Annotated in this window: 45 protein-coding genes, 2 tRNA genes, 1 other RNA gene and 1 pseudogene (1 of these 49 running past the window's edge); 17 read left to right on the top strand and 32 right to left on the bottom strand. The window is 71.7% G+C overall.

The window, feature by feature from the left end; translation table 11 throughout:
- A protein-coding gene (gene ptsP / locus KK097_RS01820) for a phosphoenolpyruvate--protein phosphotransferase (protein ID WP_214543513.1) crosses the window boundary here: on the bottom strand, window positions 1-1,217 show its 5' portion. Its footprint begins 442 nt before the window's first position; 1,217 of the gene's 1,659 nt are visible here — the first part of the coding sequence; the start codon lies at window positions 1,215-1,217; its stop codon lies beyond the left edge, outside the window.
- Between the two features lie 250 nt (window positions 1,218-1,467).
- On the opposite strand from ptsP, the gene KK097_RS01815 reads away from it, so the two are divergent.
- The 10 genes and pseudogenes from KK097_RS01815 (at window position 1,468) to KK097_RS01770 (ending at window position 10,943) form a co-directional block, all read left to right on the top strand.
- Complete coding sequence (locus KK097_RS01815; RefSeq protein WP_027466423.1) at window positions 1,468-2,238, top strand: DeoR/GlpR family DNA-binding transcription regulator; 771 nt, start codon at window positions 1,468-1,470, stop codon at window positions 2,236-2,238.
- A gap of 69 nt (window positions 2,239-2,307) precedes the next feature.
- Window positions 2,308-2,580 carry an HPr family phosphocarrier protein gene (locus tag KK097_RS01810; RefSeq protein ID WP_022905912.1) on the top strand — a complete coding sequence of 91 codons (273 nt, stop codon included), beginning with the start codon at window positions 2,308-2,310 and terminating at the stop codon, window positions 2,578-2,580.
- A gap of 82 nt (window positions 2,581-2,662) precedes the next feature.
- Window positions 2,663-3,505 (top strand): exodeoxyribonuclease III, encoded by an 843-nt coding sequence (locus tag KK097_RS01805; protein WP_214528468.1) that lies wholly within the window; start codon window positions 2,663-2,665, stop codon window positions 3,503-3,505.
- Between the two features lie 41 nt (window positions 3,506-3,546).
- Window positions 3,547-4,557 carry a tryptophan--tRNA ligase gene (gene trpS, locus KK097_RS01800; RefSeq protein WP_214543512.1) on the top strand — a complete coding sequence of 337 codons (1,011 nt, stop codon included), beginning with the start codon at window positions 3,547-3,549 and terminating at the stop codon, window positions 4,555-4,557.
- 2 nt (window positions 4,558-4,559) lie between these two features.
- A complete protein-coding gene (locus KK097_RS01795; protein WP_214543511.1) occupies window positions 4,560-5,114 on the top strand; it encodes a GNAT family N-acetyltransferase in 555 nt (184 codons plus the stop codon).
- Window positions 5,115-5,205: 91 nt separating this feature from the next.
- Complete coding sequence (gene ribD / locus KK097_RS01790; RefSeq protein WP_250896360.1) at window positions 5,206-6,279, top strand: bifunctional diaminohydroxyphosphoribosylaminopyrimidine deaminase/5-amino-6-(5-phosphoribosylamino)uracil reductase RibD; 1,074 nt, start codon at window positions 5,206-5,208, stop codon at window positions 6,277-6,279.
- A gap of 29 nt (window positions 6,280-6,308) precedes the next feature.
- Window positions 6,309-6,938 (top strand): annotated as a pseudogene (ribA, locus tag KK097_RS01785) (GTP cyclohydrolase II); the annotation flags it as partial.
- A gap of 217 nt (window positions 6,939-7,155) precedes the next feature.
- Window positions 7,156-8,535, top strand: a complete 1,380-nt coding sequence (locus KK097_RS01780) for an MFS transporter (RefSeq protein WP_214543508.1) — start codon at window positions 7,156-7,158, stop codon at window positions 8,533-8,535.
- A gap of 331 nt (window positions 8,536-8,866) precedes the next feature.
- The gene (locus tag KK097_RS01775) at window positions 8,867-9,082 is read left to right on the top strand and encodes a hypothetical protein (RefSeq protein ID WP_092095498.1); all 216 of its coding nucleotides are present in this window, start codon (window positions 8,867-8,869) and stop codon (window positions 9,080-9,082) included.
- Window positions 9,083-9,089: 7 nt separating this feature from the next.
- A complete protein-coding gene (locus KK097_RS01770) occupies window positions 9,090-10,943 on the top strand; it encodes an ABC transporter ATP-binding protein (RefSeq protein WP_214543507.1) in 1,854 nt (617 codons plus the stop codon).
- Between the two features lie 70 nt (window positions 10,944-11,013).
- On the opposite strand, the gene KK097_RS01765 is transcribed toward KK097_RS01770, so the two are convergent.
- From KK097_RS01765 to KK097_RS01690, 16 genes are all read right to left on the bottom strand, one after another.
- Entirely contained in the window at window positions 11,014-12,555 is a 1,542-nt protein-coding gene (locus KK097_RS01765; RefSeq protein WP_439647643.1) for an NAD-dependent succinate-semialdehyde dehydrogenase, read from the bottom strand.
- On the bottom strand, window positions 12,552-13,172 hold the full coding sequence (locus KK097_RS01760; protein ID WP_214528478.1) for an isochorismatase family protein: 621 nt from the start codon (window positions 13,170-13,172) through the stop codon (window positions 12,552-12,554). Before KK097_RS01760 ends, KK097_RS01765 begins: the two co-directional genes overlap by 4 nt.
- A gap of 23 nt (window positions 13,173-13,195) precedes the next feature.
- Complete coding sequence (gene dacB / locus KK097_RS01755; protein ID WP_214543506.1) at window positions 13,196-14,707, bottom strand: D-alanyl-D-alanine carboxypeptidase/D-alanyl-D-alanine endopeptidase; 1,512 nt, start codon at window positions 14,705-14,707, stop codon at window positions 13,196-13,198.
- Between the two features lie 73 nt (window positions 14,708-14,780).
- Entirely contained in the window at window positions 14,781-15,776 is a 996-nt protein-coding gene (locus KK097_RS01750; RefSeq protein WP_214543505.1) for a Gfo/Idh/MocA family protein, read from the bottom strand.
- A gap of 71 nt (window positions 15,777-15,847) precedes the next feature.
- Window positions 15,848-16,288, bottom strand: a complete 441-nt coding sequence (locus KK097_RS01745; protein WP_214528484.1) for a BLUF domain-containing protein — start codon at window positions 16,286-16,288, stop codon at window positions 15,848-15,850.
- A 97-nt stretch (window positions 16,289-16,385) separates the two neighbouring features.
- Complete coding sequence (locus tag KK097_RS01740; protein ID WP_214543504.1) at window positions 16,386-17,183, bottom strand: glycoside hydrolase family 16 protein; 798 nt, start codon at window positions 17,181-17,183, stop codon at window positions 16,386-16,388.
- Window positions 17,184-17,364: 181 nt separating this feature from the next.
- Window positions 17,365-17,437 (bottom strand) — tRNA-Thr (locus tag KK097_RS01735).
- Between the two features lie 44 nt (window positions 17,438-17,481).
- Window positions 17,482-18,117: a TetR/AcrR family transcriptional regulator gene (locus KK097_RS01730; protein WP_214543503.1), complete on the bottom strand. Its 636-nt coding sequence runs from the start codon at window positions 18,115-18,117 to the stop codon at window positions 17,482-17,484.
- A gap of 25 nt (window positions 18,118-18,142) precedes the next feature.
- Entirely contained in the window at window positions 18,143-19,285 is a 1,143-nt protein-coding gene (locus KK097_RS01725; protein ID WP_071404998.1) for a DNA polymerase III subunit delta', read from the bottom strand.
- Window positions 19,286-19,310: 25 nt separating this feature from the next.
- The gene (gene tmk, locus KK097_RS01720) at window positions 19,311-19,946 is read right to left on the bottom strand and encodes a dTMP kinase (RefSeq protein WP_214543502.1); all 636 of its coding nucleotides are present in this window, start codon (window positions 19,944-19,946) and stop codon (window positions 19,311-19,313) included.
- Window positions 19,943-22,765: a type I DNA topoisomerase gene (gene topA, locus KK097_RS01715; RefSeq protein ID WP_214543501.1), complete on the bottom strand. Its 2,823-nt coding sequence runs from the start codon at window positions 22,763-22,765 to the stop codon at window positions 19,943-19,945. The genes tmk and topA overlap by 4 nt, the downstream gene beginning before the upstream one ends.
- Window positions 22,741-23,184 (bottom strand): hypothetical protein, encoded by a 444-nt coding sequence (locus tag KK097_RS01710; protein WP_214543500.1) that lies wholly within the window; start codon window positions 23,182-23,184, stop codon window positions 22,741-22,743. Before KK097_RS01710 ends, topA begins: the two co-directional genes overlap by 25 nt.
- A 37-nt stretch (window positions 23,185-23,221) precedes the next feature.
- On the bottom strand, window positions 23,222-23,527 hold the full coding sequence (locus KK097_RS01705; RefSeq protein ID WP_214543499.1) for a TadE/TadG family type IV pilus assembly protein: 306 nt from the start codon (window positions 23,525-23,527) through the stop codon (window positions 23,222-23,224).
- A gap of 10 nt (window positions 23,528-23,537) precedes the next feature.
- On the bottom strand, window positions 23,538-23,777 hold the full coding sequence (locus tag KK097_RS01700; protein ID WP_214543498.1) for a DUF4244 domain-containing protein: 240 nt from the start codon (window positions 23,775-23,777) through the stop codon (window positions 23,538-23,540).
- A gap of 84 nt (window positions 23,778-23,861) precedes the next feature.
- Window positions 23,862-24,695: a type II secretion system F family protein gene (locus KK097_RS18295; RefSeq protein ID WP_214543497.1), complete on the bottom strand. Its 834-nt coding sequence runs from the start codon at window positions 24,693-24,695 to the stop codon at window positions 23,862-23,864.
- Window positions 24,692-25,618, bottom strand: a complete 927-nt coding sequence (locus tag KK097_RS01690) for a TadA family conjugal transfer-associated ATPase (RefSeq protein ID WP_214543496.1) — start codon at window positions 25,616-25,618, stop codon at window positions 24,692-24,694. The genes KK097_RS18295 and KK097_RS01690 overlap by 4 nt, the downstream gene beginning before the upstream one ends.
- Window positions 25,619-26,409: 791 nt before the next feature.
- On the opposite strand from KK097_RS01690, the gene acs reads away from it, so the two are divergent.
- The gene (acs, locus tag KK097_RS01685; protein WP_214543495.1) at window positions 26,410-28,362 is read left to right on the top strand and encodes an acetate--CoA ligase; all 1,953 of its coding nucleotides are present in this window, start codon (window positions 26,410-26,412) and stop codon (window positions 28,360-28,362) included.
- 79 nt (window positions 28,363-28,441) lie between these two features.
- Here the strand turns inward: acs and KK097_RS01680 are convergent, their stop codons facing one another.
- Together KK097_RS01680 and sp36 are read right to left on the bottom strand one after the other, a co-directional pair.
- A complete protein-coding gene (locus KK097_RS01680) occupies window positions 28,442-28,903 on the bottom strand; it encodes a RidA family protein (protein ID WP_214543494.1) in 462 nt (153 codons plus the stop codon).
- Window positions 28,900-29,058 carry a Sp36 family protein gene (gene sp36 / locus KK097_RS01675; protein ID WP_017888699.1) on the bottom strand — a complete coding sequence of 53 codons (159 nt, stop codon included), beginning with the start codon at window positions 29,056-29,058 and terminating at the stop codon, window positions 28,900-28,902. Before sp36 ends, KK097_RS01680 begins: the two co-directional genes overlap by 4 nt.
- Window positions 29,059-29,108: 50 nt before the next feature.
- Here sp36 and KK097_RS01670 point away from each other — a divergent pair, with 50 nt between their 5' ends.
- The 5 genes from KK097_RS01670 (at window position 29,109) to KK097_RS18530 (ending at window position 34,591) form a co-directional block, all read left to right on the top strand.
- Window positions 29,109-31,673, top strand: a complete 2,565-nt coding sequence (locus KK097_RS01670; RefSeq protein WP_214543493.1) for a transglycosylase domain-containing protein — start codon at window positions 29,109-29,111, stop codon at window positions 31,671-31,673.
- Window positions 31,670-32,626, top strand: coding sequence for a metallophosphoesterase (locus tag KK097_RS01665; protein WP_214543492.1), 957 nt, complete (start codon window positions 31,670-31,672; stop codon window positions 32,624-32,626). Before KK097_RS01670 ends, KK097_RS01665 begins: the two co-directional genes overlap by 4 nt.
- A gap of 93 nt (window positions 32,627-32,719) precedes the next feature.
- Window positions 32,720-32,793, top strand: a tRNA-Pro gene (locus tag KK097_RS01660).
- Between the two features lie 149 nt (window positions 32,794-32,942).
- Complete coding sequence (locus KK097_RS01655; protein WP_214543491.1) at window positions 32,943-33,977, top strand: sensor histidine kinase; 1,035 nt, start codon at window positions 32,943-32,945, stop codon at window positions 33,975-33,977.
- On the top strand, window positions 33,974-34,591 hold the full coding sequence (locus tag KK097_RS18530) for a response regulator transcription factor (protein WP_111046814.1): 618 nt from the start codon (window positions 33,974-33,976) through the stop codon (window positions 34,589-34,591). Before KK097_RS01655 ends, KK097_RS18530 begins: the two co-directional genes overlap by 4 nt.
- A gap of 80 nt (window positions 34,592-34,671) precedes the next feature.
- Here the strand turns inward: KK097_RS18530 and KK097_RS01645 are convergent, their stop codons facing one another.
- From KK097_RS01645 to ffs, 13 genes are all read right to left on the bottom strand, one after another.
- Window positions 34,672-35,733 carry an LLM class flavin-dependent oxidoreductase gene (locus KK097_RS01645; protein WP_214528504.1) on the bottom strand — a complete coding sequence of 354 codons (1,062 nt, stop codon included), beginning with the start codon at window positions 35,731-35,733 and terminating at the stop codon, window positions 34,672-34,674.
- 134 nt (window positions 35,734-35,867) lie between these two features.
- Window positions 35,868-36,494, bottom strand: coding sequence for a thymidine kinase (locus KK097_RS01640; RefSeq protein WP_071247330.1), 627 nt, complete (start codon window positions 36,492-36,494; stop codon window positions 35,868-35,870).
- Window positions 36,494-37,195, bottom strand: a complete 702-nt coding sequence (locus KK097_RS01635; RefSeq protein ID WP_040420063.1) for a response regulator transcription factor — start codon at window positions 37,193-37,195, stop codon at window positions 36,494-36,496. Before KK097_RS01635 ends, KK097_RS01640 begins: the two co-directional genes overlap by 1 nt.
- Complete coding sequence (locus KK097_RS01630) at window positions 37,182-38,417, bottom strand: hypothetical protein (RefSeq protein ID WP_214543490.1); 1,236 nt, start codon at window positions 38,415-38,417, stop codon at window positions 37,182-37,184. Before KK097_RS01630 ends, KK097_RS01635 begins: the two co-directional genes overlap by 14 nt.
- Window positions 38,414-39,634, bottom strand: a complete 1,221-nt coding sequence (locus KK097_RS01625; RefSeq protein ID WP_214528506.1) for a sensor histidine kinase — start codon at window positions 39,632-39,634, stop codon at window positions 38,414-38,416. Before KK097_RS01625 ends, KK097_RS01630 begins: the two co-directional genes overlap by 4 nt.
- Before the next feature lie 170 nt (window positions 39,635-39,804).
- The gene (locus KK097_RS01620; protein WP_214543489.1) at window positions 39,805-40,959 is read right to left on the bottom strand and encodes an Rv2578c family radical SAM protein; all 1,155 of its coding nucleotides are present in this window, start codon (window positions 40,957-40,959) and stop codon (window positions 39,805-39,807) included.
- 58 nt (window positions 40,960-41,017) lie between these two features.
- A complete protein-coding gene (locus tag KK097_RS01615; RefSeq protein WP_214528508.1) occupies window positions 41,018-42,505 on the bottom strand; it encodes a malate:quinone oxidoreductase in 1,488 nt (495 codons plus the stop codon).
- Window positions 42,506-42,556: 51 nt separating this feature from the next.
- Window positions 42,557-43,609 carry an aspartate-semialdehyde dehydrogenase gene (locus KK097_RS01610; RefSeq protein WP_214543488.1) on the bottom strand — a complete coding sequence of 351 codons (1,053 nt, stop codon included), beginning with the start codon at window positions 43,607-43,609 and terminating at the stop codon, window positions 42,557-42,559.
- 35 nt (window positions 43,610-43,644) lie between these two features.
- Window positions 43,645-44,910, bottom strand: coding sequence for an aspartate kinase (locus KK097_RS01605; protein ID WP_017888681.1), 1,266 nt, complete (start codon window positions 44,908-44,910; stop codon window positions 43,645-43,647).
- A 116-nt stretch (window positions 44,911-45,026) separates the two neighbouring features.
- Window positions 45,027-45,626, bottom strand: coding sequence for a recombination mediator RecR (recR, locus tag KK097_RS01600; protein WP_110902665.1), 600 nt, complete (start codon window positions 45,624-45,626; stop codon window positions 45,027-45,029).
- On the bottom strand, window positions 45,626-48,445 hold the full coding sequence (locus KK097_RS01595) for a DNA polymerase III subunit gamma and tau (protein ID WP_214543487.1): 2,820 nt from the start codon (window positions 48,443-48,445) through the stop codon (window positions 45,626-45,628). Before KK097_RS01595 ends, recR begins: the two co-directional genes overlap by 1 nt.
- A 164-nt stretch (window positions 48,446-48,609) precedes the next feature.
- Window positions 48,610-56,238, bottom strand: a complete 7,629-nt coding sequence (locus KK097_RS01590; protein WP_214543486.1) for a choice-of-anchor G family protein — start codon at window positions 56,236-56,238, stop codon at window positions 48,610-48,612.
- Window positions 56,239-56,580: 342 nt separating this feature from the next.
- An RNA gene (ffs, locus tag KK097_RS01585) (signal recognition particle sRNA small type) lies at window positions 56,581-56,677 on the bottom strand.
- A gap of 37 nt (window positions 56,678-56,714) precedes the next feature.
- Here ffs and KK097_RS01580 point away from each other — a divergent pair.
- Window positions 56,715-57,389, top strand: a complete 675-nt coding sequence (locus KK097_RS01580; protein WP_214528513.1) for an SDR family oxidoreductase — start codon at window positions 56,715-56,717, stop codon at window positions 57,387-57,389.
- The last annotated feature ends 282 nt before the right edge of the window (window positions 57,390-57,671 follow it).

Here is a 57,671-nt window from a genome sequence, read left to right as displayed (position 1 = left end):
GCGGTGCGGATGCCGAGCTCGCGGGCCAGGGTGACGAAGTACTCGGTCTCCTCGGCGTCGGCGACCATCGGGGCCATGACCCACAGGTCGGCCTCGGTCGCCGCGTCGGCCTGGGCCAGCGCGGTGAGCTGGTCGCGGAGCACCTCGGGGTGGTTCCGCAGGGCACGGAGTCCGCGGCGCCCGAGGGCGGGGTTCTCCTCGTCCTTGTCGGTGAGGAACGGCAGGGGCTTGTCGGCGCCGGCGTCGAGCGCGCGCACGACGACCTTCTTGCCGGGGAACGCCTCGAGCAGCTGACGGTACGACTCGGTCTGCTCCTCGACCGTGGGGGCCTTGGGCGAGTCGAGGAAGAGGAACTCGGTGCGGAAGAGCCCCACGCCCTCCGCACCGAGAGCAACGGCGCCTGCGGCGTCGGCAGGGCTGCCGAGGTTCGCGAGCAGGGGCACGACGTGGCCGTCGGCGAGGGCGCCGGCGGTGAGCGGCGCAGCGGCCGCGGCGAGGCGGTCGGCGATGCGGCGCTCGACGTCCGCGACCAGTGCGGCATCGGGGTCGGTGACGACCGTGCCGGCGATGGCGTCCACGACGACGGGCTGGCCGTCGGTCAGGTCGTCCGCGCCGGTGACACCGACGATGGCGGTGATGCCCTTGGCACGGGCGAGGATCGCGGTGTGCGAGGTCGGCCCGCCGTCACGGGTGACGAGCGCCAGGACCTTCTCGAGGTCGAGCAGCGCGGTGTCGGCGGGGGCCAGGTCGCGGGCGACGAGGACGAAGGGGGTGTCCGACTCGGGGACGCCGGGGGCGTGCACGCCGCGGAGCTTCGCGATGATGCGCTGGGCGACGTCGTCGAGGTCGGCCGCGCGCTCCCCCATGTAGCCGCCCATGCCGACGAGCAGGTCACGGAACTGGGCGAACGCCTCGTACACGGCGCGCTCGGCGTTGGTGCCGCCGTCGATGCGGGTGTGCACGTCGTCGAGGAGCGTCGGGTCCTGCGCCATCAGCGCCTGGGCCTCGAGCACGGCCTGGGCGTCGCCGCCGGCGAGCTGTCCGCGCTTGTTGAGGTCCTCCGCCACGGCGGCCAGTGCGTCGTGCACGGCCTGCTTCGCGTCGTCCGCGGAGCCGACGAGGGCGCCCTTGGACGGTTCGCCGAGCGGGTCAGCCATCCGGAGCACGGGGCCGTGGGCAACGCCACGGCCGACGCCGGTGCCGAGCAGTTCGGACATTCGAGACTCCTTCATCTCACGCGCGCTTGCGGTGGGGTGGATCGTTCGGTGCGGGCGGCACGGGAACAGACCACGTCCGTGCGGCTGAGCAGCACACTACCCCGATCCGCGTTGACAAACAAACACATCCGGGGATAAAAATGCAGAAACAGATGCCCGTTTGCGTCTGACGGATCGACCACGCGGAGGGGCTTCGCGCGTGTCGTGCCCGAGCATGTCCGTTCCGTTCCGACCGAGACGACGAGGTCCGATGTACGCACCAGAACGCCACCAGCGCATCGTCGAGCAGGCGCGCGCGCAGGGCCGGGTGGACGTCAAGGACCTGGCCGAGCTGCTCGCCGTCACGCCCGAGACGATCCGCCGGGACCTGACGAGCCTCGAGCGCCGCGGCCTCGTTCGTCGCGCCCACGGCGGCGCGATCCCGGTCGAGCGCATCACCCTGCATCCGGGCGTCGGCGACCGCGGCGGCATCAACCAGACCGAGAAGATGGTCATCGCCGAGGCCGCCCTGGCAGAACTGCCCGAGAACGGTTCGATCATGATCGACGCCGGCACCTCGACCATCTGCCTGGCCGAGCTGCTGCCGACCGACCGGGGCCTGACCGTCGTCACGCACTCGCTCCCGGTCGCCACCGCCGTCGCGAACCGACCGGGCATCGACCTCCACCTGCTCGGCGGCAACATCCGGAGCGACTCCCTGGCTGGCGTCGGCACCTGGACGCACCAGCTCATCGGGATGGTCAGCGTCGACGTCGCCTTCATCAGCATCAACGGGATCACCCCGGAGCGCGGCCTGACGACCCACAACATGGCCGAGGCCGCCGTGAAGAGCGCGATGATCAAGTCCGCCCGCCGGAGCATCCTGCTCGCCGACCACACCAAGTTCGGCCGCGAGGAGTTCGGTCGCGTCGCCCCGCTCGCCGCCATCGACACGATCATCACCGACCCCGCCGTCAACCTCGACCTCGTCCGCGAGGTCGAGGCCGCCGGTACCGAGGTCTTCTGGCCCGGTCGACCCTGACCGCGCCCCGATCCCGTCCACCCAGCGCTCGCTAGCATGAGCCAACCACCCATCGACAGGAGTACATCGATGTCCGAAGCCACCCGCACCGTGACCGTCGCCAGCGCATCCGGCCTGCACGCTCGCCCCGCTTCCCTCTTCGTCCAGACCGTGACGGCGTCCGGGCACCAGGTCACGATCGCCAAGGGCGACAAGTCCGGCAACGCCGGCAGCATCCTCGCCCTGCTCGGGCTCGGCATCGAGAACGGCGACGAGGTCACCCTCACCGTCTCGGGCGACGACGCCGAGACCACCGCGGACAGCCTGGTCGAGTTCTTGAAGACGGACCACGACGCGGCCTGATCGCGCGGGTCGCGTCCTGCACGCGACCACCTGACGGACGGGGCGTCCAGGGCTGTCGGCACCCGCCGATAAGGTGTTCTGCATGACACGCCTGCGCCTCGCATCCGTCAACGTGAACGGCGTCCGCGCCGCCTTCCGCAAGGGGATGGGCGACTGGCTCGCCACCCGTGACGTCGACGTGTTGGCCCTGCAGGAAGTCCGCGCGTCGAGCGACGACCTGGCGGCACTGCTCGGCGACGAGTGGGACATCGTGCACGACCCGGCGACCGCGAAGGGCCGGGCCGGCGTCGCGATCGCATCACGACACTCCGCTCAGATCCACCGCGTCGCGCTGGGCGCCGACGACTTCGACTCCGCCGGCCGCTGGCTCGAGGCCGACTACGAGATCGGCGGCGCGACCGTCACGGTCGTCTCCACCTACGTGCACTCGGGCGAGGTCGACACCCCCAAGCAGGACGAGAAGTGGAAGTTCCTCGACGCGATGACGGAGCGCCTGCCGAAGCTCCGCGAGCACAACCCGCTCGCGGTCGTCGTCGGTGACCTCAACGTCGGGCACGACCAGCGCGACATCAAGAACTGGAAGGGCAACGTCAAGCGTGCGGGCTTCCTGCCGCGCGAGCGTGCCTACTTCTCGCGGTTCTTCGGCGCCGACGGCGAACCGGTCGAGGGTGCCGACGGCTCCACGGGCCCCGGGCTCGGCTGGGTCGACGTCGGTCGCGACCAGGCCGGCGACGTCGACGGCCCGTACACGTGGTGGTCCTGGCGAGGTCAGGCCTTCGACAACGACACCGGCTGGCGCATCGACTACCAGATGGCGACGCCCGACCTGGCCGCCAAGGTCACGGAGTACACGGTCGACCGCGCTGCGGCGTACGACCAGCGATGGTCCGACCACGCCCCCGTGGTCGTCGACTACGAACTCTGACCCCTCTGCTTTCGCTTCACCTGACGCACCGGAGCACCACCATGACCAAGACCCGCATCTTCTCGGGCATCCAGCCGTCCGCCGGCTCGCTGCACCTCGGCAACTACGTCGGGGCACTCATGCAGTGGAGGACGCTGCTCGACGACTACGACGCCATCTACTGCGTCGTCGACATGCATGCCATCACCTCGCCGCAGGACCCGGCCGAGCTCCGCGCGAACACCCGGGCCACCGCTGCGCAGTACATCGCGTCGGGCATCGACCCGTCCAAGGCGACGCTGTTCGTGCAGTCGCACGTCCCCGCGCACGCCGAGCTCGCCTGGGTGCTGAACACGCTGACCGGCTTCGGTGAGGCGAGCCGGATGACCCAGTTCAAGGACAAGTCCGCGCGCCAGGGCGCCGAGGCCGCGTCGGTCGGGCTCTTCACCTACCCGATCCTCATGGCCGCGGACATCCTGCTCTACGACACCAGGGTCGTGCCCGTCGGCGATGACCAGCGACAGCACGTCGAGCTCACCCGCGACCTGGCCGGACGCTTCAACTCCCGGTTCGGCGACACCTTCGTCACGCCCGAAGCACGGATCCTGACCGAAACGGCGCGCATCTACGACCTGCAGGACCCGACGAGCAAGATGAGCAAGTCCGCAGCCTCGGACAACGGCCTCATCCGCCTGCTCGACGACCCGAAGCGCACCGCGAAGAAGATCAAGTCGGCCGTGACCGACGCCGAGCGTGAGATCCGGGCCGACCGCCAGACGAAGCCCGGTGTGACGAACCTGCTGTCGATCCTGTCGGCGTTCACCGGCACGTCGATCGCCGCGCTCGAGGAATCGTTCGCCGGCAAGGGCTACGGCGACCTGAAGGGCGAGGTCGCCGACGCCGTCGTGGCCGAGCTCGAACCGGTCCGTGCCCGCACGCTCGAACTCCTCGACGACCCGGCGGAACTCGACCGTCTGCTCGCCGTCGGTGCGGACCGTGCCGAGTCGATCGCCCAGGACACCCTGGCCCGCGTCTACGACCGCATCGGGTTCGTCCCGCGGTCGCGCGGCTGACCGTGCAGCCCGTCACGCTCGAGTCGGCCCGGGTCCGGCTCGACCTGCCCACCCGGGCCGACGCCGCGGCGATCACCGAGGCCTGCCAAGATCCGGAGATCGTCCGGTGGACCACCGTGCCGACCCCGTACCGCGAGCAGGACGCCCGCACCTTCGTCGATGCCCTGGTCGGACCGGGGTGGGCCTCGGACCGCGAGTACACCTGGGCGATCCGACCGGCAGGGTCGACGTGGCTCGCGGGCATCATCAGTTACCGCACCGCCGGCCGTGACCTCGGGTTCTGGCTCGCGCCGTCCGCGCGCGGTGCCGGACTCATGCACGACGCCGTCGGGCTCGTGGTCGACTGGGCCATCGAGCAGGGCGCACCCGACGTGTACTGGGAGTGCTACGAGGGCAACAGTGCCTCGGCAGCGGTCGCCCGGGCGGCCGGCTTCTCGTACACGGGCCTCGGCGAAGCCCGTGTGCCGGACCGGGACGGTGGCCCGACCGCGGCCTGGACGGCGCTGCGACGCGCTGACGGCACGCCTGCCTCCGACCTCCCCTGGCCCGTCGCCTGAACACGCTCACAATCGTGGTGACGTGTCACCCAACCGCCGCCGGTAGGCTCGGCCCGTGAGCGACACGGCACGACCCACCGAGGTCCGGGCGATGCGCCGCGGACTCGAACTCGCGGCCCTCGGACCCGTCGTCGGCGATCACGCCCGCGTCGGCGCGGTGATCCTCTCCCCCGACGGCGCCGTCCTCGCCGAAGGCTGGCACAAGGGCGCCGGGACCCCGCACGCCGAGGTCGACGCGATGGCCAAGGTCGACCCGGCACTGCTCCGCGGCGCGACGGCGGTCGTCACCCTCGAACCCTGCAACCACGTCGGCCGCACGGGTCCCTGCGCCGTGGCGCTGCTCGAGGCCGGGGTCGCCCGGGTCGTGTACGCCATCGACGACCCCGGGGCCGCCGTGCACGGTGGCGCCGACCGGCTCCGAGCCGCCGGGGTCGAGGTCGTCTCCGGCGTCCTCGCCGACGAGGCCGAGGCGTTCCTCGAACGGTGGCTGCTCTCGGTCCGGCTCGGCCGGCCGTGGGTCACCGTGAAGTGGGCCTCCAGCCTCGACGGCCGCGCAGCCGCTGCCGACGGCACGAGCAAGTGGATCACCGGCGCCGCCGCGCGGCAGCACGTCCACGAACAGCGCGCAGCCCACGACGCGATCCTCGTGGGCACCGGCACCGTCCTCGCCGACGACCCGAGCCTGACCGCGCGCGGGGACGCCGGCGAACTGCTCGCCGACCAGCCGCTCGCCGTGGTGCTCGGAGACCGCCCGGTGCCGGCCGACGCCGCGGTCCGTCGACACCCGCGGGGGCTCGTCACCCTCCCCGGACACGACCTGGCCACCTCGCTCGGCGCCCTGCGCGGACACGGTGTGCACTCGGTGTTCGTCGAGGGCGGGCCGACCGTCGCCTCGGCGCTCATCGCCGCCGGACTCGTCGACGAGTACCTGGTGTACATCGCCCCGGTGCTGCTCGGTGGCCCCCGTGTGGCGCTCGGCGACCTGGGGGTGGGAAGCATCTCCGATCGTCGGCGGTTGGACGTACTATCGACCACCAGCCTCGGCCCCGACCTGCTGGTCCGAGCCCGACCGCAGCGCACGCAGCACCAGAACCAGCAGCAGCAGCAGCACGTGACACCCGGGCTCGGGAACGACGGGCCCACGAACGACCGGAGCACCACATGACCGACGCGCTGACCTCCCCCACGCCGGGGAGCCCGGTCCACTTCGAGGTGTCGACGAACGTGCCGACCACCCACGGCACCTTCCAGATGCGCGCCTACCGCGACCTCGTGACGAGCGCGGAGCACGTCGCGATCATCGGCACCCTGCCGGACGGATCGATGCCCACCGACGGCGCACTCGTCCGCGTGCACTCCGAGTGCCTGACCGGCGAGGCCTTCGGCTCCCTGAAGTGCGAGTGCGGCCCCCAGCTCGACGCCGCACTCGACACGATCGCGGCCGAGGGCGGCGTGGTCGTCTACCTGCGCGGGCAGGAGGGCCGCGGCATCGGGCTCATCAACAAGCTCAAGGCCTACCGCCTGCAGGAGGACGGGCTCGACACCCTCGACGCCAACCTCGCGCTCGGCCTGCCCGCCGACTCCCGCGCGTACGGCGGCGCCGCCGGCATCCTCGCCGACCTCGGCATCACCCGCGTGCGACTGCTGTCGAACAACCCGGAGAAGCGCCGTCAGCTCGAGGAGCACGGCATCACCGTCGACTCGCTCGTCCCGCTCGTCGTCGGCGTCTCGGCGCAGAACGCCGGCTACCTCGACACCAAGCGCGACCGGATGGGCCACCAGCTGCCCGAGCACCTCGAAGCAGGAGCCGGCGCCGGCGCCTGAGCGGGTCCGAACCGGGCACGACAGCGGCCAGCCGACTCTGGGCTGATTCGCAGCCAGGCGACATCTGTCGTATGATCAGGGCTTCCGTCACAAGCGGTCCCCCCTCAGCCGAACGCACCCGATCGGTGCCCGCGCCACCCCGCGCGAACCGATCGGTGTCCGCCGTCCGGATCCCCGTGCTCTCTCCGGAGCACGCACCAGGAGACCCATCCCCGCCATGACCGCCGCCCCGGCACCCGCAACCCCCACCTCCGCTCCGACACCCGCCGGCAACCCGCGCTCGCGCGTCGTCATCGCCAGCCTCGTCGGCACGTCGATCGAGTTCTACGACTTCTACGTCTACGCGACCGCCGCGGTCCTCGTCTTCCCGACGCTGTTCTTCCCGAACGAGGACCCGACGGCCTCGCAGTTGTCCTCGTTCGTCACCTTCGCGCTGGCGTTCTTCGCCCGGCCGATCGGCTCGATCATCTTCGGCCACTTCGGTGACCGCATCGGCCGCAAGACCACCCTCGTCGCGTCGCTGCTCGTGATGGGCACGGCCACGTTCCTGATCGGCTGCCTGCCGACGTTCGACTCGATCGGCATCTGGGCGCCCGTCCTGCTCGCCGTGATGCGATTCGCCCAGGGCGTCGGGCTCGGCGGCGAGTGGTCCGGTGCGGCCCTGCTCGCGACCGAGAACGCGCCGGAGGGCAAGCGCGGCGTGTTCGGCTCGATGCCGCAGCTCGGCGCACCGATCGGCTTCCTGCTGGCCAACGGCCTGTTCATCGCCATCAACGCGGCGATGCCCGCCGGCGCCGACGGCACCCCGAACGCCGACTTCCAGGCCTGGGGCTGGCGCATCCCGTTCCTGCTCTCCGCCGTGCTCGTCATCGTCGGCCTCTACGTGCGCTTCAAGCTCGTCGAGTCGCCGGTGTTCCGCGGTGTGCAGGAGTCCGGCACGGTGGCCAAGGTCCCGCTCGGCCGGGTGTTCCGCACGTCGTGGAAGGCCGTCATCGTCGGCACCTTCGGCATGGTCGCCACCTACGTGCTCTTCTACTTCATGACGACGTTCACCCTGTCGTACGGCACGACCGGTGCCGAGGCAGGCCCGCTCGTGCCGAAGATCGGCCTGGGCTACACGCGTGGCGAGTTCCTGACCCTGCTCATGATCGGCGTCGTGTTCTTCGGCATCTTCACGCCGATCGCCGGCCTGCTCGCCGACAAGTTCGGTCGCCGCAGGACCCTCATCCCGACCACGATCGGCATCGCGCTCTTCGGCCTGACGTTCCAGATCTGGTTCGCCGCGTCGACCGGTCCGATCACGGTCGTGACGTTCCTCATCGTGGGGCTGTCGCTGATGGGGCTGACCTTCGGGCCGATGGGCGCCCTGCTGCCGGAGCTGTTCCCGACCAACGTCCGGTACACCGGCTCGGCGATCGCGTACAACGTCGCGTCGATCCTCGGTGCATCGCTCGCCCCGACGATCGCGTTGGCGCTCTGGCAGCCGGACGGCAACATCTTCCTGGTCGGCCTGTACCTGACGATCGCCGCGGTCGTGACCCTGGTCGCGCTGCTCTTCGTGCGCGAGACGAAGTCGAAGGACATCGCCGACGCCTGATCGGCGACGCATCCGCGGGACGGGCGCACCCCGCTCAGCAGCGACGCGAAGCGTTGCGCGGGGTGCGCCGACCGAGCCTGCGAGGGAGGGGGCCAGCTGGCACCGGGCCTCCCGTCCGTCGTCTGCGTGCCCCACTGCCCAGCGCGAGACGCCGTCGTGTCAGCACGACGCCGCACGCCCGCCGAGACGCCGCCGAATCCGGCGGCGTCTCGCGCGCGTGGCGGCGTCGAACGAAGACGCCGGCGTCTGCGGACCCGATACAGCGCCCCCGGTGCGAGACGCCGTCAACGCAGGTTGACGGATGTCGGTGCGTCAATGTAGGTTGACAGGCATGGACCGACCGACCATCACGAGCCTCGCGGCCGGAGCCTCGGGGGACGACCCGTTCTCCGCACTCGCCAGCGTGCGGGAGCTGCGCCGTGAGCTCGACCGGACCGAAGAGCTCGCTGCGCGACGTGCCCGTAACGCCGGTGCGTCATGGCAGGAGATCGCGACGCTGCTCGGTGTCAGCCGACAGGCAGTGCACAAGAAGTACGGCAGAAACTAGGAGCACGATGAGCTTCCCCTTCGCACGCCCGAAGACCGCCGACGGCCCCCGCGCCACGTTCGGTCGCCTGCTGTCCTACCTGTTCGAGAACAAGCCCGCGATGGTCGTCATCATCGTGCTGAGCGTCCTCGGTGCGGGCGCCTCGCTCGCCCAGCCGCTGCTGGTCAACCAGGTCATCACCGCCGTGCAGCAGGGCAACACGCTCAGCACGCTCGTGTGGCTGCTCGTCGGACTCGTCATCGTCGCCGGTGTCCTGAACGGTGTCCAGCACTTCCTGCTGCAGCGCGCGGGCGAAGGCGTGGTGCTCTCCACGCGACGCAAGCTCATCGCCCGCATCCTCAACCTGCCGATCTCGGAGTTCGACACCCGCCGTACCGGCGACCTGGTGTCCCGCGTCGGCAGCGACACCACGCTCCTCCGTGCCGTCCTGACGCAGGGGCTCATCGAGTCGATCGGCGGGGCGCTCACCTTCATCGGGGCCATCGTGGCGATGGCGGTCATCGACCCGCTGCTGCTCGGCATCGTCATCGTCATCGTCCTCGTCGCCATCGTCGTCGTCGGCGGGCTCAGCCGTCGCATCCGCGTCGCGTCGAAGCGTGCGCAGGAGAAGGTGGGCGACCTCACCGCCGCCGTCGAACGCGGGATCGGCGCGGTCCGCACCATCCGCGCGGCCGGCGCCACCGAGCGCGAGGTGCGCGAGGTCGACGGCCACGCGACCGAGGCCTACGCGCGCGGCCTCGACATCGCCAAGATGTCCGCCTTCGTCGTGCCCGTCGCCAGCATCGTCATGCAGGTCGCGTTCATCGCCGTGCTGGGCGTCGGCGGGGCACAGGTCGCGGCCGGCACCATCACCATCGCGACGCTCATCACGTTCATCCTGCTGCTCTTCATGATGATCATGCCGCTCGGCCAGGCCATGGGTGCAGCGGTGGCCGTCGCCCAGGCGCTCGGCGCGCTCGGCCGGATCGAGGAGATCCTGCACCTGCCGACCGAGTCGCAGGACGACGAGTCGGTCCGGCCCGCCGCGGCGGTCGCCACCGACGACGCCATCGCGTTCGAGCACGTGTCGTTCCGGTACCGCGCCCAGGCGGACGCGTCGGGTGCCGACGGCGCGGTCGCGTCCGACCCCGCGGACCGTCCAGGAGGCCCGGATCACGTCGACGACGAGCGCCCAGCTGACGACGTGGTGCTCCACGACGTGTCGTTCCGGGTGCCCCGCGGCTCACGGGTCGCACTCGTGGGTCCGTCCGGTGCCGGCAAGTCGACGACCCTGGCGCTGATCGAGCGGTTCTACGACCCCACCGACGGCGTCATCCGGCTCGGTGGGATCGACGTCCGCGGGATGGACCGCGACGAGCTCCGCGCCCAGATCGGCTACGTCGAACAGGACGCTCCGGTGCTCGCAGGCACGATCCGCGCCAACCTGCTGCTCGGGTCGCCGAACGCCACCGAGGACGACTGCGTCCGCGTGCTCGAAGCGGTCAACCTCGGCGAGGTCCTGCACCGCGACCCCCGCGGTCTCGACGCGCAGGTCGGCGAGGACGGCGTGATGCTCTCCGGTGGGGAACGGCAGCGCCTGGCCATCGCCCGCGCGCTGCTCGCCGCTCCCCCGATCCTGCTGCTCGACGAGTCGACGTCGTCGCTGGACGGCGTGAACGAGCAGAAGATGCGGCTCGCGATCGACGCCGTCGCCGAGGACCGCACCCTGCTCGTCATCGCTCACCGGCTGTCGACCGTCGTCGACTCCGACGTGATCGTCGTGCTCGAGCACGGCCGGGTCGTCGGCAGCGGCACGCACTCCGAGCTCGTGGAGTCGACGCCGCTCTACCGCGACCTGGCGAAGCACCAGCTGCTCGTGTGAGCGCCGGTACGGCCGCGTGCACCGCGGCCGGACCGACGATCCAGGCTCGGAGTCGGGCTCAGGCTCTGGCTCAGGCGGCGAAGGGGTCCGGCGTGAGCACGTAGACGGTCTCGAGGTACTCCTCGATGCCCTCGTGCGACCCCTCGCGGCCGAGGCCGGAGGACTTCACGCCGCCGAACGGGAACGCCGCATTGGACACGACGCCCGTGTTCAGCCCGAGCATGCCCGTCTCCAGGCGCTCGGCGAGCCGCTGGCCGCGCCGGAAGTCGGTCGTGAAGGCGTAGGCGATGAGGCCGTACTCGGTGTCGTTCGCGAGCCGGACCCCCTCGTCCTCGGTGCGGAACCGCGTCACCGAGGCGACGGGACCGAAGATCTCCGTCGTCAGGATCTCCGAGCCGGGCTGCACGTCGTCGATCACCGTGGGCTCGTAGAACGTGCCCGGCCGGTCCAGCCGGTGTCCACCGGTGACGAGCCGGGCCCCGCGCCCGACCGCGTCGTCGACGAGTGCCGCGGCCTTGTCGACGGCACGGTCGTCGATGAGCGGGCCGAGCGTCGTGCCGTCCTCGGTGCCCCGACCGACGCGCAGCGCCTCGACCCGGGCGGTGAGCGCCGCGACGAACGCGTCGGCGATGCCGTCCTGCACGAAGAAGCGGTTGGCGGCGGTGCAGGCCTCGCCCGTGTTCCGGAACTTGGCGAGCATCGCAGCGTCGACGGCCGTGTCGAGGTCGGCGTCGTCGAAGACGAGAAGCGGGGCGTTGCCGCCGAGCTCCATGCTCGTCTTGAGCACGTTGTCGGCCGCCTGCTTGAGCAGCGCGGAGCCGACCGGGGTCGAACCCGTGAACGTCAGCTTCCGCAGGCGCGGGTCGGCGATGACCGGCTCGGACAGCCCCTTGGCGTCGCTCGACGGGATCACGTTGAGCACGCCGTCCGGCAGCCCGGCACGACGGAACAGCTCGACCAGGAACAGGGTGGTCAGCGGGGTGAGGTCGGCCGGCTTCGCGACGACCGTGCACCCGGCGGCGAGGGCCGGACCGATCTTCCGGGTCGCCATCGCCAGCGGGAAGTTCCACGGCGTGATCGCGTACACCGGGCCGACCGGGCGCTTCAGCACGATCGCGCGGCCGGTGCCCTCGGGGGTCGTGCGGTAGTCGCCGGTGATGCGGACGGCTTCCTCCGAGAACCAGCGGAGGAACTCACCGCCGTAGACGACCTCGCCGCGGGCCTCGGCCAGGGGCTTGCCCATCTCGAGCGACATCAGCGCCGCGAGGTCGTCGGCGTGCTCGTGGACCAGGTCGAACGCACGACGCAGGATGTCGGAGCGCTCGCGTGGTGCCGTCGCCGCCCAGGAGTCCTGCGCCGCGACCGCCGCGTCGAGGGCGGCGATGCCGTCCTCCGGGGTGGCGTCGGCGACCTCCGCCAGGACCTCGCCCGTCGAGGGGTCGCGGACGGCGAAGGTCCCGCCGCTCGACGACGCCCGCCAGGCGCCGCCGATGAACAGGCCGGTGGGGACGCCGTCGACGCGGACGTGGTCGTCCGAGACGGTGGCGACGAGGTCGGCGCTGGCTGCGGCGTCGGCGGTCGTGGTGTCCTCGTTCGTGGTGGTGCTGGTCACAGTCGTGCTCCTCCTGGGTTCGCGAGGCCCTCGTCCATGTCGCTGCGGTCGACGTGGCCGCCGGCCGCCCGGATCTCGTCGAGCGCCCGGGCACTGCGCTCGTCGTCGACGCCGGCCACCAGGTCCTCGTAGACGGCGACGTCGAGGCCAGCGGCACGGGCGTCGAGTGCCGAGGCCCGGACACAGTGGTCGGTCGCGATGCCGACGACGTCGATCGTGTGCACGCGGCGCTCGGCCAGCACCTCGGCGAGCGGGACGCCCGCTTCGGTCGCGGCCTGGAACGCCGAGTAGTCCGGGGTGCCCTGGCCCTTGAGGACGTCGACGTCGATCAGTGCGGTGTCGAGGTCCGGGTGGTAGTCGGCACCGGGTGTGCCGGCGACGCAGTGCACCGGCCAGGTGTCGACGAAGTCGGGCCCGTCGGGTCCGGCGAAGTGTCCGCCGTTGTCGTCGTCGCCGTGGTGCCAGTCTCGAGACGCCACGATCAGGTCGTACTCGTCCCCGTGCCGACCGAGGAACGCGGTGATGCGCTCCGCGAGCGCCGCTCCCCCGGCGACCGCGAGCGCACCGCCCTCGGTGAAGTCGTTCTGGACGTCCACGACGAGCAGTGCTCTTGCCATGGGTCCATCCAACACCCGTCGGCTCAGGAGCCGGTGAGCTTGCTCCCGCACGAGTAGGTCGCGGCGGTCACCGCGTCGAGCGCCGGAAGTGCCGCTGCACGCGGCGAACCGATGGCGTAGAAGGCGAAGGTCAACCGGGAGCCGTCGGCCGCGTCGATGTAGCCACCGAGGGTGTTCGCGCTGTCGATCCAGCCGGTCTTCGCGTGCACCTTGCCGCGGGCCACGGCGTTCGCCCCCGTGAACCGGCTGGCCAGGGTGCCGGACTGCCCCGACACGGGCAGGGCGTTCGCGAGCGTCCCCAGGCCCTTCGCGCCGCTGGCGACCTGCACCATGAGGTGGGCGACGAACTCCGGCGAGACGGCGTTCGCAGCGCTCTCGCCGGACCCGTCCTTGATCACGATGCCGGACGGGTCCACACCGTACGAGCGCAGCGACGACTGGTACACGGACGTGAGGGACGCCGCCGAGCCGTTCGACCCGGACTCCTTCGACGACACCCGGGCGAGCATCTCGGCCAGGGTGTTGTCCGAGTTCGGGATCATCTGCCCGATGAGCGTCGAGACCGGCTGCGAGGACACCGTCGCGATGGTCTCGGTCCCCGTGGTCGCACGCTTCACGATCTGCGCGGAGCCGGCACCCGCGACGCCCGCGTTCGCCAGTGCCGTGCGGAACGCGATTCCGGCGCGGCCGACCGGGTCCTCAGACCGGGGCGACGTCGCCGCTGCGGGGTTCGCGCGGTCCCCGTCGACCATGAGCGCGGTGACCTCCGGCTGGTACCCGATGGTCCGCTCGGACACGGGCCAGGTGGGGTCCCAGGCGTCGGCGTCGCTCCAGTAGGAGTCGTCGGTCACGATCGTGGTGACCGGGGTGTCCCCGACCTTCGCCTTCACCTGCTGCGCCAGCTGGGCGAGCGTCGGTGCGCCCGGGTAGACCGTGCCACCGCCGGCGGACAGGGTCGCGTCGCCGTGGCCGACCAGGGCGACGGTGTTCGCCGATTCACGCGCGACGGTCGTCGGGATGCGGTGGTCCCCGCCCAGCACCGAGAGCGCTGTCGCCGAGGTGAGGGTCTTCATGACGCTGCCGGTCTGGGCGGCCCGCTCGCCGTGCTTCGAGAACAGGACCTTGCCCGTCTTCGCGTCCATCACGTACCCCTCGAAGTCGCCGAGGCCGCTCGCCGAGGCGGCCGTCGCGATCGAGCAGGTCCGGAGCGCGGACGGGCCGGCCAGGTCCTCCGGCACCGCGCGGGCATCGGCCGACGGTGACGGGGACGGCTTCGTGGCCGGGCGTTTCGTCGTGGTCGCCCGGTCCGGCGACGTCGAGGCGCTCCGGGTCGGCGTCGGTGCGGCGGCCGCGCGGGTGTCGGGTGTGGTGGCCGCGGCGACCGCGACCGCACCGCCGGAACCGACCACGAGGAGGGCCGCGAGGCCGCCGGCGATCCACGGCACCGGTCGCCGCGCAGCCGACGCGCGCGCCGCACCGACGGCGGCGCGGAGTCGCTCGTGCACGGAACGGGGGGTGGGCTGCGGCTCGGACATCGCGACCGATCCTACGGAACTGCGGCAGGTGCCTCCAGGCCGGATCGGTGATCCGCGGAGGACGTGCCTCGGATCAGGGAGTCGTGGCGGGACCGTCGGCCGGGTACCGGACACCGACCTGACGACGGGCTTCGTCCATGACGCCCATGACCGCGACGGTCTCGTCCGGGTCCATCGGACCGCCGTCGTGGCGGCCCGACGTGATCATCGACTCGAAGGCACGGGCCTCGTGCCCGTAGCCGGCGAGTTCCTCACGGCCGTCGAACTCCTCGACCACGGCGCCGTCACGGTCGCGGATCCGCCAGGTCGTCGGCGTGTACCACGTGTCGTCGAGGTCGATCCGCCCGGTCTCGCCGATGATCGAGGCGGTGTTGGGACTGCGAAGGTCCATCCCGAAGTGGATCATCGACTGGGCGCCGCCCTCGTGCGTCATGACCAGGCCCATCTGCTCGTCGACGCCCTGCTCGCTCAGCGTGCCCGCCGCCACGAGGGAGGTCGGGACCCCGAGCACGTCCACCGCGAAGGACACCGGGTAGACCCCGAGGTCGAGCATCGCTCCCCCGCCCAGCGCCGGGTCGCGCAGCCGGTGGCCCGGGTCCGTCGGCAAGGCTTGGTGGTGCGTCGCCTCGACGACCACCGGGCGGCCGATGCGGCCCTCGGCGACGACCTCTCGGATCATCGCCATCTGCGGCAGGAAGCGCGTCCACATCGCCTCCATCACCGCGACGCCCGCTCGTCGAGCGGCGTCGACGACCGTGCGGGCCTCGTGGGCGGTCATCGTGAACGCCTTCTCGACGAGGACGTGCTTGCCGGCCCGGATGGCGAGCAGGGCGTCCTCGGCGTGGCGGACGTGCGGGGTCGCGACGTACACCGCGTCGACCTGGTCATCCGCCACGAGGTCCTCGTAGGAGCCGTGCGCGCGATCGATGCCGAACTCGGCGGCGAAGGCCTCGGCGTGCTCGCGGGTGCGACTCCCCACGGCGGTGAACGCGATGCCCGCTGCAGTGCAGTCGCCCACGAAGGACCGTGCGATGCCGCCTGTGCCGATGACTCCCCAGCGAACCGTCATGGGTCCTGTCTACCAGCGACGGGGTGGCTGCGGTGCTGGCTGTGCGGTGCGGTGCTGTGCTGTGCTGTCCGTCAGCGGCGGTGCTTGCCGAGTGCTGCGTCGGGGGCGGCCATCGGGTGGTTCCGGAACCAGCGCAGGAGCTCGCGTGCGCGGCTGGTGTCTCCGCTCGCGTCACCTTCGGCCAGGAACGAGTCGAACCCGTCGGGGAGCTCCGCGTCCGCCTCGCGGTGGAACGCCATCTTCCACTCACCGAAGCGCGGCGTGTGGATGCGCTCCTCGACCAGCAGGCCGACGTCGGTGTGCCGCGGGTCGTCGATGATGCGCTGGTACGTCTCGAGGACGGCCGCCTCGGGGCCCTCGAGCAGCTGCATGAACCGGCCGTCCTTGTACACGAGCAGGCCGGACAGGCCGGACGCGGCGTTGCGGACCCGTGCGTGCTCGAGCAGTGCGTCGAGCCGCTCCTGGTCGAACACCTGGTTCGCCGCGCTCATGTAGACCAGGGACAGCAGCATGACGACCTCTCGGAGACGACGGATTGGGCTCGCTTCTCATCGTGGCCCGAGCATGGGACGTCGGGCAGCCCCAGAACGGGGAACGGTGGGCTTCGGGTCACTCCGCGTCGTACGTGCGGACCCAGTCGATCTGGACGTGCCCCGGGTCGCCCCAGTTGCCGATCTGGAACATGTAGCGGTGCGGGGTCGTCGGCACGTTCCGCGGCACCGTGAACACGAGCTCGCCGTCGAGGTAGTACCGGATGATCTCCCCCGGCACCCACTCCGTCGTGTAGGTGTGCCAGTCGTTCCAGGACACCCGGGTGTTGTAGTGCTCGGTGCGGCGTTCGAGGCCCTGCAGCATCGAGTGGTGGAAGACGCGTGGTGACCCGTCGAACTGGCCCTCCGGGTAGTTCAGCTCGCCGTCGGCCCAGGCGTTCGACGTCGGCCAGAGCATCACCGCGATCCCGTTGCCGTCGCCCCCGGTCGCCCGCGCCCGGATGCTGAAGGTGCCGCCGACGTGCGACCACGCGTCGGCGGGTGTGCCGAACGTGCCCGCTGCGCCGTGCTCACCGTCCATCGCGACGTCCAGGAAGCCGTCGTGCGCACTGATGAGCTTGTCCGAGTAGTACTTGCCGCCGGTCCCGTCCGGGTACGGCTGCCAGGAGTTCCGGTACGTCTCGGCGAAGGGACCACCGGCAGCGGCGGGGGTGTCGAAGTCCTCGGCGAACGTCGGCGTACGGTCCGCCAGGTACGCCGGGCCGGTCGGGGACCCCGTCGGGGTCGTGGACGAACGGGTGCCGGGTGACGAGGTCGACGCGGACGTCGCGCGCGACTCGGGCACGGCCGCAGCGGTCACCGCGAGGGCTCCGGCCGTGGCGGCGACCACGACGACGACCAGCACGCGCTTCAGCACGGCGACGCCGCCGGTGGCGCGATGGACTGGTGGTCGGTCATGGTGTCCCCCGTATCGCGGACAAGGCTAGCCCGCGTCGGCGCCGGACGTCTGTCCCTCGGGCGAGGGACACGGGATTCGTCCAGAATACGAAAACCCCGGTCAGGGCCACTTCGAGTGGCTCTGACCGGGGTGTTGACGGAGCCGCCTGTCGGAATCGAACCGACGACCTATTCATTACGAGTGAATCGCTCTACCGACTGAGCTAAGGCGGCGCACACTCCATGTCCGGAGCGGCACGAGCAATGACTATACAGGCTCAGACGAGTGAACGCGAAACCAGCACGCCGAGCTCCGTGAAGGACCGCTCGAGCTCGTCGACGAGGTGTGTCCCGGCTTCGGAGCCCGACCACTCCCACCAGGCGTGCCGCAGCGCGGCGAGGGCGACGATGGCCGCGAGACCCGCCCGACGACGGAGCGCCTCGGGGTCGGTCGCGAGCTCCGGGTCGGCACCTTCGAGCCGCCGGGTGACGGCGGTCTGCAGCTCCGCCTGGAACTCCTTCATCGACGCCATCCGACGGCTGAACAGTTCCGGGTTCGCGCGGAGCACCTGCTGCCGCTCCTCGATCAGGCCGCGTTCCTCGATGAGTTCGCGTGTGGAGTGCACGAGCAGCGTCCCGATGTCCGCGAGCAGGTCGCCGCTCGGCCCGCCGTCGACGAACGCCTGCAGCGCCGCGTCGTCCGACAGCTGCGGGTCATCGCCGAGGATCGCCTGTTCCTTGCTCGGGAAGTAGTTGAAGAAGGTCCGGGGTGACACGTCGGCACGGCGGGAGATCTCGTCCACCGTGACCGCGCCGAGGCCGTCCTCGATGGCGATCCGGAGCGCAGCCTGCTGGATGGCGCGGCGGGTGGCGCGGCGCTTCCGTTCGCGCAGGCCGGGTTCAGCGTCGGGCATGCCGTGATTGTCGCACGCCGGGCCGTCAGCGGCGGGCGCGGGCGATCGTGACGAGCAGCGCCTCGAGTGCCAGCAGCGCCGCCACGTTCGCCGCGATCCGCTGGCGTGCCAGGGCCACCGCATCCAGGACCTCGAGCGCAGCAGCGGGCGGGGTCGTCGGCAGCGCGTGCTCGAGCTGGTCTTGCATCGCGAGGTTCACCGGTTCGGCCGGGGCACCGAGGCCGAGCAGGAGCAGGTCACGGTAGAGCGAGGAGACGTCCACCAGGATGCGGTCGAGACCGTCGCGCAGGCTGCGGGTCGCGCGACGTTTCTGATCGTCTTCGAGGGCGCGGAGCTGCGATCGGAGCGCCGGCGGGATCGTCCCCCCGGGCTCGACGCCGAGTGAGCGCAGGGCGGCGTCGCGTTCCTCGGAATCGCGCTGTTCGGTGATGGACTTGGCGTCCTCGTCGGCGACGGCGAGCAGCTCGGCGGCGGCCATCACGGCGTCGCCGACGCTCCGGACCCCGAGCACGGTCGTCAGGGTCCGGCGACGACGATCGCGGGCCGGTTCGCTCGTCGCGAGGCGCTGCGCCATGCCGATGTGGCTCTGCGCCTGGCGGGCGGCGTCCATCGCGAGGGCGCGGTCGACCCCGGTGCGGGCCACGAGCAGATCGGCCACGGACTCGATGCCGGGCACACGCAGACGGACCGAGCGGACGCGCGACCGGATCGTCGGCAGCAGGTCGGCCTCACTCGGGGCGCACAGGATCCACACGGTGCGCTCCGGGGGTTCCTCGAGCGCCTTGAGCAGCAGGTTCGACGTGCGCTCGGTCATGCGGTCGGCGTCCTCGATGATGACGACGCGGTAGCGCCCGACCGAGGGCGAGTAGTACGACGACGTGACGAGCTGCCGGATCTCGTCGATCGTGATGATCACGCGCTGGGTCGTGAGCACCGAGACGTCGGGGTGGGTCTTCGCGGTGATCTGCCGCAGGGTGTGGTCGTCGTCGGGGCCGTTGCCCACGAGCGCCGCGGCGAAGGCGGTCGCCACGTTCGACCGCCCTGATCCGGGCGGACCGGTGATGAGCCATGAGTGGGTCATGCCGCCGGTGCCGTCGGTGGACTCGGCGGCGTTCCGCAGCGATGCGACCGCTTCTTCCTGCCCGGTCAGGCCGTCCCACACGCTCACGGGATCATCCTGTCAGTGACCACCGTCATGCCACGTCGATCGCGACGAGCGGTGCGACCGCTGCACGGACGGCACGCTGCACGGCGTCGGTCGGGGCTGATGCGTCCACGACGAGGAAGCGCGACGGTTCGGCATCCGCCATCGCGAGGAAGGCCTGACGGACGGATTCGTGGAACCCCTCGGCCTCGGACTCGAGGCGGTCGAAGGTGTCCCCGCGTGCCGCTGCCACCCGAGCGCGCCCGATGGTGACGTCGAGATCGAGCAGGACCGTGAGGTCCGGCACGAGACCGTCGGCCGCCCACTCCGACACGGAGCGGACCTGCTCGGCGCCGAGCCCGCGCGCGACGCCCTGGTAGGCCACCGACGAGTCGATGTAACGGTCCTGCAGGACGACCTCGCCGCGGGCGATCGCCGGTCGGACGACCGTCTCGACGTGCTGGGCGCGGTCCGCCGCGTAGAGCAGGGCCTCGGCGCGGGGTGCGACGTGGCCACGCTCGTGCAGGACCATCTCGCGGATCCGGACGCCGAGGTCCGTGCCACCGGGCTCGCGGGTCCGCAGTACCGTGCGGCCGTGCTCGGCGAGCCACGCCGAGAGCAGCTCCGCCTGGGTGGTCTTGCCCGCGCCGTCGCCGCCCTCGAGCGTGATGAAGCGACCGGTCACTTCTTCTTGGCCGCCGTCCGACGTGCCGGGGTCTTCTTCTTGACCGGCCCCTTGGCACGCTTGTCCGCGATGAGCTGGACGGCACGGGCGTGGTCGACCGCCTCGACGTCCTCGCCCTTCGGGATGGTCGCGTTCGTCTCGCCGTCGGTGACGTACGGGCCGAACCGGCCGTCCTTCATCTTGATCGGCTTGCCGGACACCGGATCGGCTTCGAACTCCTTGAGCGCGGTGCTCGCGGTGCGGTTGCCGCCGTACTTCGGCTGGGCGAACAGTTCGAGGGCACCGGGCAGGTCGATGTCGAAGATCGCGTCCTCGCCGGGCAGTGTCCGGGTGTCCGTCCCCTTCTTCAGGTAGGGGCCGTACCGCCCGTTCTGCGCCGTGATGTCGTTGCCCGTCTCCGGGTCCTGACCGACCACGCGGGGCAGGTCGAGGAGCTTCAGCGCGGTCTCGAGGTCGACGGTCTGCGGGTCCATCGACTTGAAGAGCGAGGCGGTACGTTCCTTCGGCGCCGCGGCCTTCTTCGTCGTCTTCTTCGCGGGTGCCTTCTTCGCCGGGGCCTTCTTGCCCGTCGCGGTCTGGGCAGTCGCCTCGGCCGCGGGGGCCTCGGTCACCGCTGCCTCGGCAGCCGCGGCGGGTGCCTCGACGACCTCGCCGGTCTTCGGGTCCACCGTGGACTCCGGCTCCGGGGTGCGCTCGGTGACGTAGGGGCCGAAACGGCCGTCCTTCGCCAGGACCTCTTTCCCGGTCTCCGGGTTGATCCCGACGACACGGTCGCCGATCACGGGGGCGTCGACGAGTTCCTTGGCCTTCTCGACGGTCAGTTCGTCGGGAGCGAGGTCCTCCGGCACGTTGACCCGGCGCGGCTTCTCGGGGTCGTCGCTCGGTACCTCGATGTAGGGGCCGTACCGACCGATCCGGAGGGTGAGCCCCGGAGCGAGTTCGACCGAGTTGATCTCGCGGGCGTCGATCTCACCGAGGTTGTCGATGACGGTCCGCAGGCCGCGCTGGTCGTCGTCGCCGCCACCGAAGTAGAAACCCTTGAGCCAGTCCACCCGGTCGGCGTCGCCGCGCGCGATGCGGTCGAGGTCTTCTTCCATCTCGGCCGTGAAGTCGTACTCCACGAGCTCGCCGAAGTACTCCTCGAGCAGACGCACCACGCTGAAGGCGATCCAGTTCGGCACGAGCTGCGTGCCACGGAGCGAGACGTACCCGCGGTCGATGATCGTCGGGCTGATCGTGGGGTAGGTGGACGGGCGCCCGATCCCCAGCTCTTCGAGCGTCTTGATCAGGCTCGCCTCGGTGAAGCGTGGCGGCGGGGTGGTGTCGTGCCCCTTCGCTTCGACATCGGTGACCGCGAGGTGCTCGCCCGCGGACACGTTCGGCAGGGCGACGTCCTGGCCGGCCCGCTCGGACGACTCGTGGCGGTCCTCGTCGCGACCTTCTTCGTAGGCGCTGAGGAAGCCGCGGAACGTGATGACCGTGCCGGATGCGGTGAACTCGGCGTCGGTGCCGTTCGCGGTCGAAGCGATGCCCTCGACCGACTCGGTGGAGGAGATACCGAGCACGATCGACGCGGTCGAACCCTTGGCGTCCGCCATCTGGGACGCGATGGTGCGCTTCCAGATGAGGTCGTACAGGCGCCACTCGACACCGGTCAGGGTGCCCTGGAGCTGCTGCGGGGTGCGGAAGGAGTCGCCGGCGGGTCGGATCGCCTCGTGCGCTTCCTGTGCGTTCTTGCTCTTGCTCGCGTACAGCCGGGGCTTGTCGGGCACCGTGGCCGAGCCGTAGAGGTCGGCCGCCTGCTTGCGCGCCGCGTCGATCGCCTGCTTCGAGAGCGAGACGGAGTCGGTACGGATGTAGGTGATGTAGCCGTTCTCGTACAGGGTCTGCGCGGCACGGGCGGTCTGTCGCGGCGACAGACGGAGCTTGCGTGCGGCTTCCTGCTGGAGCGTCGACGTGGTGAACGGGGCTGCCGGACGCCGCGTGTACGGCTTCGAGTCGACGCTGCGGACCGTGGCGTCCCCGGCGCGCTCGAGGACGGTCGTGAGCGATGCGGCAGCCGCCTGGTCGAGACGGACGACGTCACCGCTCAGCGTGCCGCGGTCGTCGAAGTCACGCCCCGACGCGACGCGGGTGCCGTGGATCCGGGCGAGTCGCGCGGAGAAGGAGGACTCGCCGGCCTTCTCGAACCGGGCGGAGAGGTCCCAGTAGTTGGCGGACACGAACGCCAGGCGCTCGCGCTCACGGTCGACGACCAGACGGGTCGCGGCGGACTGCACGCGGCCGGCGGACAGGCCCGGTGCGACCTTGCGCCACAGGACCGGCGAGACCTCGTACCCGTAGAGACGGTCGAGGATGCGGCGGGTCTCCTGCGCGTCGACGAGGGCGGTGTCGAGCTCACGGGTGGCTTCCTGCGCGCGCTGGATCGCCTCCTTCGTGATCTCGTGGAAGACCATCCGCTTGACGGGGACCTTCGGCTTCAGGACCTGGAGCAGGTGCCACGCGATCGCTTCACCCTCGCGGTCTTCATCTGTTGCGAGGTAGAGCTCGTCGGCGTCCTTCAGGGCGCGCTTGAGCTCGGAGACGGTCTTCTTCTTGGCGTCGGACACGACGTAGTACGGCTCGAAGCCGTTGTCGACGTCCACCGAGAACTTGCCGAGGGAGCCCTTCTTGAGCTCGGCCGGCAGGTTCTTCGGCTCGACGAGGTCGCGGATGTGTCCGACCGAGGCCTGGACTTCGTATCCGTCACCGAGGTATTGCGCGATCGTCTTCGCCTTCGCGGGGCTCTCGACGATCACGAGCTTCTTCGTGCCTGGCACGTGTCTCCTTGATCGATGGTGCTGATCGGCCCTGTCCACGAGCGTGTCCGGGTCGACCGGGACATCGGTGACCGCGGGCCGACAGGCACACCATACACATAGTGTTCGGGCGGCTCGCCTGCCGGACCGGCCACCGCGAGGGCGCCGGCGGCGAACGGGCCGGTGCCCACGACCACGCGGACCCGGGCCGTGGTGGTGACGAGTTCGCAGGCGTCGAGGGTGGCCCCGTTCGCCGTGGCGATGCGGGTGGCGACCGCGCAGGGCTCCCCCGCCACCAGCCCGGTGGCGGCCGCCGCCGTGCCCACGGCGACCGCGTCGGCGGCACCCTGGGCGCGCAGTGCCTGCGTGCGGTGAGCGGCTGCGGCGAGCGCCGAGGTCCCGACGAGGACACCCACACCGAGGACCGCCACGAGCAGCACGGTCGCCGATCCCCGTTGGTCCCCGAGGCCCGCCACCTCAGCCGCCCCGACTCGCGGCGCACCCCGTCGCGTGCAACGGCACCGCCGCGAACGGACCGGTCCCGCCGCGCGTGGCGTCGACGCACACCAGGTCCTCGGTGGCACGGACGACGACCGAGACCCCCGGGACGATCCGTTCGGCCGCGGCGCGCCCCCGGGCCTCGTCGTCGCGTCCGATCGCCCGGGCCGCGGTGGCTGCGGCGAGCTGCAGGCGGCCCTGCGTGTCGACGACGAGCACCGCCGCGACGAGCGCGGTCAGCACGAGTGCCACAACGGGGAGCGCCACCGCGAACTCGACCGTCACGGAGCCGCGTTCACAGCGAGAGCGCGCCACGGACGAGGTCGGTCAGGATGGTCTGGACCTCGCCGGAGCGCATGACCGCGACGAGCACACCGGCGAAGGCCACGGCGGCGAGGATGACGACCGCGTACTCGGCGGTCGCCGAGCCCCGGTCGTCGCGGAGTCGGGACCGCAACCGCGCGACGGTGTGACGACGGCGACCGGGTCGGGTGGACTGGCCGGGGCGGCGGGTGGGAGGAGACGTGGTGCTCATGGAGTCCGTCCTTTCTGTTCGGTGGGACCAGCCTGTCCGGGCTGCGGTCGCGGTCGCGGTGTCGCGGCGGCATCTGTGGAGAGGTCACCCGGCTCCGCCCACCGTGGAGGAGAGGACCCCCACCACCACGGGCACCACCCCCACGAGCACGAACGCCGGCAGGACGCAGACCCCGAGTGGCAGCACCAGTCGGACGGCCAGTCGTTCCGCCGCCACGAGCCCCTCCGCGGCCGCCTCGTCACGGACGTCCTCGGCGGCACGTCGGAGCAGCCCGGCGGCGGGGACACCGGCGCGTCGGGCCAGGTCGAGCACCTCACGCAGCCGGTCCAGGTCACCCGTCGGCGGAACGACACCCGCGGAGGCCTCGGCGACGGCGTGCCCCGCGGTGCTCCAGGGCCCGCCTCCGGCGACGGCCACGGCCCAGGCATCGAGGAGCACCCCGGGGACCCGTCCGTCCGGCGTCGCGGAGCGGACCAGACGCGCCGTCCACTGCCGTCCGGCGAACACGAGGGCAGCAGCTGCCGCGGTGCAGGTCCAGCCGGCGAGCGAACCGACGAGGACCTCGACGGCGCCGGCGCCCCAGGCCGCTCCGAGGCCCAGCCCGAAGAGCGGCAGCGCGAGCACGACCCGTGCGCTCGTCCGCGGTCCGGCCAGGGCGACCTGGATCGCCCGGTCCGAGGCGGCGGCGCTGCGGAGCGCACCGGCCAGCCCGCGGAGGGTCTCCGCGACGGGCGCCCCGGTGCGGTCCGCGACGCGGAGGACCACGGCGATGTCGTGCTGAGCGGGCCCGCCGACCCCGGGTAGTCCGCCGACGAGCCGCCATGCTCGCGGCGGCGGGACGCCCGCCGCGACCAGCGTCGCCACCCGGTCGAGCGCCCGGGCAACCCGCGCCGGGCCGTCGGGTCCGTGTCTGTTCACCGTAGCCCGTCCACCGGGCGCACCTCGAGCCTCCCGTCCGGGGCGACGCGCAACGTCCCCACACCACCGAGCCGCCGCTGTCCTGCTCGGCGTTCCACGTGCAGGACGAGGTCGAAGGCGCTGACGGCCTGTCTGGCGAGCGCCTCGGCCCCGAGTCCGGCGAGCGCTCCGAGCGCTTCGAGCCGGGCTGCCACGTCGGCGATGCCGTTGGCGTGCACGGTGCCCGCTCCGCCGTCGTGCCCGGTGTTCAGGGCCGACAGGAGTTCGCGGACCTCGGCGCCGCGGCACTCCCCCACCGCGATCCGGTCCGGTCGCATGCGCAACGCCTCGCGCACGAGCCGGTCGAGGCCGAGCGCGCCGACCCCCTCGGCGTTCGCCTGCCGTGCCTCGAGCGCGACGACGTGCGGATGGGCGATCCGGAGTTCGGCGACGTCCTCGACGGTCACGATCCGCTCGTCGACGGGCACGCTCCCGAGCATCGCCGCGAGCAGGGTGGTCTTGCCGCTGCCCGTCGCCCCGGTGACCAGGACGTTCCGACGTGCGGCGACGGCGTCCTCGACGACCGACCGCGGGACGAACGCGAAGGTCCCGCCGCGTTCGAGGGCGGCGAGCGTCGGTCGCTGCGCCTGCGGCAGGCGGATCGACACGGCGGTGCCGGAGACGGACACCGGGGCGAGCACGACGTGGACGCGGACGCCGTCGCCGTGCCGCACGTCCGCGCAGGGTGTGGTCTCGTCGACGTGGCGGCCACCGAGCGCGACGAGGCGGGTCGCGAGTTCCCGCGCACGCGCCTCGGTCAGGCGGGGCTGCACCGCTTCGAGTCCGGCCCCGCGGTCGACCCAGGTCCCGACGCCCCCGAGCACGAGGACGTCCGTCACGGCGGCGTCCGTCACCAGGGCGGCGAGCTCCTCGAACTCGACCACGACGGCGGGCCGGCGACGAGCCGGGGGTGCGACCCCGGGGAGGAAGGGCGGCGACGGAGCACGCGTCCGCCCCGGCGCGGAGACCGCAGGAGACGCGGACGAGGACGAGGACGAGGAGGATGCTGCGGACGACGGACGGGGAAGCGGAGGAGCACGGTGCAGGGGCATGCCGCCGACGGTAGGGAGCGCACCACCGCGCTGATCGGACGGTCCTCACATCTGTGGACAACGCAGGAGCGCTCGACCAACGGGCCGGTTTGTCCCCCGAAACGGAAACCCGTACCCCGGTCGATGAGGCGACACCGATGCCACCCGCGTCGCCGACCACCCCTGCTTCCGGCGGCGGGACTGGACGTAGCACCTGCTACGCGGGTCCATGCAGAATGCATGCAGAAGCATGGACCGGTCTGTCCACACGAACGGCGTCCCTGCGCGGATCGGGGCACACGACGAAGCCCGACGAGCCACCATCGCTCGAGCCGGACCCTGGGAAACAGAAGAGGCGGCACCGGTTGGGGGGAACAGGTGCCGCCTTGACATCGAGGGATTGGGGGGAATCCGATTCGATGCCGCCGGAAACGAGTCCAGCGAGAACTACTGTACCCCATGATCGGCCCTCCGGGGCAACCCCGGACACGACCTCCGGGCGTGCCGCACCCCGGCCCGGCCGAGGGGTAGTCTCCGGATGCACGAACGCACCCACGACGGATGCACGCAGGCACCCACGACGGGTACCCACACGCATCCACGACGGATGCACCCAGAGGCCGCAACGACGCGAAAGGACATCGATGTCCACTCCGACCCAGACCGACCCCCGAGGCGACGACGGAGCGACCTTCGCGCCGCCGCCCGAGTTCGTGGCCGACGCGGTCGCCGGCGAGGACCTCCACCACGCGGCAGCGGCCGACCGTGAAGCCTTCTGGGCCGAACAGTCCCGCACGCTCATCGACTGGCGCACCCCGTTCACGCAGACACTCGACTGGTCCGGCGCCCCGTTCGCGAAGTGGTTCGCCGACGGCACGCTCAACGTCGCCGAGAACTGCCTCGACCGGCACGTCCGCGCGGGCAACGGCGACCGGGTCGCGATCCACTTCGAGGGCGCTCCCGGCGACACGCGCCGGATCACCTACGCCGAACTGACCGCCGAGGTGCAGCGCGCCGCGAACATGCTCATCGACCTCGGCGTCGGCCAGGGCGACCGCGTGGTCGTGTACCTGCCGCTCATCCCCGAGGCCGTCGTCACCATGCTCGCCGTCGCCCGCATCGGCGCCGTGCACTCCGTCGTCTTCGGCGGGTTCAGCGCGGAGAGCCTCCGCGCACGCATCGAGGACGCCGGCGCCAAGCTGATCGTGACCGCGGACGGCGGCTGGCGGCGCGGCGCCGTCTCACCGCTCAAGCCCGCCGTCGACGAGGCGCTGACCGGCGAGGGCACCGACACCGTCGAGCACGTCCTGGTCGTCAAGCGCGGTGGCAACGACATCACGTGGAACGACCGCGACGTCTGGTGGCACGACGAGCTGGCGAAGGCCGACCCGACCCACGAAGCGCAGGCTTTCTCCGCCGAGACCCCGCTGTTCATCCTGTACACCTCGGGCACGACCGGGAAGCCGAAGGGCATCGTGCACACCTCCGGCGGCTACCTGACCCAGGCGGCGTACACGCACAAGAACGTCTTCGACATGCACCCGGAGAAGGACGTCTACTGGTGCACCGCCGACATCGGCTGGATCACCGGACACTCCTACGTCGTCTACGGCCCGCTCGCCAACGGCGTCACCCAGGTGCTCTACGAGGGCACGCCCGACGAGCCGAAGCCCGGTCGCTGGTGGGACCTGGTCGACGCGTACGGCGTCACCGTCCTCTACACCGCACCCACGGCGGTCCGTGCGGCGATGAAGGCCGGCCGCGAGATCCCCGAGGCCCGCAGCCTCGAGACCCTCCGCCTGCTCGGCAGCGTCGGCGAACCGATCAACCCCGAGGCGTGGCAGTGGTACCGCCAGGTCATCGGCCACGACCGCACGCCGATCGTCGACACGTGGTGGCAGACCGAGACCGGCGCCATCATGATCTCCGCGCTGCCCGGCGTCACGAAGCTCAAGCCCGGCGCCGCGCAGACGCCACTGCCGGGCATCGTCGCCGAGATCGTCGACGACGACGGCAACCGTGCCGACCCCGGCGAGAGCGGCTACCTCACGATCACCGAGCCGTGGCCGTCGATGGCGCGCGGGATCTGGAACGACCCGGACCGGTTCGTGGAGACGTACTGGTCGCGGTTCCCCGGCCGCTACTTCGCCGGCGACGGCGCGCGGCTCGACGGGCAGGGCGACATCTGGGTGCAGGGGCGCGTCGACGACGTCATGAACGTCTCGGGACACCGCCTGTCCACGGCCGAGATCGAGTCCGCCCTGGTCGGCCACGAGGGCGTCGCCGAGGCCGCCGTAGTCGGCGCCGCCGACGAGACCACCGGGCAGGCCGTCGTCGCCTTCGTCATCCTGACGGCCGAGGCCGCCGCCGACGTCGACCGAGAGACCGCCTCCGCGGAGCTCCGCAACTGGGTGGGCAAGCGGATCGGCGCGATCGCGAAGCCGCGCCAGGTCGTCATCGTGCCGGAGCTGCCGAAGACACGCTCCGGCAAGATCATGCGGCGCCTGCTCCGCGACGCGGCCGAGGGCCGCCGCATCGGCGACACGACGACGCTCGCCGACCCGACGATCATGGCGACCATCGCGGAACTCATGTAGTCCCGCGAACGCGAGCAGGGCCTCCCGTCCGTCTCGGACTGGAGGCCCTGCTCGCGTACTGCGTTCGGCTGACGGTCCGTCAGGCGGTGAGCTCCACCACCAGCTCGACCTCGACCGGCGCGTCCAGCGGGAGCACCGCGACGCCCACCGCGCTCCGCGCGTGGACGCCGGCGTCGCCGAAGACCTCGCCGACCAGGGTCGACGCGCCGTTCGCGACGCCGGGCTGGCCGGTGAACGACGGGTCCGATGCGACGAAGACCGTGACCTTGACGACACGGGCCACGCGGTCGAGCGAACCGGCGACCGACTGCACGGCCGCCAGGGCGTTCAGCGCAGCGACGCGGGCCTGCGCGGCGGCGGTCTCGGCGTCGACGTCGGTGCCGACCTTGCCGGTCACGGGCAGGGCGCCGTCGACGAACGGCAGCTGGCCCGCCGTGTAGACGTACTGGCCCGTCACGACGGCGGGCACGTAGGCGGCGACGGGCGCGGCGACCGTGGGGATCGTCAGGCCGAGTGCGGCGAGCCGGTCGGAGACGGTCATGCGTCTGCCTTGGGGCGCTTCAGGTAGGCGACGAGACCGCCCTCGGGCCCGGTGACGATCTGGACCAGCTCCCAGCCCTCGTCCCCGTAGTTGTTGAGGATCGCGGTGGTGTTGTGGATCATCAGCGGCGTGGTGAAGTACTCCCAGCGAGTCATGCGGTTCCTTGCCAGCCTTTCAGTCGGGGGTGTCGTTTAGGCTGCATCCTATGTCTGCCCAGAAGACGTCTGCATCGCGGACCAAGCCCGTCTCAGCAGTCGGCGCCTTCATCGGATTCGTCGGGTTCAGTGCCCTCGCCGGCCTGCTCGTCACGATCGGGGTCACCCCGGCCATCGCCGTCGCCGGTGTCACGACGACGTCCACGATCGGCGTGTTCGAGTCCCTGCCGGAGTACATCGAGATCGGTGACCTGCCGCAGCGCAACGAGCTGTACGCGTACTCGGGCGGCAAGCCGGTGCACTTCGCGACGGTCTACGACCAGAACCGCCAGGAACTGAAGTTCGACCAGATCAGCGACCAGCTGAAGAACGCCGCCATCGACGGCGAGGACAAGCGCTTCTACAATCACGGCGGCGTCGACATGACCTCGCTCATCCGCGCCGGTGTGGGCAGCATCGCGGGCGGTCTCGGTGAGTCCGGCGGTGGATCGACGCTGACCATGCAGCTCGTCCGCAACATCAAGATGCAGCAGGCCCTCGAACTCCCGACGAAGAAGGAACAGGTCAAGGCCTACAACGAGGCCGTCGAGCAGACCATCCCCCGCAAGCTCGAGGAGATGAAGCTCGCGATCGGGCTGGCGAAGAAGTACTCCAAGAAGGAGATCCTCACCGCCTACCTGAACATCGCCTACTTCGGCGACCAGACCTACGGCGTGCAGGCCGCGGCACAGCACTACTACAACAAGAGCGCGACCGACCTGACCCCGGCCGAGGCCGCGTCGCTCATCGCCATCGTGCAGTACCCCGAGGCGCGCAACCTGTCGAACCCCAAGAAGTACGACGCCAACGTCGCGCGACGCAACGTCGTGCTCCGCTCGATGTACGACCAGAAGAACCTCACCGAGGCCGAGTACCGCACGGCCCGCCAGTCGAAGCCGGCGGACTACGTGCACTTGACGCAGCCCTCGCAGGGTTGCCGTGCCTCGGTCGGCGACGGCTCGCAGTTCTTCTGCGACTACGCGGTCAAGGTCGTCAAGGAGATGTCGCAGCTCGGCTCGTCGCAGAAGGCACGCGACACCGCGTGGCGGAACGGCGGCTACAAGATCCAGACGTCGCTGAACATCGATCTGAACGCCGAGCAGAAGCGCCTCGTCAACACCTACGACAACAAGGCCGAGACGAACCTCGCCCTCGGCGCGACGCTCAACTCGATCGAGGCCGGGTCCGGGCGCATCATCACGATGGCGCAGAACAAGGACTACGACCAGTCGCTCAAGTCCGCGCCGACATCGACGAGCATCAACTACAGCGTCGACTACAAGTACGGCAACTCCGGTGGCTTCCAGACCGGCTCGACGTACAAGCTGTTCACGCTGCTCGCCTGGCTGCAAGCGGGCCACGGCCTCAATGAAGTCGTGAGCGGGGCGCCGCGCAACATGTCGACCGGATGGACCGCTTGTGGCCAGCCCTTGTACGCGGGTGACTACAACCCGAAGAACGACAGCCCGGGCGAGAGCGGCAACTACACCGTCGCCGCGGCGACCGCTGGATCGATCAACCTGGCGTTCCTCAACATGGCGCAGAAGCTCGATCTCTGCGACATCCGCGACACAGCCGAATCCCTCGGTGTGCACCGCGCGGACGGCGGGGAGCTGCAGTACAACCCGTCGGCGGTCCTCGGGACCAACGACATCGCGCCCATGACGATGGCAGCCGCATACGCAGCCGTGTCCAACAACGGCATCTACTGCAAGCCGATCGCCATCGACGAGATCACCTCGCCGTCCGGCAAGAAGCTCGGCGGCCAGACGAAGGACTGCAAGCAGGCGATCGACCCTGAGGTCGCGCACGCGGCCGTCTACGCGATGAAGGGCACCATCGCCAGCGGTACCGCGCGTGGGGCCCAGACTCCGGACGGTACGCAGCTCTTCGCGAAGACCGGCACGACCGACACCGCGAACCAGATCTGGCTCGTGGGCGCGAGCTCGCGGGTTGCGACGGCCTACTGGCAAGGCAACACGGACGGCAAGCTGAACAACCTCCGCCATTACAGCAACGGGGTGAACGGCACCTACGCCGGCGTTCGTGCAGACGTCTGGAAGCAGGCGATGACCCCTGTGAACGCCACGTACCCGGCGGGCCCCTTCACGGACCCGAACACCTCGGCGCTCCGCGGCAACGCCAAGGCACTCCCGAACCTGCAGGGCAAGACCGCTGACGAGGCCCGCGCGGCGATCTCGGGTGCCGGGTTCACCTACGTCGACGGCGGCGCGCGTCCCGGCCCGGGGAACCCCGGCTCCGTGACCTCGACGTCCCCGGCGGCGGGTGCGCTCCTGTCCTCGGGTTCGAGCGTCACCGTCTACACGTCCGACGGCACCCAGGCGACCGTTCCGGAGATCGGCGGCGACTCCCTCGGGGACGCCCGCTCGGCCCTGAACGACGCAGGGTTCACGAACGTCAACCTCGCCGACAGCTACGCCAAGGGTGGCGGTGGCAAGACCTGCAAGGTCGCCGCGGTCGAGCCGGCGATCAACGCCACGGCGAACAAGAACGACAACGTGACGATCCAGCTCTACGGCGACAAGAACGGCAAGGCCCCCAAGGACTGCAAGTGACCCGCGGTCGCGCCGCGCTCGGGGTCCTCGCAGCCGGTGCGGCCGTCGGTGCCGCTTCAGCAGCCTGGGGTTCGCTCGTCGAGCGTCGTCGCTTCAGGATCCGGTGGGAGACCGTTCCGGTGCTCCCGCCGGGTTCCCGTGACGTCACCGTCCTGCACCTCTCCGACATCCACATGGCCCCGTGGCAGGCCGACAAGCAGCAGTGGCTGCGCGACCTGAGCCTGGTCGAACCGGACTTCATCGTGAACACCGGGGACAACCTCGGGCACGCGACGGCGAATGCCGCCGTGGAGTACGCGCTCGAGCCGTTCCGCGGGGTGCCCGGGGGCTTCGCCTACGGGTCGAACGACTTCTTCGGGCCCTCCCCGCGTAACCCGCTCAAGTACTTCTCGGGGCCGAGCCGGATGCACAAGGCTGCGGAGCCCGTCGGTCTCGACATCGATCGGCAGACGGCGTTCTTCGAGTCGCTCGGCTGGCTCGACCTGAACGACCAGGCGCACGCGATCGAACTCCGCGGCTCCCGGTTCGAGCTGTTCGGCACCTCGGACGCGCACCGCGACTGGGACCGCCTCGACCTGCTCCCCACCAACGTCGACGAGATGCGCAGCGACGTGCCCTGGTCCGAGGACGAGGACGGGCCCGCACCGGTCGCGATCGGTGTCACGCACGCGCCCTACCGTCGCGTGCTCGATGCCTTCGTGACCCAGGGTGCCGACATCATCTTCGCCGGCCACACCCACGGCGGTCAGGTCGCCGTCCCCGGGGTCGGTGCGCTCGTCACGAACAGCGACCTCCCCCGCCGGTACGCCAGCGGGCTGCACAAGTGGGAGCACCGCAACCACTGGTCGTGGCTCGAGGTCTCCGCGGGCCTCGGCACTTCGATCTACGCGCCCGTCCGGTTCGCCTGCCGACCAGAGGCCGTCGTGATCACCCTCACAGCACGGGCTACCTGAACCGACGCGCCCGGGAGTTCACCGGATGGTCGTGAGCATCCCCGATCATCGGATAGACTTGTCGGGTTGCTCCGGTACGGAGTGATCACACCGCGGGGTGTGGCGCAGCTTGGTAGCGCGCCTCGTTCGGGACGAGGAGGTCGCAGGTTCAAATCCTGTCACCCCGACACTGTGTTGAGACAGTACGAAGAAGGCCCTGGTTCTCCGGAACCGGGGCCTTCTGCTTTCCGCGGTCGGGCGCTCGGCACTACACCTCCCGACACACGACGTCACTGCCGCTCCCCCGACTGCAATGACGCGGATAGCCTCGACAGCGATGTCACGCGCCGACCACCTCCGCCCGGTCCTCGAACGGATCGCCGCGCAGTTCCCCGAACTCGCCGACGACCCGGTCCTCACGCAGAACCTGGTCGACAACGTGACGTCGATGATCGCCGAGGCCCACGAGCGCTACGGCGCCGGTGGCGAGGACAGCGTGGTGAGCAACGCCTACCTCGATCCGGAGCACTTGGCGACCGGCTCCCTGCACGCCGAGCACACACAGCACCCGGCCGGAGCCATGCTCGCGGCGGAGATGCTCTTCGACGCCTACCTGCCGGTCTTCGTCGACGAGGTCGGTGCTGCGTCCACCGCCGAGGTCCTGCGGGCCACCCGGGCCCTGCACGCGGGCATCTGGAGCCGGTTCCCGGCCGGGGCGGTCGCGTACACCGAGGCACTGCGCCAGCGCGTCACGACGGCCCACCTCGACTCCCGGATGCAGATCGCCCGGGACCTGCACGACCGGGTCGCCCACGGCATCCTCGCCGGACTGCAGCGGCTCGACCTCGTCCTGCTGACGGACCCGCCCTCGGACGAGCGAGCCGACCAGCTGGAGGACGCAGCGCGGCTGCTCCGGAGCGCCCTCGGTGACGTGCAGGACCTCGCGGTGAGCCTGCACGCGCGGGTCGGGGACGCGCTGCTCGACGATGCCCTGCGCCGACACGTGCGGGACCTGTTCCCCGACGACGATCGCCTGTCCGTGGAGTCGACCGGCACACCCGTGCCGCTGCCCAACTGGCAGGCCGAGGAGGCCCTGACGATCCTGCTCGAGGCGCTCACGAACCGCAGCAAGCACGCCCCGGGTGCGACGACGTCGGTGTGCTTTGCATGGTCACCCGCTGCCGTGGTCGTGACCGTCTCCGACGACGGACCGGGCTTCGACGTGCGGAGCGACGCCGACGGTCGCCTCGGACAGCAGACCATGCGCGAACGTGCCACGGTGATCGGCGCCCGGCTCGACGTCGAGAGCGTCCGCGGCAGCCGAGACCACGGCACCACCGTCCGTCTGACCATCCCGAGGGGCACCCTGTGACCGTCACCCACGTCGCCATCGTCGACGACCACCGGCTCTTCCGCGAAGGACTCGCCACGATCCTGGCCGCGGTCCCCACGATCCGCGTCGTGGCCCACGGCGAGCGACCGTCCGAGGTGCTCGACTCCCCCGAGGCCGCCGCGATCGACGTCCTGTTGCTCGACGTCGAGCTGGACGGCCCTCCGGCACGGACGACGATCGCCACGGTCCGCCGCACCCGCCCGGACATCCGGGTGGTGGTGCTCACGATGCACCGGGACGCCGTCCTCCGTAGGACGCTGCTGGACGCCGGCGCGGTCGACTTCGTCACGAAGGACACCCCGAGCCGCGAACTCGTCGACCGCATCGCCCGGGCAGCCCACGCCGATGCGGCACCCGTCACGTTCCCCGTCGACCTGGTCACCGAGGCCCGCGCCGGGTCACCGCTGAGCGACCGCGAGCTCGAGGTCCTGCGACTCCTCGCCGCTGCACGAACCAACGCCGAGATCGCCGCCGACCTGCAACTCGCGATCGGCACGGTGAAGCGGCACGTCTACAACGTGTTCCGGAAGCTCGACGTCGGTTCCCGCGTCGGGGCGGTCGCCGCAGCCACGCGCCTGGGCTTGCTCAGCTGAGGCTCCGTCGAACTTCGTGAGCAGCAATGGTCGGGTGCCCAGCGGACACCCGACCATTCCTGCTCACGAAGCGACCCGGACTAGCCGACGGACGACGCCCCGGCGCCAGCAGCAGCACCCGCGGGCACGAGCGTGCCGGCGGCGTGCAGCCCGGCCACGACGTCGAGCGCCTGGTGCCGGTACCGCGCCTGGGCGGCACCGGGCGAGACGATCACGCCGTTCGCCCCGGTCGACGCCACGAGCGCGTTGATCTTCTCCGCGACCTGCTCGGCGTTGCCGTAGGCCTGACGCTCGGTACGGGCGGCGATGAACCGACGCTCGAGGTCGTTGAACTCGTACGCGCGGGCCTCGTCCATCGACACCGGCTCGGGCTTCCGCCCGGAGCGCATCCGGATGAAGGAGATCATCCCCGGGGCGCTCTGCTCATCGACGACGGCGGGGTCCTCGTCGGTGACGACCTGCACGCCGATCAGGGCGTTCGGCGTCTGCCGGAAGCGCGAGGGACGGAACGAGTCGCGGTACAGGGCGAGCGCTGCCTCGGTGTTGTCCGAGGCGAAGTGGTGCGCGAAGGCGAACGATACACCGAGTGCGCCGGCGACCTGGGCGCTGTAGCCGGAGGACCCGAGCAGCCAGAACTCCGGCACGTCGCCATAGCCCGGCACCGCGCGGATGCCCGACAGTGGGTTCGACTCGTCCATGCCGGTGAAGAAGCCGATCAGGTCGGCGAGGCGGTCCGGGAAGTCGTCGACGTCGAGTCGGTCGGTGCGGCGGAGGGCCATCGCCGTCGCGCCGTCGGTGCCGGGAGCGCGCCCGAGCCCGAGGTCGACCCGGTCGCCGTACAGCGCACGGAGGGTGCCGAACTGCTCGGCGACGACGAGCGGCGCGTGGTTCGGCAGCATCACGCCACCGGATCCGATGCGGATGGTCGAGGTGGCCGCACCCACGGCGCTCAGCAGCACCGCCGGGGCCGAGGACGTGATGCCCGGCATCCCGTGGTGCTCGGCGACCCAGAACCGCTCGTACCCGAGCTGTTCGGCGTGCACGGCCATGTCGATGGACCCCTGCAGGGCCTCGGTGTTGGACTGGCCGTACTCGCGGGTGGCCAGGTCGAGGACGGACAGGTGCAGGGTGTCGTCGGTCATGTGGTCACCAACGCGCGCCCGCGCACGTGCATTCCTGTGCACGTGACGGACTGGAGGCCCGTGGCGGCGCCGCCACGGGCCTCCAGTCCGTCACGTCACCGGGGCGCGTACCGGACGCGCGCCGGCACGAGCAGTCAGGCGCCGTCGAGGCGGCCGCCGGACTCCGTCAGGTAGCAGTTGGCGCAGAGCGACTCGTAGGCGACGTCGACACCGTCGATGGCGACCTGGGAGCCGTCGAAGACGAACCGGCCGTCGACCGTCCGGGCGTTGAAGACCGCCTTGCGGCCGCAGCGGCAGATGGTCTTCAGCTCTTCCAGCGAGTGCGCGACCTCGAGCAGGCGCGCGCTGCCGGGGAACGCCTCGGTGCGGAAGTCGGTGCGGATGCCGTACGTGATGACCGGGATCTCGTCGAGCACCGCGATGCGCAGCAGGTCGTCGACCTGGCGCGGGGTGAGGAACTGCGCCTCGTCGACGAGCACGCAGCTGACCGGCCGCACCATGCCGTCCAGGCGGTCCGACTCGGGATCGACGGCACCGGCGGCGGTGACGGCCTGGCGCACGTCGGCGTCCGGCGAGAACACGATGTCGACGGTCCGGGTGACGCCCAGGCGGGAGACGATCTCGCGGTCGCCCTTCGTGTCCACCGCGGGCTTGGCGAGCAGGACCCGGTGCCCGCGCTCCTCGTAGTTGTAGGCGGCCTGCAGCAAGCCCGTGCTCTTGCCGCTGTTCATCGCGCCGTAGCGGAAGTAGAGCTTCGCCACTACGCGAGGAACCCGTCCTCGGCGGCCCGACGGATGAGGTCGGACTTCTTCGAGGCGGGACGGCCCACCTTGCTGTACTTCTCGCGCACGCGGCGCAGGTAGGTCTTGGCGGTCTCGTACTGCACGTTCATCTGGGCGGCGACCTCGTTCGTCGAGTAGCCCGAGACGTAGAGCCGGAGCGCCTCTTCCTCACCGGCGCTGAGCTTCGGTCGCTGGTGCGCCGTCGCGCCCGTCGGCAGCGGTCGCCACTCCCGCGGCTGCGGGGTCTCGCGTGCGACACCCATGATCTCGCGGGCGACGTCCATGACCTCGCGCATCGGCAGCGACTTCGACAGGAACGCCGCGGCACCGGCTGCCAGGGCGCGGTCACGGGACTCCCGGCTGTCGACGCTCGAGAGCACGATGACCTTCGCCCCGGCAGCACGGCAGGTGCGGACGCGGGCCTCGATGGACACCGGTTCCTTCAGCTGGAAGTCGAGGAACACCAGGTCGGTCGGGAAGCTGTCGCTGTGGACCATCTCGAGCCACGTGTGTGCGGTCAGGGCCAGGTCGAAGTCGAAGGCGTTCACCGCGATCCAGCTCGACAGGCTGTCCAGCAGGACCTCGTGGTCGTCGAGGATGGCCAGCCGCACGCGTCGTGCTCCCGGGTTCGGGAGGGACGGCGACCCCTCCGAGAGCCGGTTCGGGTCAGTGCTGGTCATAGGAGAACCTTAGTGCGAGGGCGGACGGACGGACCGCGACGTCGAGGTCGGGGAACGTCACACGGAGGACGGCGAAGTAGGGGTCGAAGGTGCGGTGGATACCGATGTCGGAGTCGGCCACGGCGAGGTCGAGTTCCACGAGCACGCGGGCGGTCGGAGCCGACGACGCTGCCCGCGCCGGTGCCGCCCGCGCCGGTTCCGCCGGGCCGGCCACCGTGTCGGCTCGTCGCACGGTCGCACGGAACCCGGCCGGGTCGACGGTCGAGGCGCGGAGCGCGGCACGCACGAAGGTCCGGACGACGGCGCGCTGGTCGGTGTCGAGCGTCGCGATGAGGCCGTCGGGGTCGTCGACCACCGGCGCCGCACCGCCCTCGACCCGGACGGCGTACTCGAGCCAGGTGCGGTCCGCATCGGCGACCATCGATGCCCGGATCCCGTCGGCGATCGCACGGGCGCGGTCGCGGTCGGCGTCGGTGATGGTGTCGCGTGTGCGGAGCTCGGCGAAGAACGGGGCGACGTCGCGGGACAGGATCGTCGAGCGGTCCTGCTGCACGCTCGCGGCGATGCCGTCGCGCTCGGCGCGCTCGACGGAGTACGACCCGGCGCGGATCTGCACGCGCTCGGCGAGCCCGGCGAAGGTCCACGCGAACACCGCGGACGCGGCGGTCAGCACGAGGGTCGGCGCCGCGGCCAGGAACGCCGCGACGGCCACCGGGACCTCGTGCGGGAACACGGCGGCGCCGGTGCCCCACGTGACCGCGTTCACCGCGGCGAGGACGACCCCGCCGATCGCCAGGTCGGTCCACGGCCGGTACGGCGCGACCATCACGATGCCGGTCGCCGTGATCAGCGACATGAAGTCGTTCAGGGCGCTGCGGTCCGGGCCCCACTGCGCGGCGACGCTCGCGACCGAGGCCAGGCCGAGCAGCCCGACGTGGGCGACGTACGCCGAGCGGGGGAAGGGCGCGCGGAAGGGGCTCGAGGCAGCGAGCACCACGACCGCCGAGGCCGCCACGAGCAGCACCGTCAGTGCGCTGAGGGTCGGGCTGCCCTCGACGTCGCGGTCGAAGATCGACACGAGCAGGGCCCAGACGATGCTCCCGGCGCCGAGCACGACGGCGAGCGGACGGGATCCCATCGCGCCCAGCGGGTCGTACTGCTGCGCGGTGCGCCGGGGCCCGGACGCCGGCCCGGACCCGCGGCGCCGCCGGAGCGCGGTCATCGCCCGGTCCCCCGTTCATCGACCGCCGCCGGAACGGTGATGGCACCGGTGACCGGCCCGTACGGCACGGTCATCATGACGCTGGTGCCGGAGCCGGGCGACGACCAGATCTGGACGTCGCCACCGACCCGGCCGATGCGGTCACGGACCGAACCGCGGAGGCCCATCCGGTCGGCACCGGTGGCGTCCTCGTCGAAACCGCGGCCGTCGTCGACCACCATGACGGTGCAGGACGCGCTGTCGTCGAACACGCTCACCTCGGCGGCGTCGGTGCCCGCGTGCTTCCGCACGTTGGCCAGGCACTGCCCGACGGCTCGGACGACCGCCGACAGTGCACGCTGGTCGAGGCGCTCGAGCGCCGAGGTGTCGCCGGAGACCGTGACGTCGAGCCCGAGCGCGCGGTGCTCGTCGACCATGGAGCCGAACGTCTCGGCAGCGGCCCCCGGGCGGGGACGGGCAGCGGGAGCGAGCCAGCCCTTGCCGGTGAGGACCGCGACGTCGGCGTCGACCGTCTCGGCCAGGAGCGGGTCCATCGGGCCGTCCGGAGCCAGCGTGATCGCACCGAGGTGGTTCAGCACGGTGTCGTGCAGGATGGCGGACGCCTCGGCCTCGACCCCTGCGCGGTAGGCGGACACGTGTTCCTCGCGTGCCGAACGCAGCAGTTCGGGCTGCACCTGTTCGGACCGGCCGGTGCTGCGGGTGGTGAAGAGCACGAGCGCGACCACGAAGCCGAGGGTGACCCAGGCCAGGATGAGGGGCCGCGGCGACTCGTCGGCCTGCACGATGGCGATCCAGGTGGCGAGCCGACCGACCAGGAACCCTACGAAGGACCAGAACACCACGCGGCTCGGCAGCGCTCCGGCCCCGCCGACCAGGATGAGCGGGATCACGACGAGGGACATCAGGTACGAGGTCACCCAGCCGGTCGGCACCTCCTGCTGGACCCCGACGGCGAACCACCAGGCGCAGACACCGCCGATCACCAGGAACGCGATCGCCGAGCTCCGGGTGCCGAACTGCACGTGCACGCCGATCATGGCGAGCATCGGGACCACGGCCAGCACGGTGCCGAGGACCTGCACGCCCGGTTCGGACAGGCCGTAGAGCACGAGCGTGATCGCCGCGGCCAGCAGGGACCCGATGGCGCCGGCATGGAGGGCGCGCACGGTCGACCACGCGTTCACTCGCGGTGCGAGGTGCGTGGGGATGCCGAGCACGAGGTGGATCCTTCCGGGTGGCGAGGGCGCCGTCCACGATCCAACCACTGGAGCAGCGGCCGTGTACCCCGAATGCGGAGCCGTGCGGCGACTCGCACGATGATAGCGGCCCGGGCCGGGGTCTGGCTGTCCCCCGAACGTGGACCAGCCTGGCCCCGGACCGCGATCGGTCAGAAGAGCGTCTGGGACGCCGCCGGACGGAGCAGCCGCCGGTCGAACCCGGGGTCCGCGCGCTTCAGCGGCGAGACCGTCGGCACGGACTGCTCCTCGGGCAACCTGCGCGGCGCGCCCTGCGGCAGCCCCTGTGGCGCGCCCGGCGACAGCGGACGCGGTTCCGAGAAGCCCATCGACCCCGTGGCCGGGTCCACGCGCCCGAGGCCGACGCCGTGCGCTGCAAGGATGGGCCGGATGCGCTCCGACAACCACCGCCGGTAGTCCTTCGGCGCGTAGGTGTTGTCGAGGTACATCGCCCGGTACCGCTGCACCAGGTCGGGTCGCTCGCGGCCGAGCCACTCGAACCACCACGGCTTCACCCCCGGCCGCAGGTGCAGCGCCGAGTACATGATGCTCGTCGCCCCGGCCGCCGTGGCGCGTCCGATCGCGTCGTCGAGCTGCGCCCTGGTGTCGGTGATGTACGGCAGCACGGGCATCAGGAACACCGCGCAGTCGAGCCCTGCGTCGCGGATCGCCCGCACGGTCGCGAGCCGGGCCGCCGTCGTCGGGGTGCCGGACTCGACCGACTGCTGCAGCGAGTCGTCGTACACGGCGATCGACATCGCGAGGTCGACGGGAACGACCTTCGCCGCCTCGACCAGGAGCGGCAGGTCGCGGCGCAGCAGGGTGCCCTTCGTCAGGATGCTGAACGGGGTGCGCGACTCCGCCAGCGCCTGGATCACGCCCGGCATCAGCCGGTAGCGTCCCTCAGCCCGCTGGTAGGGGTCGGTGTTCGTGCCGAGGGCCACCGGGTGGCGGTTCCAGGAGGGCTTGCTGAGTTCTCGGCGCAGCACGTCGGCGACGTTCGTCTTCACCACGATCTGCTGGTCGAAGTCGGCGCCGCCGTCGAACTCGAGGTAGGTGTGCGTCGGGCGCGCGAAGCAGTAGACGCAGGCGTGGCTGCACCCCCGGTACGGGTTGATCGTCCAGCCGTACGTGCCGGGCCCGTCGGCGCTCGGCACCCGGTTCAGCGCGCTCTTCGCCAGGACCTCGTGGAAGGTCACCCCGGCGAACTCCGGGGTCGTCACGCTCCGGACGAACCCGCTGTTCGATTCCATCCCGGGCAGTGCGTCGCTCTGCTCGGCGTCGATCGCCTGTCCACTCCACCGCATGCCGTCATTCGAACACACGTTCGAACAGACCGCAAGCCGGGGCCGACCGGTGCGGACCTCAGTGGTGCAGGCCGAGCACCTTCGCCGTGCGCTCGAGCGTGGCGTCCGCCAGGGCCGGGTCGTCGCCGAGGTCCTGCCCGTACGTCGGCACCATCGCACGGACGTCGTCCTGCCAGCCGTCCCACCGGTCGGGGAAGCACCGGCGCAGCATCGTGAGCATGATCGGCACGGCCGTCGAGGCACCCGGCGACGCCCCGAGCAGCCCCGCGATGGAGCCGTCGGCGGCGGTGATGACCTCGGTGCCGAACTGCAGCACGCCGCCCTTGTCCTTGTCGGGCTTGATCACCTGGACACGCTGACCCGCGGTGATGCGGTGCCAGTGCTCGGGCTCGGCGCTCGGCATGAAGTCACGCAGCGCCTCGAACTTGGTGCGCTTCGAGGCGAGGAGCTGCCCGACCAGGTACCGGACCAGGTCGAAGTTCGAGAACGCGACGCTCAGCATCGGGCGGAGGTTGTGTGGCCGGATCGAGCGGAACAGGTCGAGGACCGAGCCCTGCTTCAGGAACTTCGGGCTGAACCCCGCGTACGGCCCGAACATCAGCGACGACCCACCGTCGACGATGCGGGTGTCGAGGTGCGGCACCGACATCGGCGGGGCACCGACGCTGGCCTTGCCGTAGACCTTGGCGGAGTGCTTCTGCACCACCTCGGGGTCGTCGGTGCGCAGGAACTCGCCCGACACCGGGAAGCCGCCGTACCCACGGATCTCGGGGATGCCGGACTTCTGCAGCAGGTGCAGTGCCCCGCCGCCGGCGCCGACGAAGACGAACTTCGCGGCGATGCGCTGGGTGGACCGGCCGATCTCGTTGCGGACGTTGAGCACCCAGCCCTCGGACACCTTCGAGCGGGTCAGGTTGGTGACCTGGTGCGAGGGTTCGAACTCGACGCCGTCGATCTCGAGCTGGTCGAACAGCTGCCGGGTGAGCGAGCCGAAGTCGACGTCGGAGCCCGCCGCCGAGTACGTGGCGGCGATCGGCTGGTCCTTCTTGCGGCCGGGGATGAGCGCGGGCGCCCACTTCCGGATCTGTGCCGGGTCGTCGGAGAACTCGATGCCGGCGAAGAGCGGGTGGTCGCGCATGGCCTCGTACCGGGCGCGCATGTACGCGACGTTCGCCTCGCCCCACACGAAGGAGATGTGCGGCGTGGGGTTGATGAAGTTCGACGGCTCCGGCAGCACGCCGGTCTCGACCAGGTGCGCCCAGAACTGCCGGGAGACCTGGAACTGCTCGTTGACCGTGACGGCCTTCGCGATGTCGACGCGACCGTCCGGGAGCTCCGGCGTGTAGTTCAGCTCGCAGAGTGCGGAGTGCCCGGTGCCGGCGTTGTTCCAGGGGTTCGAGGACTCCTGCGCGACGGTGCCGAGCCGCTCGTACACGCGGATCTTCCAGCTCGGCTCGAGCTTGTGGATGATGGCCCCGAGCGTGGCACTCATGATGCCTCCGCCGATCAGGACGACGTCGATGGGGTCCACCTGCTGCTCTGCCACCCGTCGATCCTACCGGCGGCGTCCGTCTGCTGGTCGCGTCCGCGAACCCCGCTACGCGTCGACGGAGCGGCGCGCCACGATCGTCTCGGCGATCTGCACCGCGTTGAGCGCGGCGCCCTTCCGCAGGTTGTCGTTGCTGACGAAGAGGACGAGGCCGCGGCCCTCGGGTGCGGACTGGTCGGCGCGGATGCGGCCGACGAAGGCCGGGTCCTGGCCGGCGGCCTGCAGCGGCGTCGGGACGTCGGAGAGTTCGACGCCGGGAGCGCTCGACAGGATCTCGGTCGCACGCTCGGGCGACAGCGGACGCTCGAACTCGGCGTGCACCGAGATGGAGTGCCCGGTGAACACGGGGACCCGCACGCAGGTGCCGGCGACGAGCAGGTCGGGCAGCTCGAGGATCTTCCGGCTCTCGTTGCGGAGCTTCTTCTCCTCGTCGGTCTCGCCCAGGCCGTCCTCGACGATGCTGCCGGCGAGCGGCACGACGTCGAAGGCGATCGGGCGGACGTACTTGACCGGCTCGGGGAACGTCACGGCGGATCCGTCGTGCGTCAGTGCAGCGGTGTCCTGCTCGAGCGCGGCCTTCGCCTGGCCGAGCAGTTCGTCGACCCCGGCGAGCCCGGAGCCCGAGACCGCCTGGTAGGTCGTCGCGACGAGGCGGCGGAGCCCGGACTCGGTGTCCAGGACCTTGAGCACCGGCATGATCGCCATCGTCGTGCAGTTCGGGTTCGCGATGATGCCCTTCGGCGCCTGGTCGATGGCGTGCGGGTTCACCTCGCTCACGACGAGCGGAACCTCGGGGTCCATGCGCCAGGCGCTGGAGTTGTCGACGACGATCGCCCCGGCGGCGGCGAACTTCGGCGCGAGGGCCCGCGAGGCGGTGGCCCCGGCGGAGAACAGCGCGATGTCGATGCCGGAGGGGTCGGCGAGCTCGGAGTCCTCGACCACGATCTGCTCGCCGCGGAACGGCAGCGTCGTGCCGGCGGAACGGGCGCTCGCGAAGAAGCGGACCCGGTCGGCCGGGAACGCGCGCTCTTCGAGCAGGCGACGCATCACGGCGCCGACCTGGCCGGTGGCGCCGACGACGGCGACGGTGAGGGTGCTCATGCGGTGCTCCTGGTGTTCAGCGGATCAGGCGGGCGTCAGCGGCCGGTGCCGGCGTAGACGACGGCCTCGGCATCGGCGTCGAGGCCGAACGCGCTGTGCACGACGCGCATCGCCTCGTTCAGGGTGTCGGCGCGGGTCACGACCGAGATGCGGATCTCGGACGTGGAGATCATCTCGATGTTGATCGACGCGTCGTGCAGGGCGCGGAAGAGCTGCGCCGAGACACCGGCGTTCGTGCGCATCCCGGCGCCGACCAGGGCGAGCTTGCCGATCTGGTCGTCGTACTGGATGCTCTCGTACCCGATGTCGGCCTTCGCGACTTCGAGCGCCGTCAGCACGGTCTGGCCCTGGTCCTTCGGCAGGGTGAACGAGATGTCCGTCCGCCCGGTCGACGCGGCCGACACGTTCTGGACGATCATGTCGATGTTCGCCCCGGCACGTGCGACGTTCGTGAAGATCTCGGCGGCCTTGCCCGGCTGGTCCGGGACGCCCACGACGGTGATCTTCCCCTCGGAGAGGTCTCCGGCGATCCCGGTGATGATCGGTTCTTCCACGGTTTCCCCCTCTGCAGGGTTGTAGACGATGGTGCCCTCGTTGTTGTTGAACGAGGACCGGACGTGCAGGGTGACGCCGTGCCGACGGGCGTACTCGACGGCACGGATGTACAGGACCTTGGCACCCGAGGCTGCGAGCTCGAGCATCTCTTCGCTGGTGACGCGGTCGACCTTGCGGGCCTTCGGCACGACGCGGGGGTCGGCGGTGAAGATGCCGTCGACGTCGGTGTAGATCTCGCAGACGTCGGCGTCGAGTGCGGCGGCGAGGGCGACGGCGGTGGTGTCCGAGCCGCCGCGACCGAGGGTGGTGATCTCACCCGTGGTGCGGTTGAACCCCTGGAAGCCGGCGACGATCGCGACGTGCCCGGAGTCGAGCGCTTCACGGACGCGCTTCGGGGTGACGTCGACGATGCGGGCCTTGCCGTGCTGGGCGTCGGTGAGCATGCCGGCCTGGCTGCCGGTGTAGGACGACGCTTCGACCCCGAGGCTCTTGATCGCCATCGCGAGCAGCGCCATCGAGATGCGCTCCCCCGCGGTCAGGAGCATGTCGAGCTCACGGCCGGCAGGGATCGGCGTGACGGAGTGCGCCAGGTCGACGAGTTCGTCGGTGGTGTCGCCCATCGCCGAGACCGCCACGACCACGTCGTTGCCGGCCTTCTTCGTCTCGACGATCCGCTTCGCCACGCGCTTGATGCTCTCGGCGTCCGCGACGGATGATCCACCGAACTTCTGCACGATCAAGGCCACTGGCTGGTACTCCCGGAGACGGCGACACCGCGAGGTCTCGCGGTCTCACAATGGTAGTCGGTGTTTCGGGGATGTTGCGTGCGAGCGGGCCCGGACGCAAGGATCCTGCGCGGCGGTCAGCCGCCGACGACCCGCCGACCCTCGAAGGCACGGCCGAGGGTGACCTCGTCGGCGTACTCCAGGTCGCCGCCGACGGGCAGACCCGACGCCAGGCGCGTGGTCCGGATGCCCATCGGGACCAGCAGCCGACTCAGGTAGGTCGCGGTCGCCTCACCCTCGAGGTTGGGGTCGGTCGCGATGATGACCTCGTCGACGGTGCCGTCGGCCAGGCGCACCATGAGCTGCTGGATGCGGAGGTCGTCCGGGCCGATGCCGTCGATCGGGCTGATCGCCCCGCCGAGCACGTGGTACAGCCCGCGGAACTCACGGGTGCGCTCGATCGCCGCGACGTCCTTCGCCTCTTCCACCACGCAGATCGTGGCCGGCGAACGACGGGGGTCACGGCAGATGCTGCACTGGACGTTCTCGGTGACGTTGCCGCAGATCTCGCAGAAGCGGACACGTTCCTTGACGTCGGCGAGCAGCTCGGAGAGCCGGCTCGGGTCGAACGACTCGGTCTGCAGGATGTGGAACGCGATGCGCTGTGCCGACTTCGGGCCGATCCCGGGCAGGCGGCCGAACTCGTCGATGAGGTCCTGGACGATCCCGTCGTACATCAGGCACCGTCCTGGTGGAGAGCGGTCTCCTCGATGAACTGGGCGTTGAGGATCTCACGCACGACGGCCTCGCCGTACCGGCCTGCGACCGGTGCACGGCGTGCGGGCGGGGCGGTGCGCGCAGGAGCGGCGGCCGGCTGGGCGGCGCGCTGCGGTGCGGCCTGCTGCGCCGGGGCTGCCGGCGTCGCGGCTGCCGGCGTCGCGGCTGCCGGCGTCGCGCCTGCGGGCGCGGCGGTTGCGGGTGCCGAGCCACGACCGATCCCCGGGTCGGGGAACGGGGCGCCGTCGTCGTACGGTTCGTCATCGAGCGGGTAGTCGTCGACCGGCACGCCCGGCACGACGGGACCGCCGGGAGGCACGGCTCCCGCTCCGGACGCCGCCTGCGGACCCGGGGTGGTCGGCTGGTCGGGCCGCCCTTCCGCGGCAGCGCCTGATTGCCCGGGTGCGGCCGATGGTGCCGGCGGCTCGGTCGGCTGGGGCGTGCTCGTCTCGGCAGGGGCGACCGGCGCGGACGCCGGCACGGTGCCGAAGGGTGCTGCCCAGCTGGGCTCGACGGACTCCGGGACGGCGTCAGCGGTGGGGTCGCTGGCGGGGATCGTCGCGACCGCCCAGTCCGTCACCGGCGCGCCCGAGGGGGCTGGGGTCGGCTCGGTCGGTGCGGGGCCGCGCTGCGGCGCGGACGCGGTCGGCGCTGCCTTCGGCTCCGGCGCGGGCTTCGGCGCAGGGGTTGTCGTCGGCGCAGGGGCTGCCTTCGACTCGGGTGCTGCGGACGCGGCCTTCGGCTCCGCGGCAGGGGCAGCCGTCGGCGTGGGGGCACCAGCGGACGCCGGCGCCGGGGACTTCGGTGCCGCGGGCTCCGGAGCCGCGGGTTCCGGAGCCGGGGTCGGGGTCGGGGCGGCCGCGGGCGCCTGCGCAGCGGGGGCGGAACGCTGGGCCGGAGCCGACTGCTGCTGCTGCTGACGCTGCTGCTGTCCGGGCCCGCGGGCGACGAACTTCACCCGGAGACCGAGGACGTCCACGATGGCGGCACGCAGCAGTTCGCTGACGCTGGCCGAGGGATCGGACATCTCCTTGAACGAGGCAACGTCCTGCTGGCTCGGGAACGTCAGCGTCAGCACGTCGTCGCGGAGCGCGGTGACCTGCGCCGTGACGACCACCGACCACGCCGAACGCTTGGCGTGCTGCACGTGCTCGACGATCTGCGGCCAGGAGTCGCGCATCTGCTGGAAGCCGACGGCGCCGACGGTCCGGACGGCCGGCTCGTCACCGATCGTCGTGCCCTGACCGGTGGACGACGGGCTGACCGGCTCGGCCGCAGACTTCGAGGGCTCGGGCTGCGAAGAATCGGGCTTCGAGGACTCGGACTTCGCAGGCTCGGGCGGGGTCTGCGCGGGCGCTCCAGGAGTGCTCGGAGCGACCGCCGCCCACGACGCTGCGGCGTTGCGCGCCACGGCTCCGGAATCGGCCTGCGGCGCGACGGGCTGCTCGACGGCACGCTCGGGAGCGGTCGTGCGGTCGGGGGTCGCGGCCGGAGCGGGCGTCGGGGCAGGAGCCGGAGCTGCGGGAGCCGCGACTGCCGGCTGCTCACGACGCGGTGCAGCGGCGACGGCGGGAGCGGACGACTCACCGGCGCCGGCCTGGTGCCCGCCGGCGTCGCCGACCCCGACGCGACGCTCCAGCCGCTCGACCCGGGCCAGGGCCCCGCGCTGGGTGTCGTCGGCCTCGGGCACGAGCATCCGGGCGGTCATGAGTTCGAGGTGCAGTCGGGGCGAGGTCGCGCCGGTCATGTCGGTCAGTGCACGGTTCGCGATGTCGGCGGCACGGGACAGCCCGGTCGCGCCGAAGACCCCGGCCTGGCGGCTCATGGTGTCGAGCTCTTCCGGCGAGACGCCACGCAGGACGGCGGCGGCGCTCTCGTTCGTCGCCGCGACGACGATCAGGTCGCGCAGGCGCTCGAGCAGGTCCTCGACGAAGCGGCGGGGGTCCTGCCCGGTCTGCACCACGCGGTCGATCGCGGCGAAGGCGGACGCGGGGTCGGCGACGGCAAGGGCGTCGACGACGTCGTCGAGCAGGGCGGCGTCGGTGTAGCCGAGCAGGGCCACGGCACGTTCGTACGCGATCGCGCCGTCTTCGCTGCCGGCCATCAGCTGGTCGAGCAACGAGAGGGTGTCGCGGACGGAACCGCCACCGGCGCGCACCACCAGGGGCAGGACCCCGGGGGCCACGGACACGGACTCCTGCGTGCAGAGCTGCTCGATGTACTCGAGCATCACCGCGGGCGGCACGAGCCGGAACGGGTAGTGGTGGGTGCGCGACCGGATGGTGCCGATGACCTTCTCGGGTTCGGTCGTCGCGAAGATGAACTTGACGTGCTCCGGCGGTTCCTCGACCAGCTTGAGCAGCGCGTTGAAGCCCTGCGGCGTCACCATGTGCGCTTCGTCGAGGATGAAGATCTTGTAGCGGTCGCGAGCCGGGGCGAACACGGCGCGGTCGCGCAGGTCACGCGCGTCGTCGACGCCGTTGTGGCTCGCGGCGTCGATCTCGATGACGTCGAGCGAGCCGCTGCCGTCGCGGGCGAGTTCGACGCAGCTCGGGCAGACGCCGCACGGGGTGTCCGTCGGGCCCTCGGCGCAGTTCAGGCAGCGCGCGAGGATGCGGGCCGACGTCGTCTTGCCGCAGCCGCGCGGGCCGCTGAACAGGTAGGCGTGGTTGACGCGGTTCGTACGGAGCGCCGTGCGGAGCGGGTCGGTGACCTGCGACTGCCCGATCAGCTCGGCGAAGTTCTCAGGCCGGTAACGGCGATACAGGGCGGTGACCACGCGACAAGGGTAGCCGTCACTGCCGACAACCCGCGTGCCCGTCCACAGGTCGTCCCGCCGGGCCGGACCACCCGTCGGCGGTGGGCCGAGCGCCCGGACGGCACCGCGCCTCCCGTCCGTCTGGTCGACGGGCGGGAGGCGCGGTGTGTGACGCGGGTGCGGACTCAGCCGCGGGTGCGGCGACGGAGGCCGCCGGCGAGGCGGGAGAGCCCCAGCAGCAGGAACCCGAGGACCACGAGGCCCGCCGCGGTGCCGGCGATCGGCACGACGTCCGCGCCGGTCCAGGCGAGGTCACCGTTGCCGGAGCCGAAGCCAGACCCGGACCCGGTGCCGGTGCCGCTGGTCCCGTTGCCCGCGCCTCCGCCGGTGCCGTTCCCGCCACCGATCCCGGTGCCGGTGCCGGTGCCGCCACCGGTGCCCGGCGTGCCCGGCAGACCGGGCGCACCCGGGGTCCCGGGGGTCCCGGGTGTGCCCGGGTTCCCGGGGGTACCGGGGGTACCCGGCTCCTCCGGGTCCACCGTGTCGTCCATGACCATGACGCGGACCATCTGCGCCTGCGAGGTGAACCCGCCGACCGACTGGGTGACCCGCAGCATGTGCGCGCCGACCGGCAGACCGACCATGACCCACCACTCGCCGTCCTCGTCGGCGGTCGTGACGACCGCGTCGCGGCCCATCGGCTGCACGGTGACCGTCGCGCCGGGCTCAGCGGTGCCCGTGACCATCAGGTCGTGGTCGCCGTCCTCGTCCGCCATGTGCTGCTCGCCCTGGCTGGGCGAGGTGACGGCGAGCGGCTCCAGGGCGTCGACCACGATCGGCACCCGGGGCGCCGCCGAGGTCGTGCCGTCCACGGACTGCGTGGCGCTGATCGTCCACTCGCCCTCCGGCACCCGCTCGAACATGACGTCCCACGCGCCCTCGTCGTCGGCGGTGGTGGTGCGCACCTGTCCGGTGGACAGGGACACCGTCACCGTCGCGCCCGGGGCGGCCTGACCGGTCACCCTGAACGAGCCGGTGTCGCCGAAGCCGTCCGCGGCGATGAGCTGCCCGGGCTCGGGGCTCGTGATCACGATGTCCGTGGCCCGTGCGGCCTCGACCGTGACGTCGGCGGTCACGGGGTCGGAGGTCCGACCGCCGACCGTCTGCGTCACCGAGACCGTGTGGTCGCCCACCGGGACGCCGCCGATCGTGACCGTCCACGAGCCGTCGTCGCCGGCGGTCGTCGTGGCGGTGCGGCCGTCGATGTCGACCGTGACGGTCGCACCGGGTTCGGCCGTGCCGCTCACCGGGATCGCCTTCGTCGATTCGGTGGTCGGGAACACCTGGCCGTCGGTCGGGCTGGTGATCGCGACCGGCGTCGCGGCCGTCACCGTGAAGCCGACCTCCGGAGCGGTCGTGGTGTCACCGTCGACCGTCTGGCTGGCGGCGATGGTGTGCGCTCCCTCGTCGACGTCCCGCACCGTCACGGCCCACTCGCCGTCGTCGTCCGCGGTCGTGGTGACCGCGGGACCGTCGTCGATGCGGACCGAGACCGTGGCGTTCGGTGCCGAGGTGCCGGTCACGCGGACGTCAGTCGAACCTCCGAGCACCCGGTAGTCGGCGCCGTCGGCCGGTGCGGTCACGACGATCGTGTCCGCGTCGGCGACCGCGACGGTGACGTCGCGCTCGATCGGGTCGGACGTGGTGCCGTTCACGACCTGGGTGACGGTGACGGTGTGGTCGCCCGCCGGCACGTCGGGCAGGGTGGTCTCCCACCGGCCGTCCGTGCCGACACGGACCACGACCGGGTCGGCGTCGTCGAGGACGACGCGGACCGTCGCGCCGGGCTGGCCCTCGCCGCCGACCGGGACGGTCGCGGTGGGGTCGGTGCTCGGCACGGTGAACGTGGTGTCGTCCGCCGGGGCGGTGACCGTCAGCGCGGCACCGGGTGCCACCGTGAAGGTGCTGCGCACCGCTGCGGACGTCGAGCCGTCGACCGTCTGGGTCGCACGGATCGTGTGCTCGCCGACGGCGGTGTCCGGCAGTTCGACGCTCCAGGTGCCGGCGTCGGTCGCGGTCACGGTCCGGGCGTCGCCGCCGTCGATCGTGACACGGACCTCGGCACCGGGCTCGGCGGCCCCCGCGGCGGTGAGGGTCGCGACCGAGTCGCGCTGGGCGACCCGGATCGTGGTCCCGTCCACCGGGGTGGCGATCGTGATCGGGTCGGCGACGAGGACGCGGACGTCCACCGTCACCGGCGCGGACTCGGTGCCGTCGATGCGCTGCGTGACGCTGACGGTCGTGGTGCCGGCCGGCACACCGGGGACCGAGACGCTCCACGCGCCGTCGTCGTCCGCGGTGGTCGACTCGGTGCGACCGTCGCCCAGGTCGACCACGATGGTCGCGCCCGGCTCGGCGGTGCCGGCGACGTCGACCGTCGTCGTGCCGTCCCCGTCGGCGACCGTGTACTCCTGGTCGGCCGTCGGCTCGGTGATGACGACGGGTGCGCCCGCCTCGATCTCGAACGTCGTCTCGACCGGGGTGGTCGAGGTCGAGCCGTCCACGGTCTGCGTCACCTCGACGGTGTGCCCACCGACACCGAGGTCCGGCACGTCGACGCTCCACGAGCCGTCGTCACCGGCGGTGACCTCGACGGGGTCGCGGTCGTCGACGGTGACCGTCACCGTGGCACCGGGCTGGGCGTCGCCGGCGACCGTCACGGTCGTCGTCGCGTCACCGTCGGCCACCGTGATCGGGTCGTCGCCGGGCTCACGGATGGTGAGGTCGGCAGCGGCCACCACGGACACCGGTCGTTCGACCGCCGCACTCGTGGTGCCGTTGATCGCCTGCGTGACCGCGGCCGTGTACGAGCCGGTCGGCACGTCCTCGACCGTCGTCTCCCAGTCGCCGTCGCGGTCCACGGTCGCCGTGGCGGTCCCGCCGTCGCCGAGGTCGACCGTGACGGTCGCGCCCGGCTCGCCGGTGCCGGCGAAGGCGACGTCGGTGGTGGCGTCGTCGTCCGCCACCGTGACCGTGGTGGCCCCCCGCGGGGTGGACACGACGAGCGGGGCGCCCGCACGGACCGACACCGTCGCCGTGACCGGCGTCGAGGTCTGGCCGCCGACGACCTGCGTCGCGGTGACGCGGTGGTCGCCCACCGGGACGTCCTGGAAGGTGGTGGTCCACCGGCCGTCCTCGTCGGCGGTCACCGTCGCGGTCTCGCCGGTCGAGAGCCGCACCGTCACCTCGGCGTCGGCCTGCGCCCGACCGCTCGCCTCGACGTCGGCCGTGCCGGACGTGTCGGCGACCGTCAGGACGTCGCCGTCCTCCGGGGTCGCGATGGTGAGGGCGGTTCCGGCCCGCACCGTGACGGTCTGGTCCGGACTGGAGGCGGTGGTACCGCCGACCGTCTGGCTGGCGGCCAGCGTCGGGGTCCCGACACCGACCCCACCGAACGTGACCGTCCAGTCACCGTCGGCGTCCGCGGTGGTCGTCAGCTCGTCGTCGCCGAGGCGCACCGTCACCGGCGCGCCCGGCTCCGCCGCGCCCGAGACGACGACGTCGCGCGTCGCGTCCGGGTCCGGCACGAGGAGGACCACGTCGGTCTCCGGGGTGGTGATCGTCACCGCGTCGGCGGCCTCGATCGTGATCGTGCGCTCGACCGGGTCGGAGGTGCGCGGGTCGGAGACGCTGCCGGCCAGGGTCTGGGTGACCGAGACCCGGTGCACGTCGACCCCGAGGTCGGGGAACGTGACCGACCACGTGCCGTCGGCGCGGACCGTCGTCTCCTGGTCGTCGGACCCGGCGAGGGTCGCGGTGACCGCGGCGCCGGGCTGGCCGGTACCGGTGACCGTCACGTCGCGCTCGACGTCGGGGCCGGCGACCGCGATCGCGTCCGTGCCGGGGCCGGTGATCGTCAGGGGGTTGGCCGTGACGACCTCGAAGGTGATCGGGACGGCACTGGTGACGACGTCCTCGATCTCCTGGCTCGCGGACGCGGTGTACAGGCCGGTCGGGGCGAGACCGGTCGCGTCGACCGCCCACTCCCCCTCGCCGTCGGCCGTGGTGGTGAACCGGGTGCCGGGGCCGACCGACACGGTCACGGCGGCGCCGGGCTCGGCCGTGCCGGTGATGCGGACGGTCGCGGTGGCGTCACCGTCGACCACGACGAAGCGTGCGCCGCTCGCCGGGGTGTCGATCACGATCGCGTTGCCGGGGACCACGGTGAAGTCACGCGTGACGACGGGGCCGTCGGTGCCGTTCACGGTCTGCACGGCCTCGACGGTGTGCTCGCCGATGCCGAGCTGCGTGGTCGGGAGTTCCCAGTTGCCCGCGGTGTCCGTGACGACCTCGACGGGGTCGCCGTCGTCGATCGTCACGGCGACGCTCGCGCCGGGCTCCGCGGTGCCGCGGACGACCACGTTGGCCTGCCCGCCGGTGCCGGCGGGGACCTCCTGCGCGTCGCCGGGGGCAACGATGACGAGTTCGTCGCCGGCCTCGACCGCGAAGTCACGGTCGACCGGTGCCGAGGTCGCACCGTCGACGGTCTGCGTGACCGTCGCGGTGTGGCTGCCGGTGTCGACGTCCGCGAGGACCACCGACCAGGTGCCCTGCTCGTCCACGGTGGTGGACACCGCGTCGCCGTCGTCCAGGACGGCCTCGACGCGGGCACCCGGCTGGGCGGTCCCCCGCACGGTCACGTCGACGACCGAGTCGTCGGTCGCGACCGTGACGGTGTCGTCCTGCGCCGGGGCGGTGACGGCGAGCGCTGCGCCCGCCTGGACCGTGACGGCCTGGCGGACGGCCGGCGAGGTGGTCCCGCCGACGGTCTGCGTCACCGTGATCGTGTGTCGACCGACCGGGACGTCGGCGACGGCGACCGTCCAGGTGCCGTCGTCGTCCGCCGTGGTGGTGGCGGTCAGCCCGTCGCCGAGCGAGACCCGCACCTCGGCGCCGGCCTCGGCCGTGCCGGCGACGTCGAGGTCGGTGGTGGTGTCGGCGTCGAGCACGGTGACCACGTCGCCGTCCTCGGGCGAGGTGATCGCGAGCGGGTCACCCGCCTCGACGGTGAAGGTGGACTCCACCGGGCCGGACGTGGTGCCGTCGACGGTCTGACGAGCCGTGACGGTGCGCTCCCCGACGGGGACGTCGGCGAAGGTCGTCGTCCAGGCACCGTCCTCGTCGGCGGTGACCGCTGCGGAGAAGGAACCGCCGATGCCGACGGTGACCCGCGCGTTCGGGGCGGCCGAGCCCGACACCGTCACCGGCGTGGTCGAGGTCTCGTCCGCGACGGTGATGGTGCTGTCGTCGGCGGGCTCGTCGATGATCAGCGCGGGGGCCGCCGTCACGGTGAAGTCCCGCGTGACCGGTGCGCTCGTCGTGCCGCCGACGGTCTGGGTGACCTCGGCCGAGTACTCGCCGGCGGGGACGTCCGTGACGCTCGTCGACCAGGTGCCGTCGGCGTTCGCGCGGGTGGTCGCGGTCAGGCCGTCACCGAGGTCGACGTCGACGCGGGCCCCGGCCTGTGCGCTGCCGGAGAAGGGGACGGACCGGGTGTCACCGGCGAGCGGGAAGTCCTGGTCCGCCGCGGGGGTGTCCACGGTCAGGCCGGCCGCCGCCACGACACGGAAGGACCGGGTGACGGGGGCGGAGGTCGTGTCACCGACGGTCTGCGTCACGCTCGCCGTCTGCTCACCGACCGGGACCTCGGGGACGCTGACGCTCCAGGCGCCGGCGTCGTCGGCCGTGCCCGTCGCGGTCAGGCCACCGCCGAGGTCGACGCTGATGCGCGCGTTCGCGGTCGCCGTGCCCGTCAGGATGACCGGGGCGGTCTCCCCCGTCGTGGTGAAGGTCTGACCGGCCGTGGGTGTGGTGATCGTCAGCGGGCGCTGTGCGACGACGGAGAAGTCCTGCGTCACGGCACCGGCCGCGGTTCCGCCGACCGTCTGGGTCGCGGTCGCGGTGTACTCGCCGGTCGGGACGTCCGCGATGGTCGTCGTCCAGGTCCCGTCGGCAGCGACGGTCGCCGTGCCGGTGCGGTCGCCGCCGAGGCTCACGGCGACGGTGGCGCCGGGCTCACCGGCACCGCTCACGACGACGCTGCGGGTCGAGGTCGCCGACGGCACGGTGAACTGCTGTCCGTCCGTCGGCGCCGTGATGGTCGGTGCCGCGAAGGCCGTCGCACGGACGGTCGAGGTGGCGAGGTCCACGGTGGCGACGTTCGCCCCGGGGAGCACGGAGAGCCGGAGGGCGTGCACGCTCTGCGATCCGGTGTCGTACCCGCGGGGGTCGCGGAAGCCGGTGCTGTCCTGCGCGTTCACGGTGAGGTCGACGACCTGGCGGAGCAGCAGCACGACCGGGCTGAGCAGCGTGGAGACGGCCGAGGTCGTCGCCGTGAGGGTGGTGCCGAGGTTCGTCAGGGCGGAGCCCGTGACGAGGGGCCGCACGATGGTCTGCAGCGCGGGCAGGACGATCGAGTTGACCGCCGGTGCGAGCAGCGCGCCGAGCGCGTTCAGCCCGAGGGGGCCACCGGTCGCGGTCACCGTCGCGGTGGCGGGTGCCGAGCCGGCGAGGGCGCCGAGCGTGGTGTCAGCCCGGAGCGCCAGCGCGGCGAGCGGGAGGCCGACCGCGTTGACGTTCGCGGTGACGTCGATACGCACCGCGGTCGAGTTGATCGTGTTCACGACCGCGGTCTGCAGCGCCGTCGGCAGCTGGGTGCCGAGGATCGTCGTGATGCTCCGGTTGATCGAGCTCACGGCCGCCTCGGTCAGGACCGACGTGTTGGCGGGCTGGCCGTTGAGCGTGGTGAGCCGGTCGAGGTCGACGGTGACCGCGCCGGTCGAGGGGGTGATCGTCACCGCACCGTCCGTCAGCGGCTGCTGCAGCACGCGGGTCAGCGTGTCGTCGAGGTTCAGGTCGACCGTCGCCGTGACGTTCGTGCCGTTCACGTTCACGAGTCCGAGGCTCGTCGAACGGAGCAGCCGCTGCAGTTCGCCGGTCAGCGCCGTCGTGGTGCCCGACAGCGCCCCGTCCGCGCCGACCGCGGAGTTCACCGTGCCGGAGAAGGTGCGCAGGTCGTTCCGCAGCGCGGTGCTGAGTCCGGCGACGGCGGGGCTCGTCAGGTCCAGCTCCGCACCGGCGATGCGGTAGTCGGTCGTCGTCTCGACCGTGGTACCGCGCGTCGCCTGGATGCGGGACGCCAGGGCGCCGATCTCCAGCTGTGCGTTCGACAGCACCGTGGTGTCGGCTCCCACCCGCGAGAACAGCGGGTTGAGGTCCAGCGTCGCCGCGCCGGTACCGGAGCCGGTGCCGACCCCGATGCCGCCGTCGTTCGTCAGCAGGCCGGACGATGCGGTCGCGCCGGTGGCCGAGGTCGTGGCGTACTGGCCGTCGACGCCGAGGGTCAGGATGCCGTTCGGTCCGAGCAGGTCGATGTCGTTGCCGAGACCGACCCCGAGCGTGTTGAGCGCCGTGAGGTTCAGCGGCTGGTTCGTGGTGCCGCCGCCGGAGGTCGCACCGCGGGCCGAGTACGCGCCGCCGAGCTGGGCGACGCCGTCCACGTCGACGATGCCGGACCCGCTGAGCAGCAGGCCCTCGGCCTCGGTGACGTCGGTCTGGGCGGCCGCCGCGGGTTGGATCGCCACGGTGGCGGCGACGAGCGCCGTCACCGTGGCGACGACGCCGCCGCGCAGGAGGAGCCGCCGGTCGTCCGAGGCTCGTCGTCGAGCCCGGCCGTCGGCGCGGGTGATCCGTCGTGTCCATTCGTACGCTGCGGTCGGTACGCGGGTACCGAGCAGCGACGCGTGCCTGCGCATGCGTGTCTCTTTTCCTGGCGGGCGCGGCCCGCCACCTGATCCTCGGAATCCTCCGCTGGTGAGGCGGTGGAGGCTCCTCCGCTGGTGAGGCGGTGGAGGGTCGGAATCCTGGTTGGGGGTTCCTGACGCAGATCTTTACACATGATCAGGTTCGTGTCCGCACGCGTCGTCGGAAAAACGCACCGGCCCTCCCGAACGGGGGGCGACGGCGCAGCGCAACCGGTCACGAACGAAGAAGACCGGAGACGATGACAACCCGGGAACGAAGAAGACCGGAAACGAAGAAGACTCCTCACCCACCCGCACACGAGAAGAGCGCAGCCCCGGTTGCCCGCCCGGAACGAAGAAGACTCCTCACGCACCCGCCAGAGCCCGGTTACCCTTGCTGCGTTTCCGCCCTGGGGGAGTTGGCCTGGATGGCGTCACGTGAGGAGCCGCCGAGAAGTCTACCGGACGCAACGGGCAGACTCGAACACATGAAGATCGCCATCGCCGGAGGACACGGCCAGATCGCCCTGCTCCTCGCCCGCCAGATCACCGACGCCGGCCATGACGCCGTCGCCATCGTCCGCAATCCCTCGCACGTGGCCGACGTCGAGCAGCAGGGAGCCCGCGCGGTCGTCGCCGACCTGGAGCAGCTCAGCGACGACGACCTGGCGCTCCGCCTGCGCGGCGTGGACGCCGTGGTGTTCGCCGCGGGCGCCGGGCCGAACAGCGGCGCCGAGCGGAAGCTCACCGTCGACCGTGACGGGGCGATCCTGCTCGCCGACGCCGCCGAGCGTGCCGGCATCGAGCGCTACGTGATGATCTCGGCGATGGCGGCGGACACCTACGACCCGGAGCTCGCGGTCGTGCCGGCCCAGGACGACGCTGCGGTGTTCCAGGTCTACCTGCGGGCGAAGGCCGAGGCGGACGCGAACCTGCGGGCACGACGACTGCGCTGGACGATCGTCCGTCCCGGAGGTCTGCTCGACACCCCGCCGCAGGGCACCGTCGACGTCGGCCGGACCGTGCCGCGCGGATCGATCCCCCGCGCGGACGTGGCGACCGTCGTCCTGCACGCCCTGCTCGACGACGCCGCCGTCGGCGTGCAGTTCGAGGTCACGAGCGGCGACACCCCGATCCCGGCAGCGCTGAGCGCCCTCACTTGACCGGTCCGCGCGGCCCGCACCGTGCGCACCTGCTCACTCCGTGCGACCTCCTCGCCGAAGGTGCCAGGCCGCGCACCGTGCTCACCTACTCACCCCGTGCGGACTTCCACGCCCCGTGCCACGCTGCACGCGCGCACCCAGCCGTCAGCCCCGCACCCGACGACGAACCCTGCACCGTGCGCCGGACGCGACCCACGAACGGACAGGAGGCACGGCGCCAGCCCGCCCCGCGCCTCCCGGCCGCACCGTGCGCGCGTACCCACCCCGTGCGAGCTCCTCGCC

Origin of the sequence: Curtobacterium flaccumfaciens (assembly GCF_018598405.1) — a bacterium.
GTDB lineage: Bacteria > Actinomycetota > Actinomycetes > Actinomycetales > Microbacteriaceae > Curtobacterium > Curtobacterium aurantiacum.
Note: the sequence above shows the minus strand (reverse complement) of the source record. Positions and strands in the feature narration are given on the sequence as shown.

Bases quoted from the DNA above. Each gene is read 5' to 3' on its own strand.
- KK097_RS01775 (WP_092095498.1), top strand. From the start codon at position 8,867: ATGGACCGACCGACCATCACGAGCCTCGCGGCCGGAGCCTCGGGGGAC.
- trpS (WP_214543512.1), top strand. From the start codon at position 3,547: ATGACCAAGACCCGCATCTTCTCGGGCATCCAGCCGTCCGCCGGCTCG.
- KK097_RS01815 (WP_027466423.1), top strand. From the start codon at position 1,468: ATGTACGCACCAGAACGCCACCAGCGCATCGTCGAGCAGGCGCGCGCG.
- KK097_RS01780 (WP_214543508.1), top strand. From the start codon at position 7,156: ATGACCGCCGCCCCGGCACCCGCAACCCCCACCTCCGCTCCGACACCC.
- KK097_RS01805 (WP_214528468.1), top strand. From the start codon at position 2,663: ATGACACGCCTGCGCCTCGCATCCGTCAACGTGAACGGCGTCCGCGCC.
- KK097_RS01700 (WP_214543498.1), bottom strand. From the start codon at position 23,777: ATGAGCACCACGTCTCCTCCCACCCGCCGCCCCGGCCAGTCCACCCGA.
- KK097_RS01680 (WP_214543494.1), bottom strand. From the start codon at position 28,903: ATGACCGTCTCCGACCGGCTCGCCGCACTCGGCCTGACGATCCCCACG.
- sp36 (WP_017888699.1), bottom strand. From the start codon at position 29,058: ATGACTCGCTGGGAGTACTTCACCACGCCGCTGATGATCCACAACACC.
- KK097_RS01655 (WP_214543491.1), top strand. From the start codon at position 32,943: ATGTCACGCGCCGACCACCTCCGCCCGGTCCTCGAACGGATCGCCGCG.
- KK097_RS01810 (WP_022905912.1), top strand. From the start codon at position 2,308: ATGTCCGAAGCCACCCGCACCGTGACCGTCGCCAGCGCATCCGGCCTG.
- recR (WP_110902665.1), bottom strand. From the start codon at position 45,626: ATGTACGACGGGATCGTCCAGGACCTCATCGACGAGTTCGGCCGCCTG.
- KK097_RS01635 (WP_040420063.1), bottom strand. From the start codon at position 37,195: ATGACCAGCACTGACCCGAACCGGCTCTCGGAGGGGTCGCCGTCCCTC.
- KK097_RS01750 (WP_214543505.1), bottom strand. From the start codon at position 15,776: ATGACGGTTCGCTGGGGAGTCATCGGCACAGGCGGCATCGCACGGTCC.
- KK097_RS01745 (WP_214528484.1), bottom strand. From the start codon at position 16,288: ATGCTGCTGTCCCTGGTCTACATGAGCGCGGCGAACCAGGTGTTCGAC.
- KK097_RS01590 (WP_214543486.1), bottom strand. From the start codon at position 56,238: ATGCGCAGGCACGCGTCGCTGCTCGGTACCCGCGTACCGACCGCAGCG.
- acs (WP_214543495.1), top strand. From the start codon at position 26,410: ATGTCCACTCCGACCCAGACCGACCCCCGAGGCGACGACGGAGCGACC.
- KK097_RS01610 (WP_214543488.1), bottom strand. From the start codon at position 43,609: ATGAGCACCCTCACCGTCGCCGTCGTCGGCGCCACCGGCCAGGTCGGC.
- dacB (WP_214543506.1), bottom strand. From the start codon at position 14,707: ATGTCCGAGCCGCAGCCCACCCCCCGTTCCGTGCACGAGCGACTCCGC.
- KK097_RS01770 (WP_214543507.1), top strand. From the start codon at position 9,090: ATGAGCTTCCCCTTCGCACGCCCGAAGACCGCCGACGGCCCCCGCGCC.
- KK097_RS01645 (WP_214528504.1), bottom strand. From the start codon at position 35,733: ATGACCGACGACACCCTGCACCTGTCCGTCCTCGACCTGGCCACCCGC.
- ribD (WP_250896360.1), top strand. From the start codon at position 5,206: ATGCGCCGCGGACTCGAACTCGCGGCCCTCGGACCCGTCGTCGGCGAT.
- KK097_RS01620 (WP_214543489.1), bottom strand. From the start codon at position 40,959: ATGCGGTGGAGTGGACAGGCGATCGACGCCGAGCAGAGCGACGCACTG.
- KK097_RS01670 (WP_214543493.1), top strand. From the start codon at position 29,109: ATGTCTGCCCAGAAGACGTCTGCATCGCGGACCAAGCCCGTCTCAGCA.
- KK097_RS01580 (WP_214528513.1), top strand. From the start codon at position 56,715: ATGAAGATCGCCATCGCCGGAGGACACGGCCAGATCGCCCTGCTCCTC.
- KK097_RS01730 (WP_214543503.1), bottom strand. From the start codon at position 18,117: ATGCCCGACGCTGAACCCGGCCTGCGCGAACGGAAGCGCCGCGCCACC.
- KK097_RS01630 (WP_214543490.1), bottom strand. From the start codon at position 38,417: ATGACCGCGCTCCGGCGGCGCCGCGGGTCCGGGCCGGCGTCCGGGCCC.
- KK097_RS01760 (WP_214528478.1), bottom strand. From the start codon at position 13,172: ATGGCAAGAGCACTGCTCGTCGTGGACGTCCAGAACGACTTCACCGAG.